Consider the following 57,671-nt stretch of genomic DNA (forward strand, 5'->3'; position numbering starts at 1 on the left):
GCGGTGTGTGTGTTGACGTGTGGCGCCGACACTTTGGTCGGGGCGGGCGCGCGCCCGGTGTTGCGTGTCGACGAACTCGATCTGTCGGGGCGGTGCGCGAAGCCGATCACCGACGCCGACCGGCTGGCGCCGCTGGCGGTGGACGACACCGCGTACGTGATTTTCACCTCGGGATCCACCGGCGCGCCCAAGGGCGTGACGGTCAGCCACGCCGGCCTGGTCGGATTGGCTGCGGCGCAACGCAAAGTGTTCGTGTTGGGTGCCGACGCCCGAGTGCTGAATGTGGCCGTGCCAACCTTCGACGCCTCGATCTTCGAGTGGATATGGGCAGTGGCTTCGGGGGCCGCACTTGTGGTGGCCCCGCCGGACGCGTATGCCGGGGATGCGCTGACCGCCGTGCTGCAGGACCAGCGGGTCAGTGCGGCGATTGTGACCCCGACGGTGCTGGCGTCGCTGGATCGGGCCCGGCTGGCCGGACTCGACACGCTGATCACTGGCGGGGAGGCCTGCCCAGCGGAGTTGGTGGCCGGCTGGGCGCCCGGCCGGCGGATGTTCAACGGGTACGGTCCCACCGAGACCACCATCTGCGCCACGTCCACTGCATCGCAGTCGGCGGGGCAGTCGGTGAGCATCGGCACCCCGATCCCGGGGGTTTGCGCGCTGGTGCTCGACGCGCGGCTGAACCCGGCGCCGATCGGGGTGGCGGGCGAACTATATCTGGCCGGGCGCGTCATCGCCCACGGTTATGTCAAGCGGCCGGACCTGACTGCGGAACGGTTTGTGGCCAACCCGTTTGGGGGTGCGGGGGCGCGGATGTATCGCACCGGGGATTTGGTGCGCTGGACGTCTGCGGGTGTGCTGGAGTACTTGGGCCGCACCGATGCCCAGATCAAGTTGCGGGGGCAGCGCATCGAACTCGGGGAGATCGAGAACACCTTGCTGGCGTGCCCGCAGGTCGTTCAGGCCGCGGCCGCCGTGCACCACGGCCCCAAGGGTGATCGCCTCATCGGCTACGTCAGTGGGGTGCCGCGCCCCGATCCCGCGGCGGTGCGCCAGCAGTTGGGTGCGCGGTTGCCCGATTACATGGTGCCGGCGGAAATTATTGTGCTCGAAGAAGTTCCGTTGACCTCGTCGGGCAAGGTCGATCGTCGGGCGCTGCCGGCGCCGGTGGTGGCCATTGCGCCGTTCCGGGCGCCGCACACCGAGACCGAGAAAATCGTGGCCGAGGTCTTCGCCCAGGTGTTGAACCTCGATCAAGTCGGCCTCGATGACGACTTCTTCGCCCTCGGCGGGAATTCGATGATCGCGACCCGGGTGAGTGCGCGACTGCAGCTGGCGCTGGGCAGAGAAGTGCCGGTGCGCTACCTGTTCGACGCGTCCACCGTCGTAGATCTCGCCGACCATCTCGACCGGCACCGCGGAGGCGAAGACACGGTTTCCGTGCAAGAAGTGGTTCCGGTTCAAACTCTGAGGAAGGGCACCGGCGTGCCGCTTTTCTGCATCCATCCTGGCGGTGGGGTGAGTTGGCTGTATCAGACTCTCGGCAATTACTTGGACTGCCCGATCATCGGAATTCAACAGGTCCTCGAGAGCGGAGAGGTTGAACCCCGGTCAATTCACGAAATGGCAAAAAACTACGCCGACAGAATTGAAAGAGTCCATCCCGCCGGACCCTACAATCTTCTCGGCTGGTCTTTCGGAGGCGTCGTCGCCCATGATATTGCCGTCGAGCTGCACCGCCGGGGATGCGTGATCGATTCTCTTATTCTTCTCGATGCCCAGCCAGGCACCGACGCCCTGCCGAACGAGGATCTCGATGACTGGACGAAGCACCTAGATGCCTTACGGTTCTACCGGATCGGCAGTTCAGAAGAATCCGATTTGTTCACCTACGAGCAAATAGAAGAGCTGATTCGTGAACGGGGAGCCGAGGACTTCGCCGCAGAGTTCCCCCGATACCAGCAGGTTTTAGATCTGTTCATTAAGAACATCAATAATGACATCGAGTTGTCTCGAACCCACGAGCCCGGTGTTTTCAACGGTGATATGGTCATATTTTCCGCCGCGCGAGGTGAGACTAATCAGGGTCCGTCTCCTCTGCAAAGTTGGCGACCATTCGTTAACGGCGACATCACCGGGCACTCGATCGACTGCACGCATCAAGAGATGCTTACGACGGAATCGCTCAATATGTACGGCGAAAAAATCAAAGATTCATTGGTTCGGGTTCGATCCGCTGAGGCTTCCGAGCCCTTCGACCTTGGCAGGTCCGACGAGCGGGACTGGGGAGAGGAGGCCGTCATGAGCCGGCAGTTGAGCAATGGTGTCAGTTCAGTAGAAGTAGTTCCCACCGGCTGCCCGTTCAGCGATTTGCAAGGAGGGGCAGACCACATCGAGGCCGAACGAAAACTTCAGGCCACCGGGTTCCGCTACGCGGAATACCTGCACCTCGACGAACTGCTCGGCGCGGTAAAGCCGTTGTTCGGGGACGCCGACCGTTCGGCTCGGGGCGACGAAAGCTACTTTCTGATCATCCACCAAACCTCTGAACTGTGGGTGTCCCAGATCCTGGCCGACCTCGAGGTCGCGCTCGAGTCCGCCCGTCGCTCGGAGTTCGGCAAGGCGGTCGATCGCATGAAGCGCGCAAACGCCGTGCTCGAACTGACCATTACGACACAAAGCGCCCTGCAACACTTATCGGTAGATGACTTCAATCGGTTCCGGGGTGGCTTACAGGGAATCACGGCCGGACAGTCGGCCCAATTCGCGACCCTGTTGACCGGCATCCGCCACGCTCCGGTTGCGGCGCTACTGGCAATCCTCGCCGATCGGCCCACGGGTGACAGGAGCAGCCGCCGGCAGCGCCTGCAGCTAGGGGCCCAGCTCGACGTATTCATCGCCGGCCTGACGCGCTGGCGGCTGGCCCACCTCGACGCCGTCACCCGCTTCATCGGGGACGGAAGGGGCACCGGCGGCACCACCGGGGTCGGCTTCCTGATCGATCGCCTTTTTGAGGCTTCCTGCCCGGCGCAGAATCGGCTGTCGACCTGCTAGGCGAGCAAGCCTGCCGTGGGACGAGCTGCCTACCCCCGATTTTGGTGCGGAGCCCAGGTGGGTCCGCGGGCGCCCGACGCATTCCTGCGGGTCGACGCTGGTTCCTCGTGGATCGTGCGCTACGGCACCTATCCCAGCCAGCACGGCGTGCTCAGCCTTCCCGACGGCCAAGGCCCCTGGCCGGTCGCGGTGGTCATCCACGGCGGCTTCTGGCGGACGGCCCACGGTGCCGACCTGGCCTCCGATCTGGCCGAGGATCTCACGCAGCAAGGATTCGCTGCCTGGAACATCGAATACCGCAGGGTGGGCGACAACCCGGACCACGGCGGCGGTGGTTGGCCGGCCACCTGTCTCGACGTTGCCGCCGCCGTCGACCTGCTCGCGACGACTGGTCAGACCCTGGCGGCCGGCCGTCTCGACCTGTCGCGAGTCATCGCGGTCGGGCACTCCGCGGGGGGTCAGCTGGCCGGTTGGCTGGCCGGTCGAGGATCGCTGCCGGCCAAGGCCCCCGGAGCCTCTCCCGTCGTGCGGCTGGCCGGCTTCCTCAGCCAGGCGGGAGTCTTGGACCTCACACTCGCGATGCAGGAGAACACGGGTTCCGGAGCCGTCCGAAACTTCCTAGGCGCCTGGGCCAACGATCCCCGCGCCCGCTCGCTGGCTTGCCCCAGCGCCCTGCTTCCGACGGGCATCCCCTCGGTGTGTGTGCACGGCACGGCCGACGACGACGTGCCACTCAGCCAGTCGCAGCGTTTCGTTGCCGCGGCTCAATCTGCCGGCGACGACTCCCGTCTGCTGCTGCTCCCCGGCGCCGATCACTACACACTGATCGACGCGACATCGCAGGCATGGGCGTTGTGCCGCACGGTGATCCGGGAGCTGGCGCACTGAACGCCAGGCTTTGGCGCGGAGCGGCTTCGGTGCGGGTGTCGCGACGATGTCAAGCAGCCCGAGTGGCCCGCACGGTGGCGCCCTTGCCCGGAACAAGCCCCATTTCGAGGCGGATGGGTTCATCGCGCGGATCGACGGCGGCGAGATCCACGGAACGCAGCACGGTCGCCAGGACGTGAGTGGCCTCGAAGATGGCCAGCCGGTCGCCGAGGCAGCGGTGTTCGCCGCCGCCGAAGGGTATGAGTTCATAGCTGTTGGGGCGGCGCTGCAAAAACCGTTCTGGTCGAAAAGCTTTCGGGTCTTCGTAGAGGTCAGGATGCCGGTGTACGGACTGAACGACTGCCATGATCGTCGTCCCGCCCGGGAAGTAACGCCCACCTAGGCTCAGCGGCCTGGGAATGAACCTCGTGACGAACATGAACGGCGGTCGCAAGCGCAGGCTTTCCTGCACCACCGCATCGAGATACGTGCGCTGGTCGCCACCGCCGCGTGCCTCCGCGGTGGCCGCGGCGAGTGCGTGCGGAGTACGCACCAGCCGTTCGATCGCCCAGCTCGCCAATGTCGCCGGGGGGTCGTAGCCGCCGAGCATGATCCCCACCACCTGGTCCCGAATCTCCCTGTCCGACAGTGCTTCCCCGTGTGCTCGCAGCAACGAATCGATCACATCGTCGTGCTCGAGCTCGGGGTGGCGCCGACGGCGGGCGATCTCGTCGTAGACCAGCTCATTGCATCGGTTCAGCTCCCGCTGATATCGCGGCCACAACCGCAGTGCGCCGATCGACCTTAGCGCCGAACGCACCGCACTCTGCCCCGACGCAGCCGTCGTGAGCAAGTCCTGCCAGGCCGATTTCCACCGCTGCATCTCCGAATCGGGCACTGACGCCGCCACTTTCAAAATCAGCTCCATTGAGACTTCGAGCAGCCGTGGGCGCACTGCCACCGTCTGCTGATCGGCCCATCCGCGGACCTCTTGCTCTGTCCTGGCCACGATGAACTCACGCCACTGCGTCAGCGCGTCGCCGCGCAACCGCGGCAGCATCAGTTTGCGCAGCCGGAGGTGGTGCGGCCCGTCGAGCAGGAACACCGACCGGTCTCCCCAGAACGGATCCACAACGCGATGCGGCTCTGGGGCGTTGACGTCATCGGGGGGCGAGGTGAACAATGGCTTGATCAACGCCGGATCCCGCACGAAAGCGACTCTGGATCCGACGAGCCGAGATATCAACGGCGGCGGCGACATCCAGACTACGTCCCCGTGGCGGTCGAACAACTCATCGAAAGCGTCGTCGCCGCGTCGTGGCAACGTCCATGCCAGCTTGAGCATCTGCGCGCGTCCAAGTTCATCCGACGCGGCATTGCGCGCCGTGTGCAGAGTTCTCAGCATGGCTGACCTCCTCGCGCTCGTCGTCACGATCCAGGCCCGCCCCGGTCGGCAAGTGGCAGGCTTCCGCCGGCGGAGCGCCCAACCGAGACCAGTGAGGGATCTCCATCCCGCCGTAGGCTTGAACTGCGCTCACCGTCATTTCTTTCGCGTGTGTAGCGGCCGCGCGCCTCGGCGGAATCTCATCGCTTGAACGAGAGGCCGAGACTCTTCGGCCGTATATCGGTCCAGTTCTGTTCGATGTAGTCCAGGCAGGCAGCTCGGTCCGCTTCGCCGTGCACCACCCGCCAGCCGTCTGGAATCTCGGCGAAGGCGGGCCAAAGGCTGTGTTGCTCTTCGTCGTTGACCAAGACGAAGAAGTTGCCGTTGTCGTCGTCGAACGGGTTGATGCTCATCGGTTCTCCTGACCGTGTGTTCGAGTTGAATTGATGTTGGGAGTCAACAGGATTGGCCCGGCATTTCGGCGCAGCGGGAAAATCCTCGGTGTTACGAACCAGAAGGCGCCCGGCTTGGTGCCGCGACAGGCTCCAATGCCGCAGACGGCGGGATGAAGCCGTCGTTTGTCATCTAACGGCGCCCGACCCCATGCTCGGCTACAAGCCATGCCGGGAGCCTATGGTCGCGTCTAATGCTCAGGGGCAAAATATGCGCCAAGTAGAGTAGTGCGAACGCCCGGTTAGGGTAGTGATCACGAAGTGACCAGGAGATGACACCGGCGGCCATCGCGGTTGGTCGGTAGTACGGACAACTCGCCTGATTTGAGCCTGCTGCGGCGTCTTGTGTTCACTGGGTTGGTGTCCACCCGAAAAGCCGTATTGGCACGGTCGAGGACTGTCTGCCCTATGTCAACGAGCGCCGTCGCGGTACCTTGGCGGCCATGACGTCGCTGCAGGACAAAGTCGTTTTCATCACCGGCGGTGCCCGGGGAATCGGCGCCGAGGTCGCCCGCCGCCTGCGCAAGAAGGGCGCCAAGCTCGTGCTCACCGATCTCAACGACGCCGAGCTGAGCGCGCTGGCCGCCGAACTCGGCGAGGACCACGTGTTGACCGCCGTGGCCGACGTGCGTGACCTACCGGCCATGCAAGCCGTCGCGGCCCGGGCCGTCGAACGGTTCGGCGGCATCGACGTCGTGGTGGCCAACGCGGGCATCGCCAGCTACGGGTCGGTGCTGCAGGTGGACCCCGAGGCGTTCAAGCGGGTGCTCGACATCAACGTGCTCGGCGTCTTCAACACCGTGCGGGCCGCGCTGCCCGCGGTGATCGAGCGCCGCGGCTACGTGCTGGTCGTCTCGTCGCTGGCGGCGTACACCGCCTGCCCGGGACTGGTTCCCTACAACGCGTCCAAGGCCGGCGTCGAGATCCTCGCCAACGCGCTGCGGCTGGAGGTGGCGCACCATGGCGTCACCGTCGGTTCCTCGCACATGTCGTGGATCGACACCGCCCTCGTCCGCGACACCGAGGCCGACCTGCCCGCCTTCGGCAAGCTGCTCGCCAGCTTCCCCTGGCCGCTGAACAAGACCACCACCGTCGACAAATGCGCGGACGCCTTCGTCAAGGGCATCGAGGGCCGCCGGAACCGCGTCTACTGCCCGCGCTGGGTGGCGCTGTTCCGCTGGATCAAGCCGGTGCTGTCCACCCCGGTCGGCGAACTGCCCCTGCACAAACCAACGGCGGAGCTGCTGCCCCAGCTGGATGCCCAAGTCGCCGCGCTCGGCCGGTCCACCAGCGCTTACAACCAGGGATTGGGCAAAAAGGCTTAGGTTCGATGGCGGTACCCCCAGCACTCGGCTAAGCCGAGTTGGCGATCGCCGCTAGCGCCCGAATCCGGGGCGACGGCGGCGCAGGTACCGCTCGAACTCCGCGGCCAGCGCGTCGCCGTCGATCTTGCCCAGGGCCTCGTTCATGTCGACCTCGGCGTCGCCGCGTTGTTCCAGCGACGACACGTATTCGGCCAAATCCTCGTCCTCGGCGGCCATCTCGGTGATCGCCTGCTCCCACTCCTCGGCTTCCGTCGGCAGGTCGGCCAGCGGAACCTCGATGTCGAGCACGTCCTCGACGCGGCGTAGCAGCGCCACCGTCGCCTTCGGGTTCGGCGGCTGCGACACGTAGTGCGGCACCGCCGCCCAGAACGTCACGGCGGGGATCCCGGCGGCCACGCAGGCGTCCTGGAACACCCCGGCGATGCCGGTCGGACCCTCGTAGCGGCTCTCCTCGAGCCCGAAGCGTTTCGCCGACTCGGGGGAGTAGGCCGCACCCGAGACCGGCACCGGACGGGTGTGCGGCGTGTCGGCCAGTAGGGCGCCCAGAATGACCACGGTGTCCACGTTCAGCTTGTCGGCGATGGCGACCAATTCGGCGCAGAAGGTACGCCAGCGCATATTGGGTTCCACCCCGTGCATCAACACGACGTCGCGGTCGCTGCCCGGCGGCCGACAGTGCGAGATGCGCATCGCCGGCCACACCAGCTCCCGGGTGACGCCGTCGACCTGCCGAATGACCGGGCGATTCACCTGGTAGTCGTAATATGCCTCGTCGTCGATCTCCAGGATCGGGTCGGCTTCCCAGATGGCCTCGAGGTGCTCGAGCGCGTCGCTGGCCGCGTCGCCGGCGTCGTTCCAGCCCTCAAACGCCGCCACGACGATGGTGTTGTGCAGTTCGGGCAGTGCGGCTTCTCTGTTTGGGGGGCCCTGGGGCGGGGTCACAGATTTAGCGTACGGCCTTGCGCCCCGATGTTCGGTGCGCGGTGGCCGTCGATTGCGGCCGATGGGCGCTCAACCGGGGGATTTGCATAGGCCGACTATCCTTATAGGGGTGGCTGCCGCTAACGAACACCGCTGTGACACCGACATCCTCGACCCTCCGGCGCAGCGGTTCACGTTCGGCGACGCGGCCGAGACGAAATACGTTCAGCTGCAAACTGGTTAACATTGGTAACTACGACATCGCCGACAAGATCTGCGAGGTGGCGCTCACGGGCAGCGCGATCGCCAAGCGGGTCGCGTCGAGCTGGGCGTCCAGACGTCGCGGGGGGACGTAGACTTTTCCGGTCGAGAGGCGTTGCAACGGTTCGCCGGTCCATGCCGGTATCCGCCACGCTCGGCAGAGTCAAGGACGCCTTCCGCTACGGAAGGAACGTACGTGAACGCCTCTAAAAGCGCCCCGGCGTCAGAGACCTTCGTGCCGAACATCCGCCCCGACTGCACCGACGAGCTGACGGCTGCTCTGCGCGAGCGGATCATGGTGATCGACGGCGCGATGGGGACGGCGATCCAGCGGGACCGGCCGGACGAGGCCGGCTATCGCGGCGACCGGTTCACGGAGTGGCCGACCGCTCTTCAGGGCAACAACGACCTGCTCAATCTGACGCAGCCGCAGATCATCGAGGGGATCCACCGCGAGTACCTCGAGGCGGGCGCCGACATCCTGGAAACCAACACGTTCAACGCGAACGCGATCTCGCTCTCTGACTACGGCATGCAGGACCTGAGCTACGAGCTGAACTACGCCGGCGCCGCCCTGGCCCGCAAGGCCGCCGACGAATACAGCACCCCGGAGAAGCCCCGCTACGTCGCCGGCGCTATCGGGCCGACGACGCGCACCGCGTCGATCTCACCGGACGTCAACGACCCCGGTGCCCGCAACGTCTCGTACGACCTGCTGGTCGCTGCCTACCTCGAAGCCGCCAACGGCCTGGTCGACGGCGGGGCCGACCTCCTCATCATCGAGACGATCTTCGACTCGCTGAACGCCAAGGCGGCGGTGTTCGCCGTCGAGACGCTGTTCGAGGAGCGCGGACGACGCTGGCCGGTGATCATCTCGGGGACTATCACCGATGCTTCTGGACGGACGTTGTCCGGCCAGGTCACCGAGGCGTTCTGGAACTCCATCAGGCACGCCAAGCCGCTGGCGGTCGGCCTGAACTGCGCGCTGGGCGCGCCGGAGATGAGGCCCTACATCGCCGAGATGGCGCGGATCGCGGACACCTTCGTCTCGTGCTACCCGAACGCCGGCCTGCCCAACGCGTTCGGCGAATACGACGAGGACCCGGAGCGCCAGGCGAGCTACATCGCCGACTTCGCCGAGGCCGGCCTGGTCAACCTGGTCGGCGGCTGCTGCGGGACGGCGCCGCCGCACATCGCGGAGATCGCCAAGGTCGTCGGGGGCAAGCCGCCGCGCGAGCTGCCGGAGATCGAGGTGGCCACCCGGCTTTCGGGCCTGGAACCGCTCAACATCACCGACGATTCCCTGTTCGTGAACATCGGTGAGCGCACCAACATCACCGGCTCCGCCCGGTTCCGCAACCTGATCAAGGCCGAGGACTACGACACCGCCTTGTCGGTCGCGCTGCAGCAGGTCGAGGTCGGTGCGCAGGTCATCGACATCAACATGGACGAGGGCATGATCGACGGCGTCGCCGCGATGGACCGGTTCACCAAGCTGATCGCGGCCGAGCCCGACATCAGCCGGGTTCCGGTGATGATCGACTCCTCCAAGTGGGAGGTCATCGAGGCGGGCCTGAAGAACGTGCAGGGCAAGCCGATCGTCAACTCGATCTCCATGAAGGAGGGCGAGGAGAAGTTCGTCCGCGAGGCGCGGCTGTGCCGCAAGTACGGCGCCGCCGTGGTCGTGATGGCCTTCGACGAGCAGGGTCAGGCCGACAACCTGGAGCGCCGTAAGGAGATCTGCGGTCGCGCCTATCGGATTTTGACCGAAGAGGTCGGGTTCCCGCCCGAGGACATCATCTTCGACCCGAACTGCTTCGCGCTGGCGACCGGTATCGAGGAGCACGCGACCTACGGGATCGACTTCATCGAGGCCTGCGCCTGGATCAAGGAGAACCTTCCCGGGGTGCACATCTCCGGCGGCATCTCGAACGTGTCGTTCTCGTTCCGGGGCAACAACCCCGTGCGCGAGGCGATCCATTCCGTGTTCCTGTTCCACGCCATCAAGGCCGGCCTGGACATGGGCATCGTCAACGCCGGTGCGCTGGTGCCCTACGACTCGATCGACCCCGAGCTGCGGGACCGGATCGAGGACGTCGTCCTGAACCGTCGCGAGGACGCGGCCGAACGGCTCCTGGAGATCGCCGAACGGTTCAACAGCTCGGAGAAGTCCGAAGACCCGGCGGCGGCGGAGTGGCGATCCTTACCGGTCCGCGAGCGGATCACGCACGCCCTGGTCAAGGGCATCGACGCCCACGTCGACGCCGACACCGAGGAACTACGTGCCGAGATCGCCGCCGCAGGCGGTCGCCCGATCGAGGTGATCGAGGGCCCCCTGATGGACGGCATGAACGTCGTCGGTGACCTGTTCGGCTCGGGCAAGATGTTCCTTCCCCAGGTCGTGAAGTCGGCCCGGGTCATGAAGAAGGCCGTCGCGTACCTGCTGCCGTTCATCGAGGCGGAGAAGGAAGAGTCGGGCGCTGCCGCCGGCAAGGACACCAACGGCACGATCGTGATGGCGACCGTGAAGGGCGACGTCCACGACATCGGCAAGAACATCGTCGGAGTCGTCTTGCAGTGCAACAACTTTGAAGTGATCGACCTCGGCGTGATGGTGCCCGCCGAGAAGATCCTGGCCGCGGCGAAGGAGCACGACGCCGACATCATCGGGTTGTCCGGCCTGATCACCCCGTCCCTGGACGAGATGGTGAACTTCGCCGTCGAGATGGAACGTCAAGGCCTGGAGATTCCGCTGCTGATCGGCGGCGCGACCACCTCGCGCGCCCATACGGCCGTGAAGGTGTCGCCGCGTCGCAGCGGTCCGGTGGTGTGGGTCAAGGACGCTTCCCGCTCGGTCCCGGTGGCCGCCGCGCTTCTCGACGACAAGCAGCGCCCAGCGCTGCTGGAGGCAACCGAGAAGGACTACGCGTCGCTCCGCGAACGGCACGCCCAGAAGAACGAGCGTCCGATGGTGACGCTGGAGAAAGCCCGCGCCAACCGGACGCCGATCGACTGGGACGGCTACACGCCGCCGGTGCCCGCCCAGGGTCTCGGCGTGCGGGAGTTTCATGACTATGACCTCGCCGAGTTGCGCGAGTACATCGACTGGCAGCCGTTCTTCAACGCCTGGGAGATGAAGGGCAGGTTCCCCGACATCCTCAACAACCCCGTCTCGGGCGAGGCGGCGCGCAAGCTGTACGACGACGCCCAGGAGATGCTCGACACCCTGATCAAGGAGAAGTGGCTGACGGCCAACGGGGTGATCGGTTTTTTCCCGGCCAACGCCGTCCCCGGCGGCGACGACATCGAGGTCTACACCGACGACACCCGCACCGACGTGCTGACGACGCTGCACAACCTGCGCCAGCAGGGCGAGCACCGCGACGGCATCCCGAACCGCTCGCTGGGCGACTACGTCGCGCCCAAGGACACCGGTCTGGCTGACTACGTCGGCGCCTTCGCCGTCACCGCGGGGCTCGGCAGCCAGGAAAAGATCGCGGAGTTCAAGGCAGCCGTCGACGACTACAGCGCGATCCTGCTCGAGTCGATCGCCGACCGGTTGGCAGAGGCTTTCGCCGAACGGATGCACCAACGGGTCCGCAGGGAGTTCTGGGGATTCCAGCCGGACGAGCAGCTGGACAACGAGGCGCTCATCAGCGAGAAATACGTGGGAATCCGCCCTGCTCCGGGCTACCCGGCCTGCCCGGAGCACACCGAGAAGGTGACGCTCTGGAAGTTGATGGACGTTAAGGAGCGAACCGGCATCGAATTGACGGAGTCGATGGCGATGTGGCCCGGCGCCGCCGTCAGCGGCTGGTATTTCTCGCACCCGCAGTCGCAGTACTTCGTTATCGGTCGGATGGCCCAGGACCAGGTCGCCGACTACGCGAAGCGCAAAGGCTGGACTCTGAAGGAGGCCGAGCGCTGGCTCGCCCCGAACCTCGGCTACAACCCCGAGGACTGATTGCGTTCGGCGAACTAGATCCGCAGCACCGGCGCCAAGGCGGACAGCGGGATGTGCGCCTGCACCGTGCCGCCGTCCATGAACCACTGCATGACGCCGGGCGTGAAGTTGAGTGGCTCGTCGTGCGCCACCGGGTAGTCCGGCATGTACAGGATCAACTCGTCCGGCGTGACCGCCCACGCCTTGTAGGCCCCGGAGTAGACCTTGTCGGGAGTCCATCGGTCGACGGTGAACGGGTAGGTGCCCGGGTCGTGTGGCGGCGGCGCCTGATCGAGCGCGGTTTCGATAAACGGTTGGGCCAGTGGGGGAATGGCGGTCAGCGGATTTGACGTCGTCAGATCCGCCAGCTGCACCCGTCGGCCGCCTGCCATGTCGAACGTGAAGGTCCGGTAGGCGTTGTTGGGCTTCGGTCCGTCGGCGTGGTAGTCCTCGTGGAACACGGCGCTGAGCAGATTGCCGTGCCGGAACACTTCGAAGTTCTCCTCGCCGTAGCTGTCGGCGGCCATGGCACCGTTGGCCGTCTTCCAGTTGTTGACCAGGGTGCGCAGGTAGTCGCGGATCACCGGGCCCGTGGTGGGGTTGTCGACCAGGTCGTCGGGCACCGCGACCTTGATGTCCCGGACGGCCTTGCGTTCCGACGTGACGGAGGTGTGGCAGTACTGGCCGTCCCAGTCGCCGCCGAGCTCGCCGCAGAATGACGGGGCGGATGCGTGCGCGTGACCCGTCCCGGGAATCGTTGCGGCGGCGACCATTACCGATGCCGCGAGTATTCGCCGCATCACAGCAGCTGGACCTTGCTGGCCCGCCAGCGGCCGTCGACCTTTTCCATGGTCATCTTGATCCGGCTGCGGTCGATGCGCGGGTCGGGCGCGGCGGTGTTGGTGACCGTCTGGTCGATGAAGACCAGCACGACAACCTTGTTCGCCGACTCCGACTGAATCGCCGAGTCCACCACCACGCCGTGCGCGGTGGCCTTGTTGTCGATCAGCAGTTGCCGAAGCTTGACGCTGGACTGGGTGTACATGTCCTTGAACTCGCCCGTCGCGCCATCGAGAACCTGCCTGAAGTTCTCGTCGACCTTGTTCGAATCAATGCTCGTCAGCACTTGCGCGTAGGCGACGGCCGCCTGCTGGGCCTGGTCGCCGGCCAGCTTGACCTGATGTTCCTGCCACAGCTGCCAGCCGAGCAACCCGGAAACGGCAAGTGAGGCAACGAGCAACACCGGCAACGCGCCGCGACGCAGATACTGCTTCCACGGGCGCTTAAGGCGTTCGCGCTCGGGACGCTTGCCTTTGAGCAGCGCACCGACGTCGTCGCCCTCGTCTTCCCCGGATTGCTCACCACGGTCTTCGTCGGCGGCCTCGTCGACCGCATCGACCGATTCTTCGACGCGCGCCTCGTCGGTGTCTTCGGTTGCGGCTTCCGGTGTTTCGGCGTCCGGCTGCACTTCGGCGCGCGCCTTGGCCTTGGGGTTCTTCTTGGTGGTCACGATCACGGTCATCTCCTAGGGATCGGCTCAGCTGTTCGGGTTCAGTGCGGCGGTTCGATCGGCAGCGGGGGCCCGCCGTAGGGGGTGGGGATGGTGTAGCGGCCCCGCGGGGTCGGGTCGGTCCGTTGGCCCAGGTCCGCTCCGGGCGGCGGACCGGCGGTGTCGTCACCGCCCGGCCGCGGCGCGTTCTTGGCGCCGCGGATCGAGACCGCGGGGTCGTCGTCGCGGCAGTAGGTGTACATGAACGGCTCGTAGTAGTCGGCGGCGGAGGAGGCGTGCGATGGCGTCCCGTAGTCGCACACATAACGGGGATAGAGGTCGGCCGTCGCCCACACCCCGTGGTCGTGGAAGGTGCTCGTCACCGCGTCCAACACCGAACCACGGTAGTCAGGGAACAGCGCGTTGAGCGCCGGCACCCGCAGATAGAACAGCTGCGACATGGTGGCCATGCTGCCCAGCAGCTGGACCATCGTGTCGGAATTGTCCGCGAACAGATTGTCGACAGCCGACAGTGTGCGCGGTGTCTGGCCGGTCAACCGGCGATAGCCGGCTTGCATCCTGGCCACGCCGGTCAGCGTCTTGTCGAGTTCCGTTGCGGCAGCACCCAAGCCGGCGTTCTTGTCGCTTACCAGCGTCAGCACGACCCGGCTGGTCTTGATGATGCTGGTGGTCTGGGGCAGCACCGAATCAAGGGTCGACAGCAGGAAGGTGCCGCCGTCGACGATGGCGGTCAGCTTCGCCGGGCCCTCCTTGCTCAGGCTCAGCTCCTTTTTGATCAACTCGAGCTTGTGGGGGTCGACCTGGGCCAGTAGCCCGTCGGCGTCGGCAAGCAACTGCGCCAAGCTGACCGGGACGGCGGTGTGGTCGGACGTGATGAGGCTGCCGTCGTGCAGGTACGGTCCGGCGTCGGATGCGGCCTCGAAGTTGATGTATTGCTCACCGGCCGGCGAGAGCGCCGACACGTGCACGAAGCTGTTCGCCGGGATCCGCACCTTCGACGCGATGCTGGCGACGGCGTTCACCCCGTTGTCGGTGATCTGCAGCGACTCGACCCGGCCAACGCGCACTCCTCGCAGCGCGACATCCTGATTGGGCAGCAGGCCGCCGGAATCCGGCAATTGCACGGTGACCCGGTACGACGAGGCGAATGGCTTCACCCGCAACGCGCCGATGAGCAGGTAGGCGGTGGCAACGACCAAGATGAGCACCAACCCGGCCACCGACAGCCAGACCTGCTGCCGGTGACCGGTGCGCACCGCTCGCACAACGGCATTGGCGAAGTTGTCGACGGCGCGGATCATGGCTGCGATCCTGGCGTGGCCGGTGCCGGCGGGGGCCCGGGTGCGACGTCGATCTGGCCCGGGATGTTCGGGTCCGGGATGACCGGAACCTGCGGTGAGTTCGGACCGCGGCCGACCACACGTTCCTGCAGCCGCCAGAGGGTGTACTTGAGGGTGCCGACGAGCAGGTTCACGTTGTAGTGGTGCGGTCCGTGCAGTCCGATGTCACCGGGGAATCCGATATCGGGGATCGAACCGAGCATGATCTTGTCCACGCCTACGTTCACCGAAATCGAGTTTCCTGCAGTCGATTTGACCAGTGCGGGAATCAGCCGGTTAAGCGCCAGCCAGCTGGTATCGGGGCTCACCGCAACGTCGTTGGCGGCCCCGGCGACCGTGTTCAGGTCACGGATGATGCTGCGGCCGCTGGTGTCGGTCCCACCGATCGACGGGAACCTGGCCAACAACCGGGAGGTGTCGCCCACCTGCACGGCCAGATCGGAAAGCTCGGTGGTGTTGTCTGCCAGAGCCGAAGTGGCGGGACTGGCCGCCGCCATCAGGTCGGCGATCGTCTGGTTCTTGGCGTCGAGTTGGTCAGCCAGTCGCGACAATTGGGTCAACGCGCTCGAGATTTGATCGGACCGGGAATCCAGTCTCCCGAGCAACTCGTTGGATTTGCGGATCATGTCCCCGAATGCCTGGCCCTGGTCACCGGTCGCCTTGCCGAAACCGTTGATGATGTTGGTGAAATTGCGTACCGCACCGCCGTTCACCAGAATCGCCGCTGAGCTCAGCACCGACTCGACGGTCGCCGCGGCCGCCGTCGAATCCAGGCCGATGGTGTCGCCGTTCTTCAACAGCGGCCCGTCGGGATCGTCCGCGGCCGGCGGCTTGAGCGCGACGAAAACGTCGCCCAGCGGTGTCGCGGTGCGCAATTCGGCGGTGCTGCCCAGGGGCAATCGCACGCCGTCCCTGATGCGCAGCCGGGTGACCGCGGTGTAGTTGCGTGCGACCATCGATTCGAGCTGGCCGACGTCGGCGCCGGCGAGCTTCACCTTGGCGTTCATCGGCAGGTTGAGCGCGTTGGAGAACACCGCGTTCAGCGAATAGCCTCCCGAGCCCAGCCCCGGCGCCGGAAGGGGCAGGCTGGCAAGGCCGTTCGTGGCGCATCCCGCGGTGACCATTGCCGCGGCCACCGCCGCAAGCATTCCCCGCGCGCCCGCGGTCGTCACTTCTGCCCCATGGCGGCCATCCCGTCCAGCACATAGGTCAAGCCGAAATCGGGACCGAAATCCTGAATCGTCCCTGTGCTGCATCCCAGTTGCCGCAGGCCCATCAAGTTACAGATCTCTTTGGTGTACTGGCTGTCGAAGAGCAACCGGTCCGTGAGGAAGCGGGCGCGCACGCTGCCGTTCGCCCGGTCGACCATGTTGTAGGCGTTGTCGGCCACCAGTGGAGCAAGGTCCAGGAGCTCGGCCAGGTCGCGGCGCTGATCCGTCACCATCTTCAGCGTGGCATTGCCGTTGAGGGCGGCCTGCTTGATGTTGTCGCGGTTGGCGTCGAGCAGGTCGCCGGCCCGCTGGATCAGTTGATCGAGTTTGCGTCCGGTGTTGCCGCTGCCAATGTCCTCGTCGGCCATGATCTGGCTGACTTGATGGATGGTGGAGGCGAATTCGCGCAACTTCGTGTCATTGGCGGCCCCGGCATCGAACAGCGTGCTGATGTTTCTGACGATCGTGGTGATCTGCTCGCGGGTTGTGGCGCCGCCGTCGCTGGACAGCCGCAGCGCCTCGGAGAGCTCACCCAGCGCCGCTTTGATCTTCTCGCCGTTGCCTTTGACCACCTCGGTGCCGCCGCCCAGCACGTCGGCGATGGGGCCACCGCCATGTCCGTCGCCCTCGAGCGACTTGGTCACCTTGTCCAAGACGTTGAGGACACTGCTGAATTCGACGGGCGTTTTGGTGCGGGGCAAGCCGATGGTGTCGTGGTTTTCCAGGGTCGCTCCGCCGTGATAGGGCGGCGTGAGTTCGATCTGCCGGTCGGTGAGGATTGAGGTCGACACCGTGACGGCCTGCGCGGTGGCCGGAATTTTGACGTGGCGGTCGACGGTGAATTCGACTTCGACATAGCCGCCCTTGGGATTGATCTTGGTGATCTTGCCGACCGGCATGCCCAGTACCGCCACCACGTTGCCCTCGTAGAGGCCCGAGGCGCTGTCGAATTGGGCGGTCAAGGTGATCGCGTCCTCGTCGGGACCCAGGTACCACCAACCGATGCCGGCCACCGCCGCCATGACCGCTACGGCGGCGACGACGGCCACCGCTTTGAACGCCGGCCCCGTCACTTGCAGTCCTTGAAATACTGGATCATGCCGAATTGCTTGGCACGGCCACTGATCGCGCACATCCACGAGTCGATCAACGGAACATTGGGGGCGTTAAAGTTGATCGCGTTGCCGTCGCCCGTGAGGTTGGCCGCCTCCCGGAAGAAGATCGGACTGGTTTGCAGCATGCTGTGCAACAGGTCGTCGTGCGCAGACATCAGGTTGGTGAAGTCCCGCATGTCTTTGATCAGTGCGTCCAGACCAGACCGGTCGTTGACAACAACCTGGCTCATGGTGTCGACCAGGCTGGAGAGGGATTGCATCATCGCGTGGAATACGGCGCGCCGCGCGACGAATTGGCCCAGCAGGTCTTGGCCCTGGTCGACCAGCGTTCCGATGCCGGCCTGCTGACGCCGCAGCGTGTTGGTCACCTGCTCCGTGCTGCGCAGCAGCTGTCCGAGTTGGTCACGTCGTACCGCGATGATCGACGAAAGAGTGTTGATGTTCGAAATCGCTTGCGGCACAACCGCAGGCAGGCCCTCAAGCTGCTTGCCGAGCACCGCAAGCGATTGTGCGAACCGGTCCGAGTCCACCTGCTCGAAGGTGGTGGTGGCGTCCTGCAACGCGGCTTGCAGGTCGTAGGGCACCTCGGTGTGCGCCAAGTCGAAGGTGTTGTTGGATAGGTGCGCCGGGCCGTTGGGTTCCAGCGCGAGGTACCGCGAACCGAGAATGGTGGTGACCTTGATCTGCGCCCGGGAATCCTTGCCCAGCGCGATGTTGTCCCGGATCTTCAGCCCCGCCTCCACATGGTCACCGACGAGTTTCATGCTGGTGACGTTGCCCACCGGGATGCCCGCGACCACGATCGGGTTGCCGGCCCGCAGCGAGGCCGCCTGTAGGAATTCCGCGGTGTAGTGCCGATACCCGGCGCCAAGGGCATGCACGAGCAGCATGACCCCGATGATCACCGCGACCACCCCGACAGCGATGAACCCAAGCCAGGTCTTGTTGTAGCTCTCCAGCGGACGCCTTCTCATCCCCGAAAGTCGAAGCCGTACGGACGAATCAGCCATCAGCCGTACTCCTGCATCTGGGGGTGTGCCACGCCTTATTGCCCGGCGTCGCCGCGTTGATGATGATCGGCACCACATCGTTGAGGCCGGGGAAGAACCCCATGAAGTTCACGTCGCACACGTAGGCATTGCCGTACGCCCCCTGATTGCCGACCCGGGTAAGCCCCTTCAGCAGCAGCGGGATGTTGTCGCCGAAGAAGGCCACCTGCGGTTCGACATCCATGATGTGTTTGGTGACGCCCGGCTGGCGATCGATGAATTCGCGCAGTGCCGGGTAAACGTCCGTGGCCGAGGCCGACAGCCGGCCGGTCACCCGGGCCAGGGAGCCCACCGAGGCAACCAGGTCCGGGCGCCGCGCGTCGAGCTCGCCGACGATGCTACGGGTCTGCGTGATGACCCCGTCGAGGTCGTCGTTCTGCTGGGCCAGGTTGCCCATCACCTTGTCAAGATTGGTGATCACGCTGCCGAGGGCCTGGTCTCGGCCCGCGAACGTCTCTGTGAGCGTGGACGTCTGGCCCACCAGCACGGTGAGCGATGACGCGTCACCTTGTAGCGAGGCGATGATGCCCTTGGTGAGGTTGTCCGCGTCGTGGGGATTCAGCAGGCTGAACAATGGTTCGTAGCCGTTGAGCAGCGTAGTCACGTCGAAAGAGGGTTCGGTGCGTTCCAGCGGGATAGTGCTGCCCGGGAGGAGCGGCTCCGGACTGCCTTCCTTGCCCAAAGACAGTCCGAGGTAACGCTGGCCGACGATGTTTTGATACGTCACCGCCGCGAGGGTGTTCCCGAACAACCGCTGTTCTTGCTGCACCACGAACGAGACTCTCGCCAGTTTCCCGTCGAGATCGATCTTTTCGACGCGGCCGACGCGCACTCCGGCCATCCGGACGTCGTCGCCTTCGCGAAGCCCGTACACGTCGCTGAACACCGCCGAATACTTGGCGGTGTTGCCCGCCACGTCGCGCCGCAGGCTCACGTACACCAGCCAGGTCAGGGTCAGCGAGACGACCATGAACAGGGTCAGCGCGATGAGTGGGCCGCGAAACTTCATTTGGCCTCCCCGGGCGACGGAGCGGGTGGGTGAGCCAGCGACACCGTGGTGCCGCGCGCGACCGGACCCAGCAGCAACTCGGTGGCTTCGGTCGCGGGCGCGCCGGTGATCACGCCAAGCACGTTTCGTTCGTACTGGCTCCCAACGGGTCCCACGTTGCCCCCGAAACGGGAGCCGCCAAAGGAGGCCTGCGGAATCCACGGCGCCTTGGGCGCCACCGGCGCGACCCACGGCTCGTGCGGTTGTGGTGTCGCGGGCGCCCCCGGCGACGGGTTATCGGGATTCGCGCTCCCGGGCACGGGCGGTGACGGCGCAATCCCAGCGGGCAGTGGGGGATTGGGGTCGGACAAGTTGGGGGTTGGATTGATCAGCGGCGGACCCACCGCGACGAGGTTTCCGTCCGGACCGATCACGGTGCCCGGCGGCGGAGCCAGATCCTTGGGTGGTTGATAGTTCTGCGGCAGCAGCACGTCGGGCAGATCGGGCCGCACCGGAATCAGCGGTGCGGTGAAACAGCTGGGTCCCTTCAGTTCGCCGTAGTGCGGACAGTCGGCGCGCGTGTAGGTGGAGCTGGGGGTGAACGTCAGCATCGCGCGCATGTTGCCGAGATTGGTCTGCGGGTTCCAGACCTGCTCCATGAACTGGTTGGCCAGGTTGTCGAGTTTGGCGACCGCGGGCACGAAGTTGTTCGACTTCTGTGCCAGCACACCCAGGACCGGGGTGAAATCCGTGGTTATCCGGATGAGTTGGTCGATGTGGTTGTCGAACGATCGTCGCGTCGTGCCGACCGTGTAGTCCGCACCCGACAATAGCGAGGCGAGTTGCCCGCGGGTCTCGGCGAAGGTCCGCATCGGCTCGACGGCCTGGTGCAATGCGTCGAGCAGATCGGGCGCCGTCTGCGCGAGCCCATTGGTCGCTGCCAGCAATGCGGACACCGTGGAGGGGCCGGTGTCGGTGCTGACAATCGAATTGAGCTGATCGAGAAGTCGATTCAATTGCGCACCTGCGTTGAGCAGACTCACCCGGCGGTGGTCGGTGGCGGCGCCCAGGGCGGCCAGAATCCCCACCGACCTGTCATCGCGGTCGCGCCCGGCCGCGGCGAGCACGTCGCGCAGCTTGCTCACGGTCGTTTGAAACAGAACGGTCGGAAGCCGCTTGTCCTCCGGGATGTGCGCGCCATCGCGGATCTTCAAACGGCCCACCTGGTTTGGGGAGCCCACCAACTGAACCGACGACACGGCAAAGACGTTGCTGGGCACCACGCGCGCGGTCACGTTGGCCGGAATCGACTTGGCGTATTCCTCTTTGAGGTCGATGTGGACAAAGTTGGGCTCGCCGTGCGCTGCGGGCACGACGCCGTTGACCGTCCCGACAAGGACACCGTGGTATTTCACGTCCGACTTTTGCGGAAGGCCATCACCCACGTTCACCAGGTCGGCGATCACCCGCACGTAATCGTTGAGCCTGCCAGTCGATTTGACCAACATCGCGATGGTGAGCAGGGCGCTGACCACCACGACCGCAATTCCGATGCCGAACAGCTGCCGGTCGGAGGGGCCGCGTCCGTCCATCTCAAAGGAATTGGGCATATTTCGCGACCTACCCGCCGAACCGTGCGCCCGAGTCGACGCCCCACAGCGCCATGGTTAGCAGCATGTTCACGATGATCACGACGGTGATGCTGGCTCGCATACCGTGTCCCGCGGCGACCCCGACGCCCTCGGGGCCGCCGCTCGCGTAGTACCCGTAGTAGCACTGGATCGTGGATGCGATCCAGACGAAGATGACGGCCTTGATCAAGGAATAGACGATGTCCTGGCCGGCCAGCATCAGCGTGAAGTAGTGCAGATAGGAACCGGTCGAGCCGCCACTGCCGATCCCCACCACTATTTGGGTACTCAGGTAGCCGATCGCCAGGCACGCGGCGTACAGCGGAACGATCGCCACCACCGAAGCGATCAGCCGGGTGGTCACCAGGTAAGGGATCGGGCGGATCGCAATCGATTCCAACGCGTCGATCTCCTCGGCGATGCGCATGGATCCCAGCTGGGCGGTGAAGCGGCAGCCGCCTTGCATGGCGAAGGCGAGCGATGCCATCAGAGGGGCCAGCTCGCGGGTGTTGACCAGCGAGGAGACGAACCCGGTGGCGGGACCGAGGCCGAGCAGATCCAGGAAGTTGTAGCCCTCGATGCCGACGAGCGCGCCGACGGTCGTGCCGAGGACGACGGCCACGCCGGCGGTGCCGCCGCCCACCACGATCGAGCCGTTGCCCCAGGTGATGTTCGACAACAGCCGCAAGAACTCGCCCCGGTACTGGCGCAGGGCAAGCGGCACGGCGACCAGCGCCCGGACGAAGAAGACCAACAAATGGCCGAGCCGGATGATCGGTACCTTGCCCCTGCGGTAGAGCCTTACGAGCGGGACCGAAATCGGGGCAAGCGGTAGATAAGCGGAGGCCGTCACGTCACAGCCCCGTCCTGGGCGACAACATGATGTAAAGCTGGCTGATCGCTACGTTGACGATCATCAGCAGCAGGATCGCCTCGACGACCGCCGCGTTCACCGAGTTCGCGACGCCCGTTGGTCCGCCCTTGGTGGACAAGCCTTTTTGGCTCGACACGATGGCCACGATCGCGCCGAACACGATCGCCTTCACCAGCGCCAAGATCATGTCGTCGGTCGTCGCGAACGACGCGAATGTCGAAACGAAGCTGCCCGGTGCCCCGTTCTGGAAATACACATTGAACATGTAGCTCGCGAAGAATCCCGCGAAGCACACGACGCCGGTGAGGGCCACGCCGATCATCACGGCTGCGGCGAGGCGGGGGACCACCAGACGGCGGATCACCGAGACGCCCATCACCTCCATCGCGTCGGTTTCTTCGCGCATCGTGCGCGAACCCAGGTCGGCGGTGATCGCCGACCCGACGGCCGACGCCATCAGCACCGCGGCCACCAGCGACGCCCCCTGCCGGATGACCGCGAGCCCGCTGGCCGCTCCGGCCAGCGACGTGGCCCCGACCTGGCCGGCCAGCAGCGCGAACTGGATGGATAGGGTGACGCTGATGGGCAGCGACACCAGGATCGTCGGCAACACGGCGGTGCCGGCCATGAACGCGCCCTGGCGGACGAATTCCTGCCATTGGAATCGCCCGGTCATCAGGTCGAAGAAGAAGTATTGAACGGTGCGCACACCCAAAACGAACTGTTCGCCGACCGTCGTCAGCGAGGCGACCGGGTGACGTTTGACGTATCCGACCGACCAGTCCCGAACGGCGGCGACTCCGTCGACTTGTGTCGTCATAACGGCATGACCCGCAGCCCGACCAGCAAACTAGTGGCGCCGGTCATCGCGTACCAGCTACCGCATTCATCGGCCCTCTCCCCACCCCTGTATTCCTGAGTGCCGAGCAGACGACCTTGAGCGCGATTGAAGGCTATTCTTATTAAAATAGTGTCAACAAGCCCTTAGACTCTGCAGTTCGTTGGTGTGTGCCGCATCACACTAGCCTACTTGATAGGGACTTTCAATAGTGTAGAGTCACTCATCTCGGTTCGTCGCTGGACTGCGCCGCGGGGATTGAATGTTGCATTGACGAAGGTGAAGATATGCCGTCAGCAAACACCGGCTCGTTGCGGGACCGGCGCCGGGCGGCGTTGCTCACCCAGATTCAGCACACCGCGCACCAGCTCTTCGCCGAGCGCGGCTTCGAGGCGGTGACCACCGAGGACATCGCGGCGGCCGCCGGCATTTCCATCAGCACGTACTTTCGGTACGCGCCCACCAAGGAGGGGCTGCTGGTCGATCCGGTCCGCGAGGCCGCCGCCGAGATCGTGGGCACCTACAGCGCCCGGCCCGCTCACGAGTCGCCGGTCGAGGCGTTGATCCAGCTGTTCGTCACGCATGCCAACGATGTCAGCGAGGCTGGCAACCTCGATACCTGGCGTGAGGCCGTCGCCACCGCGCCGCACCTGTTGAGCAAATCCGTGCTCGTCAGCGAAAGCGACCACCGCAAGCTGATCGAGCAAGTCGCAAACCGCATGGGTGTCGATGCGGCAGTTGACATTCGGCCCGCGCTTTTGATCCACACGAGCTTGGCCACAGTCAAATTCGTTCTCGATGGCTGGCTGACTTCGGATACCGCCGGGAGCCCACCGTTTCACGTGCGATTGGAAGAGGCGCTGCGGATCACGCTAGCCGGATTCGACTGACCGGGTGGCTCAAAACGTCACCAGAGTGAAACCGGGGTGACTTTGCTGCGCGCCGCGTGAAACAATCGCTGGCCGTGAAGACCTTCGAGGATCTGTTCGCCGAACTGGGGGAGCGCGCCCGCACCCGGCCCCCCGGCAGCGCCACGGTCGCCGCACTGGACGGCGGCATCCACGGGCTGGGCAAGAAGATCCTCGAGGAGGCCGGCGAGGTGTGGCTGGCGGCCGAACACGAACCCGACGACGCACTGGCCGAGGAGATCAGCCAATTGCTGTACTGGACGCAGGTGCTCATGATCGCGCGCGGCCTGTCCCTCGACGACGTCTACCGGAAGCTGTGAGCGTGCTACGGGTCGCGGTTCCCAACAAGGGCACGCTGAGCGAGCCGGCCAGCGAAATTCTCGCGGAGGCGGGCTACCGGCGTCGCACCGATTCCAAAGATCTCACCGTCATCGACCCGGTCAACCAGGTCGAGTTCTTCTTCCTGCGGCCCAAAGACATTGCGATCTATGTGGGTTCGGGGCAGCTGGACTTCGGCATCACCGGACGCGACCTGGTCCGCGACTCGGACGCGCCGGTGCGCGAACGCCTGGCGTTGGGCTTCGGGTCGTCGAGTTTTCGGTATGCCGCGCCGGCCGGGCGGGACTGGACAACGGCCGATCTGGCCGGAAAGCGGATCGCCACCGCCTATCCGAATCTGGTTCGAAAAGACTTGGCCCAGCGGGGGATTGAGGCCACCGTCATCAGGCTCGACGGCGCGGTGGAGATTTCGGTACAACTCGGCGTGGCCGACGCCATCGCCGACGTGGTCGGCTCGGGGCGCACCCTGAGCCTGCACGACCTGGTGGCATTCGGTGACCCGCTGTGCGATTCGGAGGCGGTCTTGATCGAGGGGGCCGACCCGGACGGCCAAGACGGGACACGGGCGGCGCGCGATCAGCTGGTGGCGCGGATCCAGGGGGTGGTGTTCGGCCAGCAGTACCTGATGCTCGACTACGACTGCCCGCGTTCCGTCCTGGAGAAGGCCACGGCCATCACGCCCGGACTGGAGTCACCGACGATCGCGCCGCTCGCCGATCCGGACTGGGTCGCCATCCGCGCCCTGGTGCCGCGCCGGGGCGTCAACGAGATCATGGACGAGCTGGCTGCCATCGGTGCCAAGGCGATTCTGGCTTCCGACATCAGGTTCTGCCGCTTCTGATCGAACGGGTGCGGTGACCGCGGCTGTGTTAGCGTCCGCCTAGGGCTGTTTCGCCCGTGTCACCCCCATGGGCCGTCATCCCTGACCATTGCCGGGCTGTTCGTTCCCTCAGGAGGGTCTTCGTGACACACGCGCTTATTCTGCTGGTGGCTTTGTTGATCGGTGTCGTCGCCGGGTTGCGCTCGCTGACGGCTCCCGCCGTCGTCGCCTGGGCCGCGTTTTTGGGTTGGATCGACTTGCACGGCACGTGGGCGGCCTGGATGGCCAACATCATCACGGCCATTGTGTTCACCGTTCTCGCCGTCGGCGAACTCGTCATCGACAAGCTGCCCAAGACGCCGGCCCGCACCGCGCCGCCGGTCTTCGCCGCCCGGATCATCATGGGCGGGTTGGCGGGCGCGGCGCTGGGCGCATGGCCGCATTGGACCTATACCGCGCTCGGGGCCGGCGTCATCGGCGCGGTGCTCGGCACTCTCGGCGGCTATCAGGCGCGCAAACGCCTTGCCGCCGTGGCCGGCAAGGACTTGCCCATCGCGCTGCTGGAGGACGCCATCGCAATCCTGGGTGGGTTTGCCATCGCTGCGGCGACCGGTCACGTGCTAACGGAGTACCTGCTGACGGCCGTTAAGTGACAGCGCATTTCGACGCCATCATCGTCGGCGCCGGACAGGCTGGCCCACCGCTCGCGGGGCGACTGACGGCGGCGGGGCAGCGCATCGCGCTGGTGGAGCGCAAACTCGTCGGCGGCACCTGCGTCAACACCGGATGCATCCCGACGAAGACGCTGGTGGCCAGCGCGTATGCCGCCCACCTCGCGCGGCGCGGTGCGGACTTCGGGGTTTCTACCGGACCGGTGAGCGTGGACATGGCCAAAGTCAAGGCACGTAAAGACAACATCATGCTGGGCGACCGCAAGGGCGTCGAGGACTGGCTGGCGGGCATGGACGGTTGCACCGTCTTTCGCGGGCACGCCCGTTTCGAGGATCCGCACACATTGCGGGTGGACTCGCAAAATGGGCAAGACGTGCTGCATGCCGACCGGATCTTCCTCAATGTCGGTGGCCGCGCGGTGGTGCCGGACATCCCGGGCTTGTCCGACATCGAGTTCCTCACCAACGTCTCCATCCTCGAACTCGACACGCTGCCAACACATCTCGTCATCCTCGGCGGGAGCTATATCGCGCTGGAGTTCGCGCAGATGTACCGGCGCTTCGGGGCCCCGGTCACCGTCGTCGAGAGGGGTTCGCGCCTGGCGTCCCGCGAAGACGAGGACGTCTCCGCCGCCGTCCGGGTCATCCTGGAGGACGAGGGCATCGACGTCATCGTCGGCGCCGATGACGTGCGGATCACTAATACCGGCAACGGTTTTGAACTCACGCCTAGTGCGGGTGCTGATCCCATTGCCGGAAGCCACTTGTTGCTGGCCGTCGGCCGGCGGCCCAACACCGACGACCTGGGGCTTGAGGCGGCGGGTGTGCGGACGGACGCCCGCGGCTATATCGTCGTCGACGACCAGCTCAAGACCAACGTCGACCACATCTGGGCGATGGGCGACTGCAACGGCAGGGGGGCGTTCACCCATACCTCCTACAACGATTTCGAGATCATCGCCGCCAACCTGCTCGATGACGACCCGCGCCGGGTCAGCGACCGCATCACCACCTATGCGCTCTATATCGACCCACCGCTAGGGCGGGCCGGCATGACCGTCGACCAGGTCCGCGCGTCGGGGCGCAAGGCGCTCGTCGGTAAGCGGCCGATGACCAGGGTGGGCCGGGCGGTGGAAAAGGGTGAGACGCAAGGCTTTATGAAGGTCGTGGTCGATGCCGAAACCCGGGAGATTTTGGGAGCGGCCATCTTCGGCGTCGGCGGCGACGAGGCCGTGCACGAAATCCTGGACGTCATGTCGGCCAAAGCGCCCTACACCACGCTCGCGCGCACCATGCACATCCATCCCACCGTCAGCGAGCTCATTCCCACCATGCTGCAGGAGATGACGCCGCTATCGGACTGAGCGCGCCGTCGTGGCGGGGCGACGGGAACGGCGTCGGCTGCTACGCGCGGCGGCCGGACCGTGGCCGGCAACCGAGGTCGGCGCGGGCCGCCGGGCCGGGGCCGAGGCGGGCGCGACGACCTTGCGGGGCGCGGCTTCGCCGGCGAGGGCGTGGATGACCGGGGAAGCCGCCGTGACCTGTTGGGGGACGGCCCGAATGGCCGCCTTGCGCATCATCGATTCGGTGTCGCGGCGTTGCTCGGGCAGCGCGATGGTGACCACGTCACCGGAGGCGCCGGCGCGGGCCGTGCGGCCGGATCGATGCAGGTAAGCCTTGTGCTCCGCGGGCGGGTCGACGTGGACCACCAGGTCGACGTTGTCGACGTGCACACCGCGGGCGGCGATATCGGTTGCGACGAGGACTCGCGCGTGTCCGGCCGTGAACGCCGCCAAGTTCCGGTCGCGCACGGCTTGGGAGAGGTTGCCGTGCAACTCCACCGAGGCGATACCCGATTGCGTGAGTTGGCGCGCCAGCTTGCGGGCCTGGTGTTTGGTCCGCATGAACAGGATTCGCCGCGAGTCTCCAGCGGCCAACCGGTGTACCAAGTCTTTCTTGGCTTGCGGGCCATCGACACAGAAGAGGTGATGTGTCATCGCAGGGGTCAGCGACGTCGGGTCGGCGACCGAGTGCGTCACCGGGCTGGTGAGGAATCGTTTCACCAGGGTGTCGACCGCGCCGTCCAGCGTGGCCGAGAAGAGCAGCCGCTGGCCGGTGGCGGGGGTGGCCGCCAAGATTCGGGTAACGGTGGGGAGGAAGCCGAGGTCGGCGAGGTGGTCGGCCTCATCGATGACGGTGACCTGCACCGCGCTCAGATCGATGACGCGTTGCTTCATCAGGTCTTCCAGGCGGCCCGGGCAGGCGACGACGATGTCGACCCCGGACTTCAGCGCCGTGACTTGCCTGTGCTGCGGCACCCCGCCGAAGATCGTGACCACGCGCAGCCGCCGAACGGCGGCAAGCGGCTCGATGGTCGCGGCGATTTGGGTCGCCAGTTCACGCGTGGGGGCCAACACCAGCCCGGTCGGCCGGCCCGGCCGCCGATTACCGGCATCGAGTCGGCTTACCAGCGGGATCGAGAACGCGAGCGTCTTGCCGCTGCCGGTCTTGCCGCGGCCCAACACATCACGGCCGGCAAGCGTATCCGGCAAGGTCTCGATCTGGATGGGAAACGGCCGGTGAGCGCCGCCCTTAGCGAGCGCGTCAACCAACGGCTGGCTCACGCCGAGGTGAGCAAAAGTTTTGTCTTCAAGCATGTTTCATTATCCCTAAGCATCGGTGGTGGCGAGATTGCCCGTCTGGCAACATCGATCGCCGCGCTCGAGGCTGTGCGGTGCGCACCTGGTCATCTCGGACTCGGCGCCCCGCGGGGATCTGAGAAGAAATAACGAATCGATCACGACGTGCTGGCAAGCCGTTCGGCGCCAACGTTGTCAACAGCATACCGCACTCGCGGTGAGCCGGCGGCTAGGCCACAGAGACCCTCGTCACACCATTGGTGAGCGGTTGGTCATGCCGCCGGCTCGGTCTGATGCGAAAACTCTTGCGCCGGTGGGTATTCCGGCCAGCCCGGATAAGTCGGCGGTGTTCCGCCGAACAGCGGGCAGTGCTGCTGGTGGGGGCACCAGTCGCACAACCGCGACTGGCTGGGACGGAAATCGCCCGTCTGCCCGGCGGATTGGATCGCGCGCCAGATCGCCATCAGGGTCTTCTCAAACCGCAGCAACTCGTCGTGGTCGGGCGAGTAATCCAGCACTTGGCCGTCGGCGAGGTAGATGAGCCGCAGCCGGGTGGGCGGCACGCCGCGGGTGCGCAGCAGGGCAACCGCGTAGAACTTCATCTGGAACATCGCTTTGAATTCCGCCAGGGCACGCGCGGCCGGCGGCGCCTTGCCGGTCTTGTAGTCGACCACCCGCAGCTCGCCGGTGGCGGCGACGTCGATCCGATCGATGAACCCGCGCAGCAGCGTGCCGTCGGCGAGCTCGACCTCCACGCGCTCTTCACAGCAATGCGGGTCGAAGCGGGTCGGGTCCTCGAGCCGGTAATAGCCGGAGAGCAGCGCACGGGCCTCGGCGAGCAGCTGGCCGCGCTGCGCGGGATCGAACTCGCCGGCCAGGTCGGGTTCCGCGGCGATCACCCGCTCCCAGGCCGGCTCGACCAGCGACAGCGCGGTGTCGGGGCCGCGCTGGGCGGCGGGCAGCCCGTAGAGCTGCTGCAGGGCCGCGTGCACCACCGAGCCGCGCAACTGTGCGGCCGACGGGGCCTCGGGCAACCGGTCGATCGCCCGGAACCGGTACAGCAGCGGGCACTGCTTGAAGTCCGCCGCCCGCGACGGGGAGAGCGCCGGTTTCGCAGCCGGCCGCGTGCGTGTCTGCGGCTGGTCGATCATGAGCGCAGCGTAGAACCGGGTGCCGACAACCCCGAGCACCGCCCGCGGCGAGTCGGCTGGCACGCTAGACGGCGTGTCCGCAACCGGCCCGTTCACCGTCGGGGAACGCGTCCAACTCACCGACGCCAAGGGCCGGCACTACACGATGTCGCTCACGCCCGGCGCCGAGTTCCATACCCATCGCGGCTCGATCGCCCACGATGCGCTGATCGGGCTGGAGCAGGGCAGCGTGGTCAAATCCAGCAACGGGGCGCCCTTCCTGGTGCTGCGCCCGCTGCTGGTCGACTACATCATGTCGATGCCCCGCGGGCCGCAGGTCATCTACCCCAAGGACGCGGCGCAGATCGTGCACGAGGGCGACATCTTCCCGGGCGCCCGCGTGCTGGAGGCCGGGGCCGGATCCGGGGCGCTGACCTGCTCGCTGCTGCGCGCGGTCGGGCCCGAGGGGCGGGTGGTCTCCTACGAACAGCGCGCCGATCACGCCGAACACGCGCTCCGCAACGTCTCGGTGTTCTATGGCCAGCCACCGGACAACTGGGAGCTGATCGTCAGCGACCTCGTCGACTCCGATCGGCCCGACGGCTCCTTCGACCGGGCGGTGCTCGACATGCTCGCGCCGTGGGAGGTGCTCGACGCGGTGTCCCGCCTGCTGATCCCCGGCGGCGTACTGATGATCTACGTGGCGACCGTGACCCAGCTGTCGCGCGTCGTGGAGGCGTTGCGGGCCCAGCAATGCTGGACCGAGCCGCGGTCGTGGGAAACGCTGCAGCGCGGCTGGAACGTGGTCGGCCTGGCCGTCCGGCCGCAGCATTCCATGCGCGGGCACACCGCATTCCTGGTCTTCACGCGACGCCTCGCACCCGGCGTCGTCGCCCCCGCGCCGTTGGGCCGCAAACGCGAGGGCCGCGACGGCTAGCGGCGATCGCAAGCGCGGCGGGTCGTCGCCATCGGCCGGGCTTTTGCGTTAGTCGTCGCTGCGCTGCAAGCCGCGTCGCACCGACAGCAGCTCGAACTCTGGGTGCGCGGCCACCAGCCGTTCGGCCGCATCCAGGACGTCGACCGCGTGGCTCCGGTCGGCGGACACCGTGGCCAGCCCGATGCCCGCGCGCCGGTAGAGCTCATGTGAACCGGTCTCGGCCGCCGACACGCTGAATTTGCGTCGCAGCTCGGCGACGACGGGGCGGATCACCGACCGTTTCTGCTTGAGCGACCGGACGTCGCCGAGTAAGACGTCGAACTCGAGCCAGCCGATCCACATGCCGGGTGTCAACCGGGTGGCTCCGGGGCCGGCGCGGGCTCTGGGGCCGGACCGGGCTCCGGGGCTGGTGCGGGAGCCGGGGCGGGGGCTGGTTGCGGCGCGGGCGCAGGGGCCGGCACGGGCGGCGGAGCCGGTGGCGGTGCGGGGGCCGGCACCGGAGGCGGCGCCGGTGCCGGGCTGGGGGGCGGGGTCACCGCCGGCGACTTGCCCACCGCCAACAGCATTTCGCCGGTTCGCCGGGACAACTGCCAACCCCCTTGGAAGGGCGTGAATTCCATGGGGAAGTGAAAGCTGGCGTTTGCCGGCTGGGCGGTGTTGACGTCGATGGTCGCCACCACGTCGGCGGGGGTCTTGTCCGACCAGGCGATGTCGTGCGCGACGAAGTTCATGGGTAGGTAGCCGTTGTCGCGCAACGCGTTGGAAAACTTGCCCAGGGTGTCCGCGCTTTCGGGGGTCGCGCCTTCGACCAGACCCACCTTGTTGATACCGGATACGTTCGGGTCGACGAGCCGGGTCAAGATGTCGGTAAGGGCTTCAGGCGTCGGCAGCGGGGTAGTCGGAAAACTAGCGACCGTGCTCGACGTGGCTGGGGCCGCCGCGGGCACGGAGGAGGCAATTCGGGGTTGCTGATGCGACGAACATCCCGAGAGTCCGACCGCCGCCAGGATGGTGGCGGCGCTCAACGTTGCGGACAGGTGTCGGTGCATCCCGTCGATCAGGCCGGCTGCGGGGTCGGGACGCTGTGCGGAGGGGGCACCCGGCGCGCGGTCGGGCCAACGGGTGCAACTGAACTCACACCCGCGCTCGCCGCGCCGACGTCGGCTGAGCCGACTAGGCCGGTGGCGAGGCTTTTTGCGGTCACAGCGGCCCTTTCGATCAGCGAGATTAGTGGCCGAGATTACCAGCGAGACGAAAATCTTAACTTTTCGTGGGTATTTGACTCCGCACATCATTGGTCAATCGCCGGTAGCTTTGAAGTATCCACCGCGCCAATTCGGTGTGGGAAAGGAGCGCAACATGGGTGGCTCAGAGCGTTCTGAATCATTCGGTACCCCCCGTGAGTCAGGCATGTCCCCCGGCGATGCTGCCGAATTGGAAGAATTACGCCGCGAGGCAGCGCTGCTGCGCGAGCAACTCGAGCATGCGGCCGGGCAAGGCGGCGCCCGCTCCGCGCGCGATGTGCATCAACTGGAAGCCCGCATCGACTCGCTTGCGGCCCGCAACTCGAAGTTGATGGAGACGCTCAAAGAGGCGCGCCAGCAACTACTGGCGTTGCGGGAGGAAGTCGATCGGCTCGGGCAGCCGCCGAGTGGTTACGGCGTATTGTTGGGCGCGCACGAGGACGACACCGTCGATGTGTTCACCTCGGGCCGCAAGATGCGCCTGACCTGCTCGCCGAACATCGAGGTCGCGTCGCTGCGCAAGGGCCAGACGGTTCGCCTCAACGAGGCGCTGACGGTCGTCGAGGCCGGCACCTACGAATCGGTCGGCGAGATCTCCACGTTGCGTGAGCTGTTGGCCGACGGGCACCGCGCGTTGGTCGTCGGTCACGCCGACGAGGAGCGCATCGTCTGGCTGGCGGAGCCGCTGGTGGCCGAGGACCTGCCGGAGGGACACCCCGACGCCCTCAACGACGACACCAGGCCGCGCAAGCTGCGGCCGGGCGACTCGTTGCTGGTCGACACCAAGGCGGGCTACGCGTTCGAGCGCATCCCCAAGGCCGAGGTCGAAGACCTGGTGCTGGAAGAGGTGCCCGACGTCAGCTACCAGGACATCGGTGGCCTGACTCGCCAGATCGAGCAGATCCGCGATGCGGTGGAGCTGCCCTTCCTGCACAAGGAGCTGTACCGGGAGTACGCGCTGCGCCCGCCCAAGGGTGTGTTGCTGTACGGCCCGCCCGGCTGTGGGAAGACGTTGATCGCCAAGGCGGTGGCGAACTCGCTGGCGAAGAAGATGGCCGAGGTGCGTGGGGACGACGCGCGCGAGGCGAAGTCCTACTTCCTCAACATCAAGGGCCCGGAGCTGCTGAACAAGTTCGTCGGCGAGACCGAGCGGCACATCCGGCTGATCTTCCAGCGGGCCCGCGAGAAGGCGTCCGAGGGAACACCGGTGATCGTGTTCTTCGACGAGATGGACTCGATATTCCGCACCCGCGGCACCGGCGTCTCCTCCGATGTCGAGACCACCGTGGTCCCGCAGCTGCTGAGTGAGATCGACGGGGTGGAGGGGCTCGAGAACGTCATCGTGATCGGCGCCTCCAACCGTGAGGACATGATCGACCCCGCGATCCTGCGGCCCGGCCGTCTGGACGTGAAGATCAAGATCGAGCGGCCCGATGCCGAAGCGGCGCAAGACATCTTCTCGAAGTACCTGGTCGAGACGCTGCCGGTGCATGCCGACGATCTCGCCGAGTTCGGGGGCGACCGTTCGGCCTGCATCCGGGCGATGATCGAAAAGGTCGTCGAGCGGATGTACGCCGAGATCGACGACAACCGGTTCCTGGAGGTCACCTACGCCAACGGTGACAAGGAAGTCATGTACTTCAAGGACTTCAACTCCGGAGCCATGATCCAGAACGTCGTCGACCGGGCGAAGAAGAACGCGATCAAGTCGGTGCTGGAAACCGGGCAACCGGGTCTGCGCATCCAGCATCTGCTCGACTCGATCGTGGACGAGTTCGCCGAGAACGAGGACCTGCCCAACACCACCAACCCCGATGACTGGGCACGGATTTCGGGTAAGAAGGGCGAGCGGATCGTCTACATCCGCACGCTGGTCACCGGCAAGAGCTCGAGCGCATCGCGGGCCATCGACACCGAATCCAACCTCGGCCAATACCTGTAAGGCGGCGCGCCGGCGCGGTGCGGTTCAGCGTCAGTCGGTCACCAACGAGTAGCTGTTGGTCAGATTGTCCTGCAGCACTTGGGCCGCCCGGGTCCGGGTGTCCACGCGCAGCTCGTCGGTGAGGACACGGGGCTGGTAGGTCCACCCCGCCGGCAGGTCGAGCCGGTCGGCGAGTCGCGGCAAATCGGCTTGCGACAGGTTGGGGTCGGCGACTTGGCTCAGGGTCTGCATCACCCAGTGCTGTCCCTGGGGGTCGATGAGTTCGTAGATCTGTTGTCCGGCGTTGAAGACGAAGACGGTGTGGCGATTGACCTTGTTGGGGACATAGGGCGCGGGATTCATCGAGGACAACAGGACCGTCGCCTGCTGGATCATCTCGATGCCGCCGAAGGTCTTGGTCACCTGCGGACCTTGGGCTTGTTTCTCGATGGCGTTCATCAGCCAGTACCGCGGACCGTTGAGCAGCGCTGCGGCCACGCCGTTTTCGGCGGCGATGGCGTGCGGGTCGAGCGCGGACCACAGTTCGGCGGGGCAGTCGTTGAGCGGAAAGCTGTTGTAGACCGTTGCCTGCGGGCCGGCCTCGCCGGAAGTTACCAGTAGCACTTCGCCGTAGCGTTTTCCGGCCAGGTCGAGCGAGTGTTTACCGACGTGGTCGGATTCGGGGGCGGACACACGGTGAAGTTAGTCACTACCGTCGGTGCCGTCAACAGCAAGCGCGGACGGCGCGACCGCGCCGCGGTAGCGGTTGCGGGCCGCCAGGGCGGTGTGCAGATCGTCGATCAGCGGGTCGAGGAACATACCCCGATACTCGGCGTCGTCGACCGCGCGGGCGCTGATGTACATGAACGTCAGCGCGCCCAGGAACAGGCACATGTGGATCAGCGAATCTGGCGCCGGGAACGTGAAGCCGAATACCGTCGAGGTGGTGGCCGTGTTGTGCGCCCATTCCTTGAGTAGTGGTGGCGTCAAGATGATCAGGCCGAGGACCAGATACATCGTCGCGGCGACGGCGGCCACCACCAGGATCTCGATGAGTTGTGAGGTCGCCAGCAGAAACACCACGTTGAGGCGTTCTGCGCGTTTCAGGGGGGTGCCGGCCGCGGGATCATGCATCGTCGCAAACGGTGTGCCGGCGAGGTTCTCACTACCTTGGGGCAGCGACGCCGTCGACTTCAACAGGGGTCGCACTCGTTCCACGGTCTTGGACACGACGAAGGTCCCTGCAATGCCGAGCAGGAAAACGATTGCCAGCGAAAGTCTTTCGCCGTTGATGTTCGCCGCCATCAGCCAGACGTAGGTGTTGAAGAACACCAACGCGGTCAGCAGCACGATGGGCAGGGCGCGGACCGCCAGCGTGCCAACCGTGGACAGGTGCTCCATCGTCATGCGCACCGCCCACGCGAACACCGACCCAACGCCGCTGCCGGTCAGCACGAACACCAGGACCAGGATGACGGCGTGCCGGGTCAACTGCATGGGGCCGGATTCGATGACACCGCACGCGATCGCGAGGCCCAGTGCCACGGTCGCGACGGTCGCGCGGTTGCGCCCGCTCGACGTCCGCGATACCAGCCAACCGGCCAGGGCGGCCAGCGGGAGAGCGACCGCGAGCAGCGCCAGAATCACCCACTGGTGAGTCGTCGGCGTTCCGCTGATGAAGACCTCTTTGCCGTCGCTGACGAAATAGACGCCCAGCAGGCAGACCTCCACCGCCGCCCAGGCCGCCAGCGCGGGAGCGCACCGCGGCCACAGCCGCCGCCACCGGCCGCGCCGGGTCAGCACCGACGGCAACCCACGCTCTAAGAACCACTGTTCAGCCGCGGCCGCCTGCCTGCGGTCCGGCGTGCGGCGCGGAGTTGGGTCCACATCCGGTCACCCTAGTGGCGCGGCAACCTCGTGCCGGGCGTTTTCCCCCTGCGCGAGGACGGATCGTCGCCCGGCCTACGCTGAACGCATGCAACGGATTATCGGGACGGAGGTCGAGTACGGCATTTCGTCGCCGTCCGACCCGACCGCCAACCCGATCCTCACCTCGACCCAAGCGGTGTTGGCCTATGCGGCCGCCGCCGGCATTCAACGCGCCAAGCGCACCCGATGGGACTACGAGGTGGAATCGCCACTGCGCGACGCCCGCGGTTTCGACCTGAGCCGCTCGGCGGGTCCGCCCCCGGTGGTCGACGCCGACGAGGTCGGCGCCGCCAACATGATCCTGACCAACGGGGCGCGGCTCTACGTCGACCACGCACATCCCGAGTACTCGGCGCCCGAGTGCACCGACCCGCTCGACGCGGTGGTCTGGGATAAGGCCGGCGAGCGGGTGATGGAGGCCGCCGCCCGGCACGTCGCCAGCGTGCCCGGGGCCGCCAAGCTGCAGCTCTACAAGAACAATGTGGACGGCAAAGGCGCCTCCTACGGCGCGCACGAAAATTACCTGATGTCGCGGCAGACGCCGTTTTCGTCGATCATCGCCGGACTGACCCCCTTTCTGGTGTCCCGGCAGGTGGTGACCGGCTCCGGCCGGGTCGGCATCGGGCCGTCCGGTGACGAGCCCGGCTTCCAGCTGTCCCAGCGCTCCGATTACATCGAGGTCGAGGTCGGCCTCGAAACCACGCTCAAGCGGGGCATCATCAACACCCGCGACGAACCGCACGCCGACGCCGACCGGTACCGCAGGTTGCACGTCATCATCGGCGACGCCAACCTGGCCGAGACGTCGACCTATCTGAAGCTGGGCACCACGGCGCTGGTGCTGGACCTGATCGAAGTCGGCCCGGAGCACGGGATCGACCTGAGCGACTTGGTGCTGGCCAGGCCGGTGCACGCGGTCCACGCGATCAGCCGCGATCCGTCCCTGCGGGCCGTCGTGGCGCTGGCCGACGGTCGCGAATTGACGGCCCTTGCGTTGCAACGGATTTACCTGGACCGGGTGGCGAAGCTGGTCGACAGCCGCGACCCCGACCCCCGCGCCGCCGACATCGTCCAGACCTGGGCCCAGGTGCTCGACCAACTCGAGCGGGACCCGATGGAATGCGCCGAGGTGCTCGACTGGCCGGCCAAGCTGCGGCTGCTGGAGGGCTTCCGGCAGCGGGAGAATCTCAGCTGGTCGGCGCCGCGGCTACACCTGGTCGATCTGCAGTATTCCGATGTCCGGCTGGACAAGGGCCTGTACAACCGGCTCGTCGCGCGTGGCTCGATGAAGCGTCTGGTCACCGAACACCAGGTGCTGGAGGCCGTGGACAACCCGCCGACGGACACGCGCGCGTACTTCCGGGGTGAATGCCTGCGCAGGTTCGGCGCCGACATCGCCGCGGCCAGTTGGGACTCGGTGATCTTCGACCTGGGTGGCGACTCGCTGGTTCGGATTCCGACGCTTGAGCCGCTGCGCGGCAGTAAGGCGCACGTCGGAGCACTGCTGGATTCGGTGGATAGCGCCGCCGAACTGGTGGAACAACTCACCAGCTGAGCCGGTTAAACCGGGGAACGTCGGGGTTGACCGGTAGGGTAGAGATACCAGCGGGGCAGTGTGGCTGACGAACCAAGCAAGCCGCTGAACAAGTTCACATGAAGCAGGAGGCCGGCGATGGCTCAGGAGCAGACCAAGCGTGGCGGTGGTGGTGGCGACGACGACGATTTCGCCGACAGCACGGCCGCGGGCCAGGAGCGCCGCGAGAAGCTAGCCGAGGACACCGACGATCTGCTCGACGAGATCGATGACGTCCTCGAAGAGAACGCTGAAGACTTCGTCCGGGCATACGTCCAAAAGGGCGGACAGTGACCTGGCCCTTCTCTGACCGTCTCTCCGCTAACTCCCCCCTCCCGGCAAATCCCGCCGTAGACCTGTCGTCGTTTGCTGACTTCCTGCGCCGTCAAGCGCCGGAGCTGCTGCCGGCGACTCTCGGCGGCGCGCAAGCCGGCGGGGCCGGCTCGCAGCTGCCGCACGGCACGACCATCGTGGCCCTGAAATATCCCGGTGGCGTTGTCATCGCCGGCGACCGTCGCTCTACCCAGGGCAACATGATCGCCGGGCGTGACGTGAAAAAGGTATACGTCACCGACGACTACACCGCCACGGGCATCGCGGGCACCGCGGCCATCGCCGTCGAGTTCGCCCGCCTCTACGCGGTGGAACTCGAGCACTACGAGAAGCTCGAAGGTGTGCCGCTCACGTTCGCCGGCAAGGTGAACCGGCTCGCGATCATGGTGCGCGGAAACCTGGCCGCCGCGATGCAGGGACTGGTGGCGCTGCCGCTGCTGGCGGGCTACGACATCCACGCGGCCGACCCCGAGGGAGCCGGCCGGATCGTCTCGTTCGACGCCGCCGGCGGCTGGAACGTGGAAGAAGAGGGCTACCAGTCGGTGGGGTCGGGGTCGATCTTCGCCAAGTCGTCGATCAAGAAGTTGTACTCGCGCGTCGTCGACGCCGATTCCGCGGTGCGGGTGGCCGTCGAGGCGCTGTACGACGCCGCCGATGACGATTCCGCCACCGGCGGACCCGACTTGGTGCGCGGTATTTACCCGACGGCGGTCACCATCGGTGCCGAAGGGGCGGCCGAGGTGCCCGAGCGGCGGATCGCCGAGCTGGCCCGCGAAGTTATCGAAAGTCGCTCGCGCGCCGATACTTTCGGCCCCGATGGCGGTGAGAAGTGAGCTTTCCTTATTTCATATCGCCCGAGCAGGCGATGCGCGAGCGCAGCGAGCTCGCACGCAAAGGCATCGCGCGCGGCAAGAGCGTGGTCGCGCTGGTCTACGCCGGTGGTGTGCTGTTTGTGGCGGAGAACCCGTCGCGGTCCCTGCAGAAGATCAGCGAGCTCTACGATCGCGTGGGCTTCGCAGCCGCGGGCAAGTTCAACGAGTTCGATAATCTGCGGCGCGGCGGAATCCAGTTCGCCGACACCCGGGGCTACGCGTACGACCGCCGCGACGTCACCGGCCGCCAGCTGGCCAACGTCTACGCCCAGACTTTGGGCACCATCTTCACCGAGCAGGCCAAGCCGTACGAGGTGGAGTTGTGCGTCGCCGAGGTGGCGCACTACGGCGAGACGAAACCGCCTGAGTTGTACCGCATCACCTACGACGGGTCGATCGCCGATGAGCCGCATTTCGTGGTGATGGGCGGTACGACGGAGCCGATCACCACCGCGCTCAAGGAGTCCTACGCCGAGAACGCCGACCTGCGCGACGCGACGCAGATCGCCGTGAAGGCGTTGCGGGCCGGCAGTGCCGACGGTTCCAACGGGGACCTTTCTCCTGATGTGGGCAGCCTGGAGGTTGCCATCCTGGACGTCAGCCGGCCGCGGCGGGCGTTCCGGCGGATCAACCGGGCCGCCCTGGAAAACCTGTTGCACGAGGGAGATTCGAAGCAGCCGGAAAGCAACGGCGAAGCGCCGGATTCCAACGGCGACTCCGCGGGCTGAATCGGGCGTGTCCGAGCGTGTTCGCTATCGGCAGAACACCGAGCGCACGGGTGCGGTTCTGGGACCGCTGGTACACAGGGTGCTGGTGAGCCGTCGCGGGAGGCGCTAGCGGGCCGCGGGAAAGTCGTCGGGACCCGTAGGCGCGGCTTCCGCGCCCTCCCGGTCGGACAACCAGTACCCTCGATTACGTGCAGCGACGAATTATGGGCATCGAGACCGAGTTCGGTGTCACCTGCACCTTCCACGGCCATCGCCGCCTGTCCCCGGACGAGGTCGCCCGTTATCTCTTCCGGCGCGTCGTGTCCTGGGGGCGCAGCTCCAACGTTTTCCTCCGCAACGGTGCCCGCCTGTATCTCGACGTGGGCAGCCACCCCGAGTACGCGACGGCCGAGTGCGACAGCCTGGTACAGCTGGTCACCCACGACCGGGCCGGCGAATGGGTGCTGGAAGACCTGCTCATCGACGCCGAACAGCGGCTCGCCGACGAGGGCATCGGCGGCGACATCTACCTGTTCAAGAACAACACCGATTCGGCGGGCAACTCCTACGGCTGCCACGAGAACTACCTGATCGTGCGGGCCGGCGAGTTCTCCCGGATCTCCGATGTGTTGCTGCCGTTCCTGGTCACCCGCCAGCTGATCTGCGGGGCCGGCAAGGTGCTGCAAACCCCCAAGGCGGCGACGTTCTGCCTTTCCCAACGTGCCGAGCACATCTGGGAGGGTGTCTCCTCGGCCACCACCCGCAGCCGTCCGATCATCAACACCCGCGACGAGCCGCACGCCGACGCCGAGAAGTACCGGCGGTTGCACGTGATCGTCGGCGACTCCAACATGTGCGAGACCACCACCATGCTCAAGGTGGGGACCGCGGCGCTGGTGCTGGAAATGATCGAGGCCGGCGTTCCCTTCCGCGACTTCTCGCTGGACAACCCCATCCGCGCCATCCGGGAGGTCAGCCACGATGTCACCGGCCGGCGGCCGGTGCGGCTGGCCGGCGGGCGTCAGGCCAGCGCGCTGGACATCCAGCGCGAGTACTACACCCGCGCCGTCGAACACCTGCAGACCCGCGAGCCCAACGCCCAGATCGAGCAGGTCGTGGACCTGTGGGGGCGTCAGCTCGACGCTGTCGAGAGCCAGGACTTCGCCAAGGTCGACACCGAAATCGACTGGGTGATCAAGCGCAAGCTGTTCCAGCGCTACCAGGACCGCTACAACATGGAGCTGTCCGACCCCAAGATCGCCCAGCTGGACCTGGCCTATCACGACATCAAGCGCGGGCGCGGCGTGTTCGACCTGCTGCAGCGCAAGGGACTTGCGGCGCGCGTGACCACCGACGAGGAAATCACGGAGGCGGTCGACCATCCGCCCCAGACCACCCGCGCCCGGCTGCGTGGCGAGTTCATCAGCGCCGCCCAGGCCGCGGGCCGCGACTTCACCGTCGACTGGGTGCACCTCAAGCTCAACGACCAGGCCCAACGCACCGTGCTGTGCAAAGACCCCTTCCGGGCGGTCGACGAGCGGGTCAAGCGGCTGATCGCCAGCATGTAGCTCCACCGCTCACCATTGGTCGCAACAGTCACACCAGTCCCGCCGGGGCGGCCCATGCTCCCGCCGGAAACGTGATAGCGCCGGCGCTATCAAATTCTCGAAGGCTGTGGTGCTCGCCGGCTCGTGACTGGTGTGGCGATTGTTAATGGTGCGACTCGCCAGCCGGTGCAGGCGCGGCGCGAGCGCCAGCTATAACCTGGTGCGAATGGCGACCTCGAAAGTCGAGCGGTTGGTCAATCTCGTCATCGCCCTGCTGTCCACCCGCGGCTACATCAGCGCGGAGAAGATCAGGTCCAGCGTGGCCGGGTACGCGGACAGTCCCAGCGCCGAGGCGTTCTCCCGCATGTTCGAGCGCGACAAGAACGAGCTGCGCGATTTGGGCATCCCGCTGGAGGTCGGCAGGGCGTCGGCCCAGGATCCCACCGAGGGCTACCGCATCAACCGCGACGCCTACTCGCTGCCGGCAGTCGAGCTGACTTCGGACGAGGCGGCCGCGGTAGCCGTCGCGACGCAATTGTGGGAGTCGCCCGAGCTGATCACCGCCACCCAGGGTGCGTTGCTCAAGCTGCGTGCTGCCGGGGTCGACGTCGACCCGGACGCGCCGGTGGCCATTGCCTCCCCGGCCGGCGTGCCCGGGCTGCGCGGGTCGGAGGAGGTTCTCGGAGTCCTGTTGTCGGCCATCGATTCCCGGCAGGCGGTGCAGTTCCCGCACCGGCCGTCGCGGGCCGAGCCGTACAGCATGCGCACCGTGGAACCGTGGGGCGTCGTGACCCAGAAGGGTCGCTGGTATCTGGTGGGCCACGACCGCGACCGCGACGCCACTCGCACCTTTCGGCTGTCGCGAATCGGCGCCGAGGTCAGGCCGATCGGCCCACCCGGGGTGGTCGTCGTGCCCGAGGACGTGGACCTGCGCCAGATCGTCGCCCGCACGGTGGCCGAGATCCCGACCGGTGGGCAGGCGCGGGTGTGGGTCGCCGACGGGCGGGCCACCGCGTTGCGGCGCGCCGGGACGTCGACCGGCACGCGGCAGCTGGGCGGCCGCGACGGCGACGTGGTCGAAATCGACATCGGATCCAGCGACCGGTTGGCCCGCGACATCGCCGGCTATGGGGCCGACGCCATAGTGCTCGAGCCGCAGTCCCTGCGCGACGACGTGCTGGCGCGGCTGCGCGCCCACGTGGAGGAGGCGAACCAGCCATGACCCCCATATCCACGCGATTGATCCGGCTGCTCAACATGGTGCCGTATTTCCAGGCCAACCCGCGGGTCACTCGGGCCAAGGCGGCCGCCGACCTCGGGGTATCCGCCAAGCAACTGGAAGAGGACCTCAACCAGCTGTGGATGTGCGGCCTGCCCGGTTACTACCCGGGTGACCTGATCGACTTCCAATTCTCCGGCGATACCATCGAGGTGACGTTCTCCGCGGGCATCGACCGGCCGCTCAAGCTCACCTCACCGGAGGCCACCGGTCTGTTGGTGGCGTTGCGGGCACTCGCCGATATCCCGGGCGTCGTCGACCCGGAGGCGGCACGCAGCGCGATCGCCAAGATCGAGGCCGCGGCCGGCGCCATCGGGCACGACGCCACCGGCTCGGTGGCAGCGGTCGACGAGCCCGCGCCCGCGGAAAGCCGCGCGGCGGCCGCGGTCCGCACGGCCGTCCAGCACAAACGCGCGCTGGCCATCGACTATTACTCCGCGTCGCATGACACCCTTACCAGCCGGATCGTCGACCCCGTCCGGGTACTGCTGATCGGTGGCCACAGCTACCTGGAGGCCTGGTCGCGGGAATCGGACGGTGTGCGGCTGTTCCGCTTCGACCGGATCGTCGATGCCACCGAGTTGGACGAGCCGGCGGCCCCGCCCGAACTGGCGCTGCAGGCCCCGCCGGACACGTCGTTGTTCGACGGAGATCCGTCACTGCCGTCGGCCAAACTGCGGGTCGCGCCCTCGGCGTCGTGGATGTTCGAGTACTACCCGATGCGTGAGGTGCGGGAGTTGCCGGACGGATCCTGCGACGCGGTGATGACCTACGCCTCCGAGGACTGGATGACGCGCCTCGTGCTGGGCTTTGGGTCGGACGTGCGGGTGCTTGAACCGGAATCACTCGCGAGACGTATCCGGGATGCGGCGGCCGCGGCGTGCGAGTCCTATCAGGCGCTTACCCACTGAGGTCACGGCGCGGGCGCCCCGGGGGACCGTCGCATTGCGGTAGCATCGGGTAGACGTCTGGAGGTAATCAAAGTGGGCAGTCTTAGTCCGTGGCACTGGGCGATCCTCGCCGTGGTGGTGATCCTGCTTTTTGGTGCCAAGAAGCTCCCCGATGCAGCACGTTCGTTGGGCAAGTCGATGCGCATCTTCAAGTCTGAGCTGCGCGAAATGCAGAGCGAGAACAAAGCGGAGTCGTCGGCCCTGGAGACGAACAGCGCGACCAACAGTGCCCCCTCCGCCGCGAACCCCACTCCCGTGCAGTCGCAGCGGGTCGACGCCCCGGCGGCGGCTCCCGAGCAGGGGCACTCCGAAGCTCGCCCGGCGTAGCCGGCCATCGTCGTCGCGGTGCCCGAACGCCACTGAACGAGCGTCGTGAAAGTTTTCAAGGTTTCAGCGCGCACTGCCGGCGTGCTGAGGCGCCTCAATCCGCGTAACAGGCGCAGCCGCACCAATCCCGACGCGACGATGTCGCTCGTCGACCACCTGACGGAGCTGCGCACGCGTCTGCTGCTCTCGCTGGCCGCCATCCTGGTCACCACGATCTTCGGGTTCGTCTGGTACTCGCATTCGATCTTCGGGCTGGAAAGCCTCGGCGAGTGGCTGCGCCATCCGTACTGCTCGCTGCCTCAATCCGCACGCGCGAGCATAAGTGCCGACGGTCAATGCCGGCTGCTGGCCACGGCCCCGTTCGACCAGTTCATGTTGCGGCTCAAGGTCGGGCTGACCGCCGGGGTCGTGCTGGCCTGCCCTGTGTGGTTCTACGAGCTGTGGGCATTCATCACGCCGGGGCTCTACCAGAAGGAGCGGCGCTTCGCGGTCGGGTTCGTCGTCCCCGCGGCCGTGCTGTTCGTCGCTGGCGCGGTGCTGGCGTACTTCGTGCTGTCCAAGGCGCTGGGCTTCTTGCTGACCGTCGGCAGCGACGTGCAGGTGACCGCGCTGTCCGGGGACCGGTATTTCGGATTCCTGATCAACCTGTTGGTCGTGTTTGGGGTCAGCTTCGAATTTCCGCTGCTGATCGTCATGCTCAACATGACGGGCATGCTGCCCTACGAGCGGCTCAAGTCGTGGCGGCGCGGCCTGATTTTCGCGATGTTCGTGTTCGCGGCCGTCTTCACCCCCGGGTCCGACCCGTTCTCGATGACCGCCCTCGGCGTGGCGCTGTCGGTGCTCCTCGAGTTCGCCATCCAGATCGCCCGCCTGCACGACAGGCGGAAGGCCAAGCGCGAAGCCCAGGCGGTGATCCCGGACGACGAGGCATCGGTCATCGAGCCGCCCGCACCGGTACAGGACCCGGTCTGGGAGCCGTCGTTCACCGGCCAGCATGACGATGTCACCTAACCCGTCGGTGCCACAGGACGTGACGGAGCTCGTCGAGCTGACCCGATTCACCGCGGAACTGCCCTTTGCGCTGGACGGCTTTCAGCAGCGGGCGTGCGCCGCGCTCGAGCGCGGTCACGGCGTGCTGGTCTGCGCGCCGACGGGGGCGGGCAAGACGGTGGTGGGCGAATTCGCCGTGCACCTGGCGCTGGCCGCGGGCGGCAAGTGCTTCTACACCACGCCACTCAAGGCGCTGAGCAATCAGAAGCACACCGACCTGACCGCGCGCTACGGGCGCGACCGGATCGGCCTGCTGACCGGTGACATGTCGGTGAACGCCGACGCTCCCGTGGTGGTGATGACCACCGAGGTGCTGCGCAACATGCTCTACGCCGATTCGCCTGCGCTGCAAGGGCTTTCCTACGTGGTGATGGATGAGGTGCATTTCCTGGCCGACCGGATGCGCGGCCCGGTATGGGAGGAAGTGATCCTGCACCTGCCCGACGAGGTGCGAGTGGTCAGCCTGTCGGCGACGGTGAGCAACGCCGAGGAATTCGGCGGCTGGATCCAGACGGTGCGGGGCGATACGACCGTAGTGGTCGACGAGCATCGGCCGGTGCCGCTGTGGCAACACGTCTTGGTGGGCAAGCGCCTCTTCGACCTGTTCGACTACCGCGGCTCCGAAGCCGGCGGACAGCCGATCGCCGGCCACGAGTCGCGCGTGAGCCCGGACCTGGTGCGCCACATCGCGCATCGCCGGGAGGCGGACCGGATGTCGGACTGGCAGCCGCGCAGGTCGCGGGGCGGGCGCGGTGCGCCTGGCCGGCCGCGGTTCTATCGTCCGCCCGGCCGGGCGGACGTGATCGCGACGCTGAACTCCGAGGGGCTGCTGCCGGCGATCACGTTCGTGTTCTCCCGCGCCGGCTGCGACGCCGCCGTCCAGCAGTGCCTGCGCTCGCCGCTGCGGCTGACCACCGAGGAGGAGCGCGCGCAGATCGCCGAGGTGATCGAGCACCGGTGCGGTGATCTTGCCGACGCCGACCTGGCGGTGCTCGGCTACTACGAGTGGCGCGAGGGGCTGTTGCGCGGTCTGGCGGCCCACCACGCCGGGATGTTGCCTGTTTTCCGGCACACCGTCGAGGAGCTGTTCACCGCCGGGCTGGTCAAGGCGGTCTTCGCTACCGAGACCTTGGCGCTCGGCATCAACATGCCCGCCCGCACGGTGGTGCTCGAACGTCTGGTGAAGTTCAACGGCGAGCAGCACATGCCGCTGACGCCGGGGGAGTACACGCAGCTGACCGGGCGCGCCGGGCGGCGCGGCATCGACGTCGAGGGCCACGCGGTGGTGCTGTGGAATCCCACCGACGAGAACACCGAGCCGGCCGCCGTGGCGGGCCTGGCGTCCACCCGCACCTTCCCGCTGCGCAGCTCGTTCGCCCCGTCGTACAACATGACGATCAACCTCGTGCAACAGATGGGTCCCGAGCAGGCCCATCGGCTGCTGGAGCAGTCGTTCGCCCAGTATCAGGCCGACCGCTCGGTGGTCGGCCTGGTCCGCGGCATCGAGCGCGGCACGGCGATGCTCGGCGAGATCGCCGCCGAGCTCGGCGGGCCGAAGGCGCCGATCCTGGACTATGCCCGGATGCGTGCGCGCATCACCGAGATGGAGCGCGCGCAGTCCCGCGCGTCGCGGCTGCAGCGGCGGCAGGCGGCCAGTGACGCGCTGGCCGCGCTGCGGCGCGGGGACATCATCAACATCACCCACGGCCGGCGCGGCGGGCTGGCGGTGGTATTGGAATCCGCCCGCGACGGCGACGATCCGCGCCCGCTGGTGCTCACCGAAAACCGCTGGGCCGGCCGGATTTCGACGGCCGACTACTCGGGAGCGGCGGCCCCGGTCGGTTCGATGCCGTTGCCCAAGAGGGTCGAGCACCGGCAACCGCGGGTCCGTCGTGACCTGGCGTCCGCGCTGCGGTCGGCGGCCGCCGGGTTGGCCGTTCCGGCGAGGCGGCGCAGCGGTCGCGGCGACGACGACGGCTTCCACGACCCCGAGCTGGCGTCGTTGCGCGAGGAGCTTCGTCGGCACCCGTCGCACAACGAACCCGGCGTGGAGGCCCAGGTCCGGCAGGCCGAGCGCTACCTGCGCATCGAACGCGACAACGCCCAATTGGAGAAAAAGGTTGCCGCCGCGACCAATTCGCTGGCGCGGACGTTCGACCGGATCGTCGGCCTGCTCACCGAGCGTGGCTTCATTCGAGGCCCGGAAACCGATCCCCACGTCACCGACGACGGCCGGCTGCTGGCTCGCATCTACAGCGAGAGCGACCTCCTGGTCGCCGAATGCCTGCGCACCGGCGCGTGGGCCGATCTGAAGCCCGCCGAGCTGGCCGCGGTGGTCTCGGCGGTGCTGTACGAGAGCAGGGGCTCTGAGGGCCCGCGGGCGGCCTTCGCCGCCGAGGCGCCCACCCAGCACGTGCGGCAGGCGCTGCAGCAAACGTCGCGGTTGTCGTATGCGTTGCGCACCGACGAGCAGACACACCGGATCGCACCCAGTCGGGAGCCCGACGACGGTTTCGTCAACGTCATGTATCGCTGGGCCAAGACCGGCGACCTGGCCGCCGCGCTGGCGGCCGTCGACCCGGCCGGCACCGGCTCGCCGCTGCTGGCGGGGGATTTCGTGCGCTGGTGCCGGCAGGTGCTCGATCTGTTGGACCAGATTCGCAACGCCGCCCCGGACCCCGAGCTGCGCGCCACCGCCAAGCGCGCCATCAACGACGTTCGGCGCGGCGTCGTCGCTGTTGACGCCGGGTAGGCTGAGCCGAAGCTACCGTAGATGCGGAAATCACAACGCCGATGATTCGTGCCGAGACACAAGGGGCTGAGGAGAGACGATGAGCGGACCGCAGGGACCGGAACAGCAGTGGCAACCGCCCGGCCAGGGCGATCACTCCTCCGAGCCGACCCAGGTCGGCTCGCCCTGGCAGCAGCAGCCGGGCCAGGAGGCGACCTGGCAGGCCCCGGCTTACACGCCGCCCGCCGATTACCCGCAGTACCAACAGCCGGCCGAGCAGGCCTACCCTCAGCAATACCCGCAGCAGCCCGGATATCAGCAGCCCGGGCAATACGGGCAGCCCGGTCAATATGCGCAGCCCGGCCAGTACGGGCAGCCGGGGCAATACGGCCAGCCGGGTCAGTACCAGCAGCCGGGGCAATACGGTCAGCCGGGACAGTACGGTCAGCCCGGACAATACGGTCAGCCGGGCCAGTACCCGCAGCAGTACCCGCCGTACGAGCAGCAGCCGGCCAAGAAGCGGTCGGTCGGCGTAATCGCCGGCGTGGGCGGGGTGATCGCGTTCCTGCTCATTGCGGTCGTACTGATACTCGGCTTCTGGCAGCCCGGGTTCTTCGTCACCACCAAGCTGGACGTCAACAAGGCGCAGACCGGTGTGCAGCAAGTCCTGTCCGACGAGAGCAACGGCTATGGGGCCAAGAACGTCCAGAACGTCAAGTGCAACCACGGCCAGAACCCCACCGTCAAGAAGGGTGCCACCTTCGACTGCGACGTCAGCATTGACGGCGCCCCCAAGCACGTGACGGTGACCTTCCAGGACAACAAGGGCACCTACGAGGTCGGCCGCCCGCAATAGCCGGCTACGTCGGCAGCGCGTCGAGCGCTTTCTGCAACCGGGCTATCGAGGACCCGACGCCCAGTTTGGTCGCCAGCTTCGCCGTGCGTTGCGGGTCGTCGGCCACCAGTGGTAGCGCGTCGGTCGGCGTCGACAAGCTGACGGGCGCGTCGGTGGCCACCCGCACCACCTGCCCCGCGGCCTCGATGTAGTCGGTCGCGCCCAGCAGTTTCGAGCGCAAACCCTTGGCCATCTTCGATTTCGGATCGTAGGCGGCCGCCAGGATTTGTTCCAGCGATCCGTGCTGAGCCAGCAGGGTCGCCGCCGTCTTCTCGCCGACGCCCGGGACGCCCGGCAGGCCGTCGGACGGATCGCCGCGCATCAGCGCGAATTCGGCGTAGGCCGGCCCCGCCCGATGCTCCGGCACACCGTAGTGTTCGGCGACCTCAGGCGGCCCGAACAGGGTGGCTTTGGTCAGCCCGCGGCCCAGGTAGAGCACCCGGACCGGAACGGGATCGTCCGACACCACCTGCAACAGGTCGCGGTCGCCACTGACCACCACCACCGGGTCACGGCGTTCCCGGGCGGCGAGCGTGCCGAGCACATCGTCGGCCTCGAATCCTTCGGCGCCCGCGGTCGGGATCCCGAAGGCGTCCAACAGGTCCATGATCATGTCGATCTGCGGTGTCAGGTCGTCGGGGACCTCCTCGACGTCCGGCTCACCTGCGGGCTCTGGCTGCGCGACACGATGCGCCTTGTAGGAGGGGACGAGGTCCACCCGGAACTGCGGTCGCCAATCCAGGTCCAGGCACACCACCAGCCGACTGGGGCGTTGTTGGTTGATCACCACGGCCATCGAGTCGATGAATCCGCGCACGGCGTTGACGGGCCGGCCATCTGGGGCGGTGATCGAGGACGGCACCCCGAAATACGACCGGAACCACATGCTGGCCCCGTCGAGTAGCAGTAGCGGCGATCGCAAGCGCGGCGAAGCCGGGCGTAGCGGGTCGCCGCTCGTAGCTGAGGCCGCAGGCATGCTGGCTATCCTGCCAGCGCCGACGCCAACCGGTTAGCCTGGCTGCCATGGAATCTCATCGGTTCGGCGCCGGGGTGTATGCCCGCCGGCTGGCGGCGGCGGCCGCGGCGACCGCTGACGCGGGGTTGTCCGGGCTGGTAATCACGCCTGGGTACGACCTGCGTTACCTCGTCGGTTCGCGCGCCCAGACCCTCGAGCGTTTCACGGCGCTGGTTCTGCCGGCGTCCGGTGACCCGACGGTGGTCGTCCCGCGGCTCGAGCTGGCCTCGCTCAAGGGGTCGGCCATCGCGGAACTGGGGCTGGCGGTGCGGGATTGGGTGGACGGGGACGACCCTTACCAACTGGTCGGAGCGGCGTTCGGCGGCGGTCCCGCGGCCGCAGCCGTCACCGATTCCATGCCGGCCCTGCACCTGCTGCCGCTGGCCGGCGTGCTCGGAGTGCTGCCCGTCCTGGCCACCGACGTGATGCGCACGCTGCGGATGGTCAAGGAGGAAGGCGAAATAGACGCGCTGCGCAAAGCAGGCGCGGCTATCGATCGCGTGCATGCCCGGGTGCCGGAGTTTCTGGTCCCCGGCCGCACCGAGGCCGACGTGGCCGCCGACATCGCGGAAGCGATTGTCGCCGAAGGGCATTCAGAGGTATCTTTCATCATCGTCGGCTCCGGACCGCACAGCGCCGACCCGCACCACGGCTACTCGGATCGCGAACTGCAAGTCGGTGACATCGTCGTCGTCGACATCGGCGGGGCGTACGAGCCCGGGTATCACTCCGACTCGACCCGCACCTACAGCATCGGCGAGCCGAAACCCGAGGTGGCGCAGTGCTATTCGGTGCTACAGCGCGCCCAACGCGCGGCCGTCGACGCGGTGCGTCCGGGCGTGACGGCCGAGCAGGTCGACGCGGCCGCACGCGACGTGCTGGCCGACGCCGGGCTTGCGGAGGCTTTTGTGCACCGCACCGGCCACGGCATCGGGCTGTCCGTTCACGAGGAGCCTTACATCGTCGCGGGCAATGACCTGCCGCTGGCCGCGGGCATGGCCTTCTCGATCGAGCCCGGCATTTACTTCCCGGGCCTATGGGGTGCCCGCATCGAGGACATCGTCGTCGTGACCGACGACGGCGGCCTGGCCGTCAACAACCGGCCGCACGACTTGATCGTGGTGCCGGCGGCTTAGCATCCGGGCCTTTGCGGCGCGTACGTTTGGGCTTGATGTCACTTCTCGATTTGACTCTGCTTCCGATTCGCATCGCACGCCACATCGCCGACACACTGGTGCATCCCGCCGCACCGGCACCCGCGCCACCGGCTGAGCTCGTCGCGGTCGGCGGGATGCCCGAGGGGGTGCCGCCGGCGGCCCTACGCCCCGAGCCGCAACTTCCGCTGCCGTCGGGATGGCCGTTCGGCGAGGAGTTTCCGCGGACCTGTGGCGCCGGCCGCGTGGCCGGCGGTGCCCTCTTTTGGACCGATTTCCTGTACGACGACCACGGGGCGACCGGCCTGCCGATCGGCGACCTGAAAGTGCAGGCGCCGCCGCGCGGCACCTACATCTATCCCGATGGTCCCGCTGCCCGCAACGGCGCCGACATCTTCCGGGTGGCGATCGGGCTCACCGCGACCCACACGTGGTGGCGGATCGACTGGAACACCTTGCTCGACGCGTCGGTTCCCATCGCGCTGTTCACCCTCGACACCGACCCAGCCCGGACCGCGCCGCAGCAGTGGCCCGCCGGGGCCGGGGTGCGCTCGGCCGGAATCGACATGGCCCTGCTGGTTTCGGGCAGCGGCGCCGCGCTGATCGACCTGACCACCCAGTCCGCCACGCCCGTACAGCACAGCGTCGACATGGGCTCGCGATCGTTTCTGGCGCAGGTGCCGCGGACCTTGCTGGAGCCGGCCGGCACCTGGACGGTGCGGCTGGCATCGGGGCTGGCCAATGGGTCGGGTGACGCGTTCGCCGACGTGCCCGCCGAGCATGGTGCGCTGCCCGGGCAGCCCAACGTCTACAACGTCGCGTTCCGCACCGACGAACAGGAGCCGCCGCACCTGAACTTCTGGTCGGATTCCGCCCAGGCCGAGGCCTTGACCGGCGGCGACGTGTCGAAGTTCGCCGTTAAGGTGGCGTGGGATCGGCTGGCGGTCGGCGAGACCGCCGCCGAGCCGGTGATCACCGGCCCGTCGACGCGGTGGTACGTGTCCTCGGTCGAGTTGGGCCAGGGTGTCGCCGCGGACGACATCTTGAGCACCAAGCCGCAGTTCCTCGGCCGGGTGCAGCCGTATTCGGTATGCCTGCCCTCGACTTTCAAGCCGGGCCGCACGCTGCCCTTGACCCTGTTGCTGCATTCGCTCGCCCTGGGACAGAGCCAGTTCGCCGCCATCGACCCCCGTTTGCTGCATCAAGTGTGCGAGGGCCGCGACTCGGTGGTGGTCACGCCGCTGGCCCGAGGCCCGTCGACGTGGTATTTCGACACCGGAGAACTCGACGTCTGGGAAGTGTGGGCGCGCGTCGCCGAACAACTGGGCACCGATCCCAATCGCACCGTGATCTCGGGCTACTCGATGGGTGGTTATGCGGCCTACAAGTTGGGATTGACTTATCCGCAAGTGTTTTCGCAGGCGGTCGTGCTGGCCGGTCCGCCGGCGTGCGGGGTGCGGCTGCTTCCCGACGTCGACATCCCGGCCGATCTCGACCCGGACTCGCCGTGTGCCCGCGAGGGCGATACCTGGAAGCTGCTGGTGAACGCCCGCTGGCTGCCCTATGTCATCGCGCACGGGCTGGTCGACGAGCTGGTGCCGTTCCCGTCGGCCGCCGAACAGGTGCTCGAACTCGACAGGCTGGGCTACCGGCACCGATTCACCGTGTATCCGCTCGAGGATCACATCGCCTGGGTGTTGCAGGACAAGTTCGAAGACCCGATCGCCCACATGGAAACCGGCTTACGCCAAGCGGATCCGGGACACATCACGTTTGCGTGGCATCCGCAATTGGTGCGCGATGACCTGGGTATCGGGCCGCATCGGGTGTGGTGGCTGTCGGATCTGACGGCGGACCCCGCTGTGACGGCGCGGCGCGGGGCCGTCGCCGAAGTCGACGCACGTTCGTATGCGCGCCCGGACCCCACCCACACCGTTCGGCATCATCGCGGGTTCATCCTGAACTTCGACCCGACCCCGGGTGTGTACAGCGAACTGGACTGGCGGGTGGGCCCGCCGGTCGGTCCGTTGCCGTATCTCACGCTGCGGCTCACCGGCGTAGCCGGGATCACGGTTGATGTCCAGCGGGCCGGACTGGCCGCCTTGCCGGCATCGACGATCACGGTGGCCACCGACACCGCCGCCCGGATCACCCTGCATGGGCTGCCTGGCGGGCTCAGTGTGCAACTTGACGGTCGGCCAGCCGGACCGGCCTTCGCGGTGCCGGCGGGACGGCACCGCATCACGTTGGCCGCACAGGTTGTTGACGAATGAGTTGTGGCTCCGTTGTGAGCGCGGCTAGCTTGGCAAAGCCATCACTGGGTGAATAGCGCCTGCGTGCGGGCTGGACGAGAATTTCGCGCGTGGCTCCGTTAGCGGTGGATCCCGAGGCGTTGTACGCCGCGGGTAGCGCGGTGGCAGCCGCTGGCGACGCTTTGGCGGCGAACCTGTCGATCTTGACGGCCGGCTTTTCGGCCCACACCGGTGTTGACCGAGCCGGCGAGGTGTTCGGCTTGACGTATCAGGAGAAGGCCGAGTCGGTGCTGAAGGCGGCCGCTGCCGCCGTCAACGCCTGCCGGAAAAGCGGGGCCGTCATACAGCAAGGCGCGTCGAACTACTCCCACGTCGACGCGGCGTCGACGCTGGGCGGCGGACGTGGTGCTTTGACGCCACCGTCCCCGCCGGCCGAGCTTGCCGCGCCAGGGCCGCCTGGGACGTGGGGGCCCGGCCAGCCGCCTCCTCCGCTGTGGGCGCTCGTGCAATCGTTTGTCCTCGAGGCATGGCCCGACGGCGACGTGGCGGGTCTGCGTGCGGCTGCATCTCGTTGGCGCGCCTTCGGTGCGGCAGCCACCGGTGTGAAGGGGAGCCTCAACGCGTCCAAGATGCTGTTCGACGGCCAACACATTCCTGAAGGCGAGAAGATCGACCACGCGTTGACCGAAATCGGCTCGTCGACAGCGACTATCGGCGACCTGTGCGACGCATTGGCCCGCACCATCGACACGTTCGCGAATAAGGTCGACCACGCCCAAACCGCGATCCGGGATCTGTTGCGTCGCATCGAGTCCCTGGGCGACCTCGGTCACGACGTGATGCTCATCATCGACGGCGACGCGTGGGACGAGATCAAACAGATCGTCAAGGACATCAATGCAGTGCTGCAGCATCTTGGGCAGGAAGCCAGGGCCTGCGAGGACGCGATCAGGTTCGTCATGCAAGAGGCCGATCGCGCGGTCACCACATGCGAGAAGTACGCGCGCCGCGGGCTCGTCCAATTCCTCGGGGACGACGTCGGTAACCCCATCGCGACGATAGCCGACACCTGGATCAATGCCCAGGAGGGCGTCCTCAAAGGTGTGGTCGGCATGGGGTTGGGCCTCGTCGACCTGAGCCCGCATTGGATCGCCGCCGATCCCCAGGGTGCGGCCGCCACGTGGACCGGCTTGGTGAAAAACGCCTGGAAAGAAAGTTTGATCAATGCCGCGGTCAATCCCAACGAATTCGCAGAAGCGAGGCTGCAGGAGCTGAAAGGCCTTGTGCATGCGAAGGATTGGAGTACGGCTCGGCCGGGATTGGCCGCCGGTGAAGTCGCATTCGACGGCTTCACGCTGATCGCCCCAGGCCTCGGCGAGGCAGGTGCAGCGGCCGATGGTGCGGGAGCGGCTGCACGTGGCGCAGGGGAAGAGGCCGAGGCCGCGGGTGGCGCTGCTGGGCGCGCCGGTGGGGAAGGCGCAGCGGGAGCGCGCGCCGCGCTGACTGACATCACCAAGGCCGGCGGCGACGTGACCAAGAACCTCGAAGGCGTTGCGGGTGATCTGCCGGAAATCAAACCGCCCGCTGGTGGTACGCCGGTGGGTCTGCCATCTGGCAAACCGTTTGAGCCGCCGGTCGAGTCGGCGCCACGGCCGGGGGATGGCCCACCGAGTGCGCCTCACGAGACCCCGGCCGATCCACCGCCCCCGGAGGTTCCCGGACCGGGGGCTGGTCCGCACGATCCGGTGCTCGCGCACTCCGAGGCTCCGAGGGCTCAGACGGGTAGCAGTGGTCCTCACGAGCCGCCGGCGACACTGTCGGAGAACCCGGCTGGTCCAGGTCCGCGAGGACCTGAGGCGGTGCCCGAAGAGCCGTCGCACGCACCCGGTCCAATGAGCGATCCGCATGATCCGGCGTCTGCCCAGGCAGAGACCCCGGCCAATCCGGCGCGTGCGGCTCCGCATGAGCACGCTTCGGCCCCGGTAGAGGCGCCACATGAGCCCGCACCCAGTCCAATGAGCGGTCCGCGCGAGCCAGCGTCCGTGCCGCCAGCGGCTCCGCATGACACCGCGTCGGTGCCTACGGAGCATCCGAATGGGCCAGCCTCGGCGCCGCCGGCGGGTCCACATGAGCCAGCGCCGGGAGTTGGTCCGCGCGAGCCGGCGCGGCTACCGATGGAAGGCCCACATGAACCGGTTTCAGCTCCCGCAGCCGGCACGCCTGTCGTTCCGGTGGGCGATGCGGTTGGTGAGAGGGTGCCGTCAACGATTCCCCAACTGGCTGAACATGCTCCGCCGCGTGGGCCGGAACCGCCGACCCGCCCTCCAGTTGAGCCCGTGCCCCTCGTCGCGCACTCACCGCAAGCTGCGTCGGCGGTCAAGTCCGCGCCACGCGCGCCCGGCCCAGCAGGTCGCGAGGCTGAATTGCCAGCATCCGCCGGCGGCCCGCGTGGTCCTGGGAAAGGTAGTCAGGCCGGCGTTCGGTCAAGCCCCCCTCTCAATGAGAGCGCCCAACGGCCCGGCGGAAATGGTTCGCCGGGCGGCCAGCATCCCACGCCGGGCGAGGACGCCTACCCTGGAAACCCTGGTGATCGTTTGGACCCAGATGATTTCGGGGCACTCGCCGACTACACTGGACCGGGCTACCAAGACCTGAATAGCGCGTTAAGGAGCGGTTTAGTGGACGCGTCTCAACAGGTTCGCGTGCAGGCACTAACAAATGCGTTAGCTAAGCTGCCTCCGTATCAAGGCCCAGTAATTCGAGGTACAAATCTGCCGCCGGAGGTGCTTGCTCGCTACCGACCCGGCGAAGTTATTACAGAGGACGCTTTCCTAAGCACTTCAACGGATACAGGTGTGGCACGGTCGCCATCGTTCGCAGGGAATGTAGAGTTCAGAATTCTTTCCAAGACAGGACGAGACATCTCGTCGTTTTCAGTATTCCCTGGTGAACAAGAAGTGCTGTTTACTGCTGGAACCAAATTCTACATCGTCAGTAAGGTGGTTGATCCGCTGACAGGACGAACAGTCATTCGAATGGTTGAACGCTAGGTTCAGAGTGTCAAATGAGCGATAACGACAGGAGGCCAGAAGTGAGCGAGAGGATCGCTGGCAAGACGTTTTCTACACCCGAAGAGGCAGGTGTAACTCCGCCGACAGAAGAGGAGCTGGCGGAGGCGCAAAGGATCTTCGATGAATTCGAGCAGAAGATAAACGCGGTTCCTCCGGAAGATCGAGTGACAGATGTATCGCCCAAGTTTTGGGATGACATTTCGGGTACTGAATTTGACCCACGCAGGAAAGGCCAGTAAGACGGACGATACAGACGCATGGCCGAAGGTGGGCCGGGTCGCATTGAAATCGTCTGTCGGCGAATGCGTCGCCGCTACTGCTCGCCCCGGTCCAGCAATCCCGACGATCCCAACACCCGCTCCACCCGCACCTCGATAACCACTCGCCGCGGGTTGGGACGCGGGGTGCGATACCGCTGGGCGTACCGCAGTTCGGCATCGCGGACGGCGTCGCCATCGCTGTTCACCTTGGACCGGCCCTCGAGCGACAGCCACCGCGCGCCGTCGACCTGACTGAGTACCGCCACCCCGCCACGATCGGCGTTTACCGCCTTCTGCGAACCGCCGGTGGTGATGACCCGCGCGATGTGCGTCTTGGGATCGAACGTGAAGCCCACCGCCACCACATGGGGCGAATTGTCGGCTCGCAGCGTGGTCAGCATGGCCAGATGCCGTTCGGACAGAAACGCCAGCGCATCGTCGGTGAGCCGGGTAGTGGTATTCGCCATCACCGCCCACGCTAGCGCAGGCGATAATCGCACCCGTGGACGACACGGGCGCAGGACCAGTACTAATCCTGGGCGGACGCAGCGAGATCGGCATCGAGCTGGCGCGGTTACTGGCGCCCGGGGCGACAGTGGTGCTGGCCGCCCGCAAGGCCGATCAACTCGACGGGCAGGTCGCTGCGCTCAAAGCCGCCGGCGCGACGGCGGTGCACACCGAGGAGTTCGACGCCGACGATCTGGGGTCGCACGGGCCGCTGGTCGCCTCCGTCGTCGCCGATCACGGCCCCATCGCCACGGTCGTGCTGGCGTTCGGAATCCTCGGCGACCAGTCCCGCGCCGAGACTGACGCCGCGCACGCGGTGTCCATCGTGCACACCGATTACGTCGCCCAGGTCAGCATGCTCACCCACTTGGCCACTGCCATGCGCAAAGCCGGCAAAGGCGAACTGGTGGTGTTCTCCTCGATCGCCGGCGCGCGCGTGCGTCGCGCCAACTACGTCTACGGCTCGGCCAAGGCCGGCCTGGACGGCTTCGCCAACGGCCTGGCCGACGCCCTGCATGGCACCGGGGTCAAACTGCTGATCGCCCGTCCGGGCTTCGTGATCGGACGCATGACGCGCGGTATGGATCCGGCGCCGCTGTCCAGCACCCCCGCGCAGGTGGCCAAGGCCACGGCGCGAGCGCTGGCGAAGGGCCGGCGGACCGTATGGATCCCGTGGGCGCTTGGGCCGGCCGCCGCCGTGATGCGGCTGCTGCCGCAGTTCATCTGGCGCAGGATGCCGCGATGATCATCGTGGTCGGCATCGGAGCCGACGGCATGGCTGGGCTCGCTGAAACGTCGTGTCGTGAATTACGAAGGGCCACAGTCATTTACGGGTCCAAGCGGCAACTCGACCTGCTCGACGACACCATCACCGCGCCGCGCCGGCAGTGGCCCTCCCCGATGCTGCCCGCCCTGCAGACCCTGCGAGACCGCCACGCCGAAGACATCCACGTGGTGGCCAGCGGCGACCCGCTCCTGCACGGCATCGGGGGCACGTTGATCCGGCTGTACGGACCGCAACAAGTCAGGGTGTTGCCGCATGTGTCCTCGGTGACGCTGGCCTGCGCGCGGATGGGCTGGAACCTTCACGACACGGAGGTGATCAGTTTGGTCACCGCGCAGCCGCACACCGCGGTTCGCCGCGGCGGCCAGGCCATCGTGCTGTCGAAAAACGCGGCCACACCCCAAGAACTCGCCGCACTCCTCGACGTGCATGGCCGCGGCGACTCCGAGTTCACCGTTCTGGAAAACCTCGGCGGCCCAACGGAACACCGTCGTGACGGCACCGCACGCCACTGGGCAGACAGCGCGTCGGCGGACGTCGACGACCTCAACGTCGTCGCCATCCGCTACCTGCCCGACGATCGCCTGTCGCCGCTGCCAGACGACGCGTTCGCCCACGACGGGCAGATCACCAAGCACGGAATCCGCGCGGTGACGCTCGCGGCGCTGGCCCCACGTCCGGGCGAACGGCTCTGGGACGTCGGTGCGGGCTCGGGCAGCGTCGGCGTCGAGTGGTGTTTGAGTTGGAGCGGTTGTAGCGCGGTCGCATTCGAACGTGACGAACAGCGGCGCCGCAACATCGGTTACAACGCAGCGGCGTTCGGCGTCGACATCGAAGTCCGCGGCGACGCCCCGGGAGCGTTTGACGGGCTCGAGCCACCGGCGGCCATCTTCATCGGCGGCGGCCTCACCCAGCCCGGTCTGCTCGATGCATGCCTCGACCACTTGCGCACCGGTGGTCGCCTCGTCGCCAATGCGGTCACCGCGGAATCCGAAGCGGCTCTAGCGCAGTCATATTCGCGTCTGGGGGGTCGGCTGCGGCGCTTCCAGCACTATCAGGGCGA

At 66.8% G+C, this 57,671-nt stretch carries 48 protein-coding genes and 1 pseudogene (1 of these 49 running past the window's edge); 28 read left to right on the forward strand and 21 right to left on the reverse strand.

The genetic code is table 11. From position 1 onward, the window contains the following. On the forward strand, positions 1-3,054 hold a 3,054-nt coding region (locus A5750_RS00495; protein WP_156664229.1), incomplete at its 5' end, for a tryptophan 2,3-dioxygenase family protein. A 57-nt stretch (positions 3,055-3,111) separates the two neighbouring features. Continuing rightward, the gene (locus A5750_RS00500; protein WP_197505314.1) at positions 3,112-3,942 is read left to right on the forward strand and encodes a S9 family peptidase; all 831 of its coding nucleotides are present in this window, start codon (positions 3,112-3,114) and stop codon (positions 3,940-3,942) included. Positions 3,943-3,991: 49 nt separating this feature from the next. Here A5750_RS00500 and A5750_RS00505 read toward each other — a convergent pair whose 3' ends face one another. Together A5750_RS00505 and A5750_RS00510 are read right to left on the reverse strand one after the other, a co-directional pair. Then, positions 3,992-5,326 (reverse strand): cytochrome P450, encoded by a 1,335-nt coding sequence (locus tag A5750_RS00505; RefSeq protein ID WP_066946899.1) that lies wholly within the window; start codon positions 5,324-5,326, stop codon positions 3,992-3,994. A 179-nt stretch (positions 5,327-5,505) separates the two neighbouring features. Beyond that, entirely contained in the window at positions 5,506-5,718 is a 213-nt protein-coding gene (locus A5750_RS00510; RefSeq protein ID WP_066946896.1) for an MbtH family protein, read from the reverse strand. 482 nt (positions 5,719-6,200) lie between these two features. On the opposite strand from A5750_RS00510, the gene A5750_RS00515 reads away from it, so the two are divergent. After that, a complete protein-coding gene (locus A5750_RS00515) occupies positions 6,201-7,082 on the forward strand; it encodes an SDR family oxidoreductase (protein ID WP_067260594.1) in 882 nt (293 codons plus the stop codon). Between the two features lie 51 nt (positions 7,083-7,133). On the opposite strand, the gene A5750_RS00520 is transcribed toward A5750_RS00515, so the two are convergent. Continuing rightward, positions 7,134-8,024 (reverse strand): PAC2 family protein, encoded by an 891-nt coding sequence (locus tag A5750_RS00520; RefSeq protein ID WP_197505315.1) that lies wholly within the window; start codon positions 8,022-8,024, stop codon positions 7,134-7,136. A 436-nt stretch (positions 8,025-8,460) separates the two neighbouring features. Here A5750_RS00520 and metH point away from each other — a divergent pair, with 436 nt between their 5' ends. Next, on the forward strand, positions 8,461-12,228 hold the full coding sequence (gene metH / locus A5750_RS00525) for a methionine synthase (RefSeq protein ID WP_066946888.1): 3,768 nt from the start codon (positions 8,461-8,463) through the stop codon (positions 12,226-12,228). 14 nt (positions 12,229-12,242) lie between these two features. Here metH and A5750_RS00530 read toward each other — a convergent pair whose 3' ends face one another. The 10 genes from A5750_RS00530 to A5750_RS00575 are packed head-to-tail and all read right to left on the reverse strand — an operon-like array spanning position 12,243 to position 22,745. Further along, positions 12,243-13,010, reverse strand: a complete 768-nt coding sequence (locus tag A5750_RS00530; protein ID WP_197505316.1) for a mannan-binding family protein — start codon at positions 13,008-13,010, stop codon at positions 12,243-12,245. Continuing rightward, on the reverse strand, positions 13,007-13,729 hold the full coding sequence (locus A5750_RS00535) for a tetratricopeptide repeat protein (RefSeq protein ID WP_066946884.1): 723 nt from the start codon (positions 13,727-13,729) through the stop codon (positions 13,007-13,009). Before A5750_RS00535 ends, A5750_RS00530 begins: the two co-directional genes overlap by 4 nt. A gap of 29 nt (positions 13,730-13,758) precedes the next feature. Beyond that, positions 13,759-15,018, reverse strand: a complete 1,260-nt coding sequence (locus A5750_RS00540; protein ID WP_066946881.1) for an MlaD family protein — start codon at positions 15,016-15,018, stop codon at positions 13,759-13,761. Further along, the gene (locus A5750_RS00545) at positions 15,015-16,229 is read right to left on the reverse strand and encodes an MlaD family protein (RefSeq protein ID WP_197505317.1); all 1,215 of its coding nucleotides are present in this window, start codon (positions 16,227-16,229) and stop codon (positions 15,015-15,017) included. The genes A5750_RS00540 and A5750_RS00545 overlap by 4 nt, the downstream gene beginning before the upstream one ends. Next, complete coding sequence (locus tag A5750_RS00550; RefSeq protein ID WP_255360739.1) at positions 16,226-17,341, reverse strand: MCE family protein; 1,116 nt, start codon at positions 17,339-17,341, stop codon at positions 16,226-16,228. Before A5750_RS00550 ends, A5750_RS00545 begins: the two co-directional genes overlap by 4 nt. Beyond that, complete coding sequence (locus A5750_RS00555) at positions 17,338-18,393, reverse strand: MCE family protein (RefSeq protein ID WP_066946875.1); 1,056 nt, start codon at positions 18,391-18,393, stop codon at positions 17,338-17,340. The genes A5750_RS00550 and A5750_RS00555 overlap by 4 nt, the downstream gene beginning before the upstream one ends. Next, the gene (locus A5750_RS00560) at positions 18,386-19,441 is read right to left on the reverse strand and encodes an MlaD family protein (RefSeq protein WP_066946871.1); all 1,056 of its coding nucleotides are present in this window, start codon (positions 19,439-19,441) and stop codon (positions 18,386-18,388) included. The genes A5750_RS00555 and A5750_RS00560 overlap by 8 nt, the downstream gene beginning before the upstream one ends. Further along, entirely contained in the window at positions 19,438-21,030 is a 1,593-nt protein-coding gene (locus A5750_RS00565; protein WP_067260597.1) for an MlaD family protein, read from the reverse strand. Before A5750_RS00565 ends, A5750_RS00560 begins: the two co-directional genes overlap by 4 nt. A gap of 10 nt (positions 21,031-21,040) precedes the next feature. Further along, entirely contained in the window at positions 21,041-21,904 is an 864-nt protein-coding gene (locus A5750_RS00570) for an ABC transporter permease (protein WP_066946863.1), read from the reverse strand. A gap of 1 nt (position 21,905) precedes the next feature. Further along, positions 21,906-22,745, reverse strand: coding sequence for an ABC transporter permease (locus A5750_RS00575; protein WP_066946858.1), 840 nt, complete (start codon positions 22,743-22,745; stop codon positions 21,906-21,908). Positions 22,746-23,050: 305 nt separating this feature from the next. Between A5750_RS00575 and A5750_RS00580 the strand changes: the two genes are divergently transcribed. The 5 genes from A5750_RS00580 to A5750_RS00600 all read left to right on the forward strand — a co-directional run bounded on the left by A5750_RS00580 (position 23,051) and on the right by A5750_RS00600 (position 26,865). After that, entirely contained in the window at positions 23,051-23,653 is a 603-nt protein-coding gene (locus A5750_RS00580; protein WP_066946857.1) for a TetR family transcriptional regulator, read from the forward strand. Between the two features lie 56 nt (positions 23,654-23,709). Next, positions 23,710-23,991 carry a phosphoribosyl-ATP diphosphatase gene (locus A5750_RS00585; RefSeq protein WP_066946853.1) on the forward strand — a complete coding sequence of 94 codons (282 nt, stop codon included), beginning with the start codon at positions 23,710-23,712 and terminating at the stop codon, positions 23,989-23,991. A 2-nt stretch (positions 23,992-23,993) separates the two neighbouring features. After that, positions 23,994-24,851 (forward strand): ATP phosphoribosyltransferase, encoded by an 858-nt coding sequence (gene hisG, locus A5750_RS00590; protein ID WP_066946911.1) that lies wholly within the window; start codon positions 23,994-23,996, stop codon positions 24,849-24,851. 122 nt (positions 24,852-24,973) lie between these two features. Further along, the gene (locus tag A5750_RS00595; protein ID WP_066946849.1) at positions 24,974-25,483 is read left to right on the forward strand and encodes a DUF4126 domain-containing protein; all 510 of its coding nucleotides are present in this window, start codon (positions 24,974-24,976) and stop codon (positions 25,481-25,483) included. Continuing rightward, entirely contained in the window at positions 25,480-26,865 is a 1,386-nt protein-coding gene (locus tag A5750_RS00600; protein WP_066946844.1) for an FAD-containing oxidoreductase, read from the forward strand. The genes A5750_RS00595 and A5750_RS00600 overlap by 4 nt, the downstream gene beginning before the upstream one ends. On the opposite strand, the gene A5750_RS00605 is transcribed toward A5750_RS00600, so the two are convergent. Beyond that, entirely contained in the window at positions 26,854-28,158 is a 1,305-nt protein-coding gene (locus tag A5750_RS00605) for a DEAD/DEAH box helicase (protein ID WP_066946840.1), read from the reverse strand. The two genes, A5750_RS00600 and A5750_RS00605, sit on opposite strands and share 12 nt — an antisense overlap. A gap of 254 nt (positions 28,159-28,412) precedes the next feature. Next, complete coding sequence (locus tag A5750_RS00610) at positions 28,413-29,291, reverse strand: RecB family exonuclease (protein ID WP_066946908.1); 879 nt, start codon at positions 29,289-29,291, stop codon at positions 28,413-28,415. 73 nt (positions 29,292-29,364) lie between these two features. Here A5750_RS00610 and trmI point away from each other — a divergent pair, with 73 nt between their 5' ends. After that, positions 29,365-30,207, forward strand: coding sequence for a tRNA (adenine(58)-N(1))-methyltransferase TrmI (gene trmI / locus A5750_RS00615; protein WP_066946836.1), 843 nt, complete (start codon positions 29,365-29,367; stop codon positions 30,205-30,207). 48 nt (positions 30,208-30,255) lie between these two features. Here the strand turns inward: trmI and A5750_RS00620 are convergent, their stop codons facing one another. Both A5750_RS00620 and A5750_RS00625 read right to left on the reverse strand, forming a co-directional pair. Next, the gene (locus A5750_RS00620) at positions 30,256-30,549 is read right to left on the reverse strand and encodes a DUF503 domain-containing protein (RefSeq protein ID WP_066946832.1); all 294 of its coding nucleotides are present in this window, start codon (positions 30,547-30,549) and stop codon (positions 30,256-30,258) included. A gap of 149 nt (positions 30,550-30,698) precedes the next feature. Next, positions 30,699-31,256 (reverse strand): annotated as a pseudogene (locus A5750_RS00625) (hypothetical protein); the annotation flags it as partial. 310 nt (positions 31,257-31,566) lie between these two features. Here A5750_RS00625 and arc point away from each other — a divergent pair. Next, complete coding sequence (gene arc, locus A5750_RS00630; protein WP_066949164.1) at positions 31,567-33,393, forward strand: proteasome ATPase; 1,827 nt, start codon at positions 31,567-31,569, stop codon at positions 33,391-33,393. Positions 33,394-33,423: 30 nt separating this feature from the next. Here the strand turns inward: arc and A5750_RS00635 are convergent, their stop codons facing one another. Both A5750_RS00635 and A5750_RS00640 read right to left on the reverse strand, forming a co-directional pair. Then, positions 33,424-34,065, reverse strand: a complete 642-nt coding sequence (locus tag A5750_RS00635) for a hypothetical protein (protein WP_066949089.1) — start codon at positions 34,063-34,065, stop codon at positions 33,424-33,426. 9 nt (positions 34,066-34,074) lie between these two features. Then, entirely contained in the window at positions 34,075-35,259 is a 1,185-nt protein-coding gene (locus A5750_RS00640) for a hypothetical protein (RefSeq protein ID WP_066949087.1), read from the reverse strand. A gap of 88 nt (positions 35,260-35,347) precedes the next feature. Between A5750_RS00640 and dop the strand changes: the two genes are divergently transcribed. The 11 genes from dop to A5750_RS00695 all read left to right on the forward strand — a co-directional run bounded on the left by dop (position 35,348) and on the right by A5750_RS00695 (position 47,526). Then, positions 35,348-36,856: a pup deamidase/depupylase gene (gene dop, locus A5750_RS00645; protein WP_066949085.1), complete on the forward strand. Its 1,509-nt coding sequence runs from the start codon at positions 35,348-35,350 to the stop codon at positions 36,854-36,856. Between the two features lie 117 nt (positions 36,857-36,973). Next, positions 36,974-37,168: a ubiquitin-like protein Pup gene (locus tag A5750_RS00650; protein ID WP_007170369.1), complete on the forward strand. Its 195-nt coding sequence runs from the start codon at positions 36,974-36,976 to the stop codon at positions 37,166-37,168. After that, entirely contained in the window at positions 37,165-38,040 is an 876-nt protein-coding gene (prcB, locus tag A5750_RS00655; RefSeq protein ID WP_066949083.1) for a proteasome subunit beta, read from the forward strand. Before A5750_RS00650 ends, prcB begins: the two co-directional genes overlap by 4 nt. Continuing rightward, on the forward strand, positions 38,037-38,807 hold the full coding sequence (gene prcA / locus A5750_RS00660) for a proteasome subunit alpha (RefSeq protein WP_066949081.1): 771 nt from the start codon (positions 38,037-38,039) through the stop codon (positions 38,805-38,807). Before prcB ends, prcA begins: the two co-directional genes overlap by 4 nt. Positions 38,808-38,995: 188 nt before the next feature. Further along, positions 38,996-40,354, forward strand: a complete 1,359-nt coding sequence (gene pafA / locus A5750_RS00665; protein WP_156622714.1) for a Pup--protein ligase — start codon at positions 38,996-38,998, stop codon at positions 40,352-40,354. A 205-nt stretch (positions 40,355-40,559) separates the two neighbouring features. Then, complete coding sequence (locus tag A5750_RS00670) at positions 40,560-41,555, forward strand: YafY family protein (protein ID WP_066949162.1); 996 nt, start codon at positions 40,560-40,562, stop codon at positions 41,553-41,555. Continuing rightward, the gene (locus A5750_RS00675) at positions 41,552-42,523 is read left to right on the forward strand and encodes a YafY family protein (protein ID WP_067260601.1); all 972 of its coding nucleotides are present in this window, start codon (positions 41,552-41,554) and stop codon (positions 42,521-42,523) included. Before A5750_RS00670 ends, A5750_RS00675 begins: the two co-directional genes overlap by 4 nt. A 72-nt stretch (positions 42,524-42,595) precedes the next feature. Then, positions 42,596-42,889, forward strand: a complete 294-nt coding sequence (gene tatA, locus A5750_RS00680) for a Sec-independent protein translocase subunit TatA (protein ID WP_066949072.1) — start codon at positions 42,596-42,598, stop codon at positions 42,887-42,889. A gap of 45 nt (positions 42,890-42,934) precedes the next feature. Beyond that, positions 42,935-43,900 carry a twin-arginine translocase subunit TatC gene (gene tatC / locus A5750_RS00685; RefSeq protein ID WP_156659271.1) on the forward strand — a complete coding sequence of 322 codons (966 nt, stop codon included), beginning with the start codon at positions 42,935-42,937 and terminating at the stop codon, positions 43,898-43,900. A gap of 19 nt (positions 43,901-43,919) precedes the next feature. Further along, the gene (locus A5750_RS00690) at positions 43,920-46,691 is read left to right on the forward strand and encodes an RNA helicase (protein WP_067260604.1); all 2,772 of its coding nucleotides are present in this window, start codon (positions 43,920-43,922) and stop codon (positions 46,689-46,691) included. A gap of 79 nt (positions 46,692-46,770) precedes the next feature. Further along, a complete protein-coding gene (locus A5750_RS00695; RefSeq protein ID WP_067260607.1) occupies positions 46,771-47,526 on the forward strand; it encodes a DUF4333 domain-containing protein in 756 nt (251 codons plus the stop codon). A gap of 4 nt (positions 47,527-47,530) precedes the next feature. On the opposite strand, the gene A5750_RS00700 is transcribed toward A5750_RS00695, so the two are convergent. Further along, positions 47,531-48,487 (reverse strand): 5'-3' exonuclease, encoded by a 957-nt coding sequence (locus A5750_RS00700; protein ID WP_067260610.1) that lies wholly within the window; start codon positions 48,485-48,487, stop codon positions 47,531-47,533. Positions 48,488-48,588: 101 nt separating this feature from the next. Here A5750_RS00700 and A5750_RS00705 point away from each other — a divergent pair, with 101 nt between their 5' ends. From A5750_RS00705 to A5750_RS25080, 4 genes are all read left to right on the forward strand, one after another. Continuing rightward, the gene (locus tag A5750_RS00705) at positions 48,589-49,716 is read left to right on the forward strand and encodes a Xaa-Pro peptidase family protein (RefSeq protein WP_067260613.1); all 1,128 of its coding nucleotides are present in this window, start codon (positions 48,589-48,591) and stop codon (positions 49,714-49,716) included. 35 nt (positions 49,717-49,751) lie between these two features. Then, entirely contained in the window at positions 49,752-52,007 is a 2,256-nt protein-coding gene (locus A5750_RS00710; RefSeq protein ID WP_067260615.1) for an alpha/beta hydrolase-fold protein, read from the forward strand. An 89-nt stretch (positions 52,008-52,096) separates the two neighbouring features. Further along, a complete protein-coding gene (locus A5750_RS26220; protein WP_082959015.1) occupies positions 52,097-55,036 on the forward strand; it encodes an ADP-ribosyltransferase in 2,940 nt (979 codons plus the stop codon). A gap of 14 nt (positions 55,037-55,050) precedes the next feature. After that, positions 55,051-55,296 (forward strand): hypothetical protein, encoded by a 246-nt coding sequence (locus A5750_RS25080; protein WP_231989080.1) that lies wholly within the window; start codon positions 55,051-55,053, stop codon positions 55,294-55,296. Positions 55,297-55,370: 74 nt separating this feature from the next. On the opposite strand, the gene A5750_RS00720 is transcribed toward A5750_RS25080, so the two are convergent. Then, on the reverse strand, positions 55,371-55,784 hold the full coding sequence (locus A5750_RS00720) for a F420-dependent biliverdin reductase (protein ID WP_066949040.1): 414 nt from the start codon (positions 55,782-55,784) through the stop codon (positions 55,371-55,373). A 35-nt stretch (positions 55,785-55,819) separates the two neighbouring features. Here A5750_RS00720 and A5750_RS00725 point away from each other — a divergent pair, with 35 nt between their 5' ends. Both A5750_RS00725 and A5750_RS00730 read left to right on the forward strand, forming a co-directional pair. Beyond that, the gene (locus A5750_RS00725) at positions 55,820-56,569 is read left to right on the forward strand and encodes an SDR family NAD(P)-dependent oxidoreductase (protein WP_067260619.1); all 750 of its coding nucleotides are present in this window, start codon (positions 55,820-55,822) and stop codon (positions 56,567-56,569) included. Further along, positions 56,566-57,671, forward strand: partial view of a bifunctional cobalt-precorrin-7 (C(5))-methyltransferase/cobalt-precorrin-6B (C(15))-methyltransferase gene (locus A5750_RS00730; RefSeq protein WP_066949027.1) — the 5' portion only. 67 nt of this gene lie beyond the right edge of the window; 1,106 of the gene's 1,173 nt are visible here — the first part of the coding sequence; its start codon is at positions 56,566-56,568; its stop codon lies beyond the right edge, outside the window. The genes A5750_RS00725 and A5750_RS00730 overlap by 4 nt, the downstream gene beginning before the upstream one ends.

Origin of the sequence: Mycobacterium sp. 852002-51613_SCH5001154 (assembly GCF_001667425.1) — a bacterium.
GTDB lineage: Bacteria > Actinomycetota > Actinomycetes > Mycobacteriales > Mycobacteriaceae > Mycobacterium.

Excerpts from the sequence above, each read along its gene's own strand:
- A5750_RS00505 (WP_066946899.1), bottom strand. The coding sequence starts at position 5,326 with ATGCTGAGAACTCTGCACACGGCGCGCAATGCCGCGTCGGATGAACTT.
- A5750_RS00510 (WP_066946896.1), bottom strand. The coding sequence starts at position 5,718 with ATGAGCATCAACCCGTTCGACGACGACAACGGCAACTTCTTCGTCTTG.
- A5750_RS00515 (WP_067260594.1), top strand. The coding sequence starts at position 6,201 with ATGACGTCGCTGCAGGACAAAGTCGTTTTCATCACCGGCGGTGCCCGG.
- A5750_RS00535 (WP_066946884.1), bottom strand. The coding sequence starts at position 13,729 with ATGACCGTGATCGTGACCACCAAGAAGAACCCCAAGGCCAAGGCGCGC.
- A5750_RS00540 (WP_066946881.1), bottom strand. The coding sequence starts at position 15,018 with ATGATCCGCGCCGTCGACAACTTCGCCAATGCCGTTGTGCGAGCGGTG.
- A5750_RS00555 (WP_066946875.1), bottom strand. The coding sequence starts at position 18,393 with ATGGCTGATTCGTCCGTACGGCTTCGACTTTCGGGGATGAGAAGGCGT.
- A5750_RS00560 (WP_066946871.1), bottom strand. The coding sequence starts at position 19,441 with ATGAAGTTTCGCGGCCCACTCATCGCGCTGACCCTGTTCATGGTCGTC.
- A5750_RS00565 (WP_067260597.1), bottom strand. The coding sequence starts at position 21,030 with ATGCCCAATTCCTTTGAGATGGACGGACGCGGCCCCTCCGACCGGCAG.
- A5750_RS00575 (WP_066946858.1), bottom strand. The coding sequence starts at position 22,745 with ATGACGACACAAGTCGACGGAGTCGCCGCCGTTCGGGACTGGTCGGTC.
- A5750_RS00580 (WP_066946857.1), top strand. The coding sequence starts at position 23,051 with ATGCCGTCAGCAAACACCGGCTCGTTGCGGGACCGGCGCCGGGCGGCG.
- A5750_RS00605 (WP_066946840.1), bottom strand. The coding sequence starts at position 28,158 with ATGCTTGAAGACAAAACTTTTGCTCACCTCGGCGTGAGCCAGCCGTTG.
- A5750_RS00610 (WP_066946908.1), bottom strand. The coding sequence starts at position 29,291 with ATGATCGACCAGCCGCAGACACGCACGCGGCCGGCTGCGAAACCGGCG.
- A5750_RS00620 (WP_066946832.1), bottom strand. The coding sequence starts at position 30,549 with ATGTGGATCGGCTGGCTCGAGTTCGACGTCTTACTCGGCGACGTCCGG.
- arc (WP_066949164.1), top strand. The coding sequence starts at position 31,567 with ATGGGTGGCTCAGAGCGTTCTGAATCATTCGGTACCCCCCGTGAGTCA.
- dop (WP_066949085.1), top strand. The coding sequence starts at position 35,348 with ATGCAACGGATTATCGGGACGGAGGTCGAGTACGGCATTTCGTCGCCG.
- A5750_RS00650 (WP_007170369.1), top strand. The coding sequence starts at position 36,974 with ATGGCTCAGGAGCAGACCAAGCGTGGCGGTGGTGGTGGCGACGACGAC.
- A5750_RS00670 (WP_066949162.1), top strand. The coding sequence starts at position 40,560 with ATGGCGACCTCGAAAGTCGAGCGGTTGGTCAATCTCGTCATCGCCCTG.
- A5750_RS00675 (WP_067260601.1), top strand. The coding sequence starts at position 41,552 with ATGACCCCCATATCCACGCGATTGATCCGGCTGCTCAACATGGTGCCG.
- A5750_RS00695 (WP_067260607.1), top strand. The coding sequence starts at position 46,771 with ATGAGCGGACCGCAGGGACCGGAACAGCAGTGGCAACCGCCCGGCCAG.
- A5750_RS00705 (WP_067260613.1), top strand. The coding sequence starts at position 48,589 with ATGGAATCTCATCGGTTCGGCGCCGGGGTGTATGCCCGCCGGCTGGCG.
- A5750_RS00710 (WP_067260615.1), top strand. The coding sequence starts at position 49,752 with ATGTCACTTCTCGATTTGACTCTGCTTCCGATTCGCATCGCACGCCAC.
- A5750_RS25080 (WP_231989080.1), top strand. The coding sequence starts at position 55,051 with ATGAGCGATAACGACAGGAGGCCAGAAGTGAGCGAGAGGATCGCTGGC.
- A5750_RS00720 (WP_066949040.1), bottom strand. The coding sequence starts at position 55,784 with ATGGCGAATACCACTACCCGGCTCACCGACGATGCGCTGGCGTTTCTG.